The organism is Synechococcus sp. OH30 (genome assembly GCF_047462175.1).
GTDB lineage: Bacteria > Cyanobacteriota > Cyanobacteriia > Thermostichales > Thermostichaceae > Thermostichus.
In genome coordinates this window covers 1-45,294 of the sequence record NZ_JANSIP010000012.1, presented here as the reverse complement: position 1 = coordinate 45,294, position 45,294 = coordinate 1, and the positions used below count along the sequence as shown (strand labels likewise).

40 protein-coding genes, 1 tRNA gene and 3 pseudogenes are annotated in these 45,294 nt (G+C 58.8%); 20 read left to right on the top strand and 24 right to left on the bottom strand.

Annotated elements, in window-relative coordinates; all coding sequences use genetic code 11:
- Nucleotides 1–605 (bottom strand): RNA-guided endonuclease InsQ/TnpB family protein (locus NW830_RS11005; protein ID WP_414404695.1); only part of this gene is annotated, 605 nt, incomplete at its 3' end.
- Nucleotides 606–755: 150 nt separating this feature from the next.
- Between NW830_RS11005 and tnpA the strand changes: the two genes are divergently transcribed.
- On the top strand, nucleotides 756–1,115 hold the full coding sequence (tnpA, locus tag NW830_RS11000; protein WP_414362751.1) for an IS200/IS605 family transposase: 360 nt from the start codon (nucleotides 756–758) through the stop codon (nucleotides 1,113–1,115).
- A gap of 67 nt (nucleotides 1,116–1,182) precedes the next feature.
- Here the strand turns inward: tnpA and hemC are convergent, their stop codons facing one another.
- Nucleotides 1,183–2,148, bottom strand: a complete 966-nt coding sequence (hemC, locus tag NW830_RS10995; RefSeq protein WP_414362755.1) for a hydroxymethylbilane synthase — start codon at nucleotides 2,146–2,148, stop codon at nucleotides 1,183–1,185.
- A gap of 262 nt (nucleotides 2,149–2,410) precedes the next feature.
- On the opposite strand from hemC, the gene NW830_RS10990 reads away from it, so the two are divergent.
- From NW830_RS10990 to NW830_RS10965, 6 genes are all read left to right on the top strand, one after another.
- Nucleotides 2,411–2,872: a YlqD family protein gene (locus NW830_RS10990; RefSeq protein ID WP_414362750.1), complete on the top strand. Its 462-nt coding sequence runs from the start codon at nucleotides 2,411–2,413 to the stop codon at nucleotides 2,870–2,872.
- 166 nt (nucleotides 2,873–3,038) lie between these two features.
- Entirely contained in the window at nucleotides 3,039–4,460 is a 1,422-nt protein-coding gene (locus NW830_RS10985; protein ID WP_414404694.1) for a glycosyltransferase, read from the top strand.
- Nucleotides 4,461–4,524: 64 nt separating this feature from the next.
- Nucleotides 4,525–5,517, top strand: a complete 993-nt coding sequence (gene ilvC, locus NW830_RS10980; protein WP_414362749.1) for a ketol-acid reductoisomerase — start codon at nucleotides 4,525–4,527, stop codon at nucleotides 5,515–5,517.
- A gap of 25 nt (nucleotides 5,518–5,542) precedes the next feature.
- A complete protein-coding gene (gene serS, locus NW830_RS10975; protein ID WP_414362748.1) occupies nucleotides 5,543–6,844 on the top strand; it encodes a serine--tRNA ligase in 1,302 nt (433 codons plus the stop codon).
- 80 nt (nucleotides 6,845–6,924) lie between these two features.
- Nucleotides 6,925–7,359 (top strand): BlaI/MecI/CopY family transcriptional regulator, encoded by a 435-nt coding sequence (locus NW830_RS10970; protein ID WP_414362747.1) that lies wholly within the window; start codon nucleotides 6,925–6,927, stop codon nucleotides 7,357–7,359.
- Entirely contained in the window at nucleotides 7,356–8,228 is an 873-nt protein-coding gene (locus NW830_RS10965) for a M56 family metallopeptidase (RefSeq protein ID WP_414362746.1), read from the top strand. Before NW830_RS10970 ends, NW830_RS10965 begins: the two co-directional genes overlap by 4 nt.
- On the opposite strand, the gene NW830_RS10960 is transcribed toward NW830_RS10965, so the two are convergent.
- Nucleotides 8,209–10,380, bottom strand: coding sequence for a tetratricopeptide repeat protein (locus tag NW830_RS10960; protein ID WP_414362745.1), 2,172 nt, complete (start codon nucleotides 10,378–10,380; stop codon nucleotides 8,209–8,211). The genes NW830_RS10965 and NW830_RS10960 overlap by 20 nt on opposite strands.
- Before the next feature lie 282 nt (nucleotides 10,381–10,662).
- On the opposite strand from NW830_RS10960, the gene NW830_RS10955 reads away from it, so the two are divergent.
- Nucleotides 10,663–11,127 (top strand): thioesterase family protein, encoded by a 465-nt coding sequence (locus tag NW830_RS10955; RefSeq protein ID WP_414362744.1) that lies wholly within the window; start codon nucleotides 10,663–10,665, stop codon nucleotides 11,125–11,127.
- A gap of 276 nt (nucleotides 11,128–11,403) precedes the next feature.
- The gene (gene ilvB / locus NW830_RS10950; protein ID WP_414362743.1) at nucleotides 11,404–13,200 is read left to right on the top strand and encodes a biosynthetic-type acetolactate synthase large subunit; all 1,797 of its coding nucleotides are present in this window, start codon (nucleotides 11,404–11,406) and stop codon (nucleotides 13,198–13,200) included.
- Nucleotides 13,201–13,599: 399 nt separating this feature from the next.
- Here ilvB and NW830_RS10945 read toward each other — a convergent pair whose 3' ends face one another.
- From NW830_RS10945 to tatA, 6 genes and pseudogenes are all read right to left on the bottom strand, one after another.
- Nucleotides 13,600–15,207, bottom strand: coding sequence for a glycoside hydrolase family 57 protein (locus tag NW830_RS10945; RefSeq protein WP_414362742.1), 1,608 nt, complete (start codon nucleotides 15,205–15,207; stop codon nucleotides 13,600–13,602).
- A 143-nt stretch (nucleotides 15,208–15,350) separates the two neighbouring features.
- On the bottom strand, nucleotides 15,351–16,826 hold the full coding sequence (gene glgA, locus NW830_RS10940) for a glycogen synthase GlgA (RefSeq protein WP_414362741.1): 1,476 nt from the start codon (nucleotides 16,824–16,826) through the stop codon (nucleotides 15,351–15,353).
- A gap of 132 nt (nucleotides 16,827–16,958) precedes the next feature.
- Entirely contained in the window at nucleotides 16,959–17,348 is a 390-nt protein-coding gene (locus NW830_RS10935; protein WP_414362740.1) for a DUF2996 domain-containing protein, read from the bottom strand.
- Nucleotides 17,349–17,389: 41 nt separating this feature from the next.
- Nucleotides 17,390–17,755: an NAD(P)H-quinone oxidoreductase subunit M gene (locus tag NW830_RS10930; RefSeq protein WP_414362739.1), complete on the bottom strand. Its 366-nt coding sequence runs from the start codon at nucleotides 17,753–17,755 to the stop codon at nucleotides 17,390–17,392.
- Nucleotides 17,756–17,918: 163 nt separating this feature from the next.
- Nucleotides 17,919–18,809: pseudogene (locus NW830_RS10925) on the bottom strand (bestrophin family protein).
- Between the two features lie 313 nt (nucleotides 18,810–19,122).
- Nucleotides 19,123–19,377: a twin-arginine translocase TatA/TatE family subunit gene (gene tatA, locus NW830_RS10920; protein ID WP_414362738.1), complete on the bottom strand. Its 255-nt coding sequence runs from the start codon at nucleotides 19,375–19,377 to the stop codon at nucleotides 19,123–19,125.
- 201 nt (nucleotides 19,378–19,578) lie between these two features.
- Between tatA and glgB the strand changes: the two genes are divergently transcribed.
- Nucleotides 19,579–21,870 carry a 1,4-alpha-glucan branching protein GlgB gene (gene glgB / locus NW830_RS10915; protein WP_414404693.1) on the top strand — a complete coding sequence of 764 codons (2,292 nt, stop codon included), beginning with the start codon at nucleotides 19,579–19,581 and terminating at the stop codon, nucleotides 21,868–21,870.
- 39 nt (nucleotides 21,871–21,909) lie between these two features.
- On the opposite strand, the gene NW830_RS10910 is transcribed toward glgB, so the two are convergent.
- Nucleotides 21,910–22,197 (bottom strand): zinc ribbon domain-containing protein, encoded by a 288-nt coding sequence (locus NW830_RS10910; RefSeq protein ID WP_414362753.1) that lies wholly within the window; start codon nucleotides 22,195–22,197, stop codon nucleotides 21,910–21,912.
- Nucleotides 22,198–22,227: 30 nt separating this feature from the next.
- Nucleotides 22,228–22,653: pseudogene (locus NW830_RS10905) on the bottom strand (transposase); the annotation flags it as partial.
- Nucleotides 22,654–22,931: 278 nt separating this feature from the next.
- Here NW830_RS10905 and NW830_RS10900 point away from each other — a divergent pair.
- The 3 genes from NW830_RS10900 to NW830_RS10890 all read left to right on the top strand — a co-directional run bounded on the left by NW830_RS10900 (nucleotide 22,932) and on the right by NW830_RS10890 (nucleotide 26,321).
- Nucleotides 22,932–24,410 (top strand): NADH-quinone oxidoreductase subunit M, encoded by a 1,479-nt coding sequence (locus NW830_RS10900; protein ID WP_414362736.1) that lies wholly within the window; start codon nucleotides 22,932–22,934, stop codon nucleotides 24,408–24,410.
- A 56-nt stretch (nucleotides 24,411–24,466) separates the two neighbouring features.
- Entirely contained in the window at nucleotides 24,467–25,777 is a 1,311-nt protein-coding gene (locus NW830_RS10895; RefSeq protein WP_414362735.1) for a CO2 hydration protein, read from the top strand.
- Between the two features lie 67 nt (nucleotides 25,778–25,844).
- Complete coding sequence (locus tag NW830_RS10890) at nucleotides 25,845–26,321, top strand: fasciclin domain-containing protein (protein ID WP_414362734.1); 477 nt, start codon at nucleotides 25,845–25,847, stop codon at nucleotides 26,319–26,321.
- Here NW830_RS10890 and NW830_RS10885 read toward each other — a convergent pair.
- The 5 genes from NW830_RS10885 to NW830_RS10865 all read right to left on the bottom strand — a co-directional run bounded on the left by NW830_RS10885 (nucleotide 26,308) and on the right by NW830_RS10865 (nucleotide 30,090).
- Entirely contained in the window at nucleotides 26,308–27,441 is a 1,134-nt protein-coding gene (locus NW830_RS10885) for a histidine kinase (RefSeq protein ID WP_414362733.1), read from the bottom strand. The genes NW830_RS10890 and NW830_RS10885 overlap by 14 nt on opposite strands.
- 93 nt (nucleotides 27,442–27,534) lie before the next feature.
- Nucleotides 27,535–27,690 carry a DUF3285 domain-containing protein gene (locus NW830_RS10880; RefSeq protein ID WP_414362732.1) on the bottom strand — a complete coding sequence of 52 codons (156 nt, stop codon included), beginning with the start codon at nucleotides 27,688–27,690 and terminating at the stop codon, nucleotides 27,535–27,537.
- A gap of 81 nt (nucleotides 27,691–27,771) precedes the next feature.
- Nucleotides 27,772–28,344, bottom strand: coding sequence for a leucyl/phenylalanyl-tRNA--protein transferase (gene aat, locus NW830_RS10875; protein WP_414362731.1), 573 nt, complete (start codon nucleotides 28,342–28,344; stop codon nucleotides 27,772–27,774).
- 9 nt (nucleotides 28,345–28,353) lie between these two features.
- Nucleotides 28,354–28,830, bottom strand: a complete 477-nt coding sequence (locus NW830_RS10870; protein WP_414362730.1) for a hypothetical protein — start codon at nucleotides 28,828–28,830, stop codon at nucleotides 28,354–28,356.
- Between the two features lie 78 nt (nucleotides 28,831–28,908).
- Nucleotides 28,909–30,090 (bottom strand): metallophosphoesterase family protein, encoded by a 1,182-nt coding sequence (locus tag NW830_RS10865; protein ID WP_414362729.1) that lies wholly within the window; start codon nucleotides 30,088–30,090, stop codon nucleotides 28,909–28,911.
- A gap of 104 nt (nucleotides 30,091–30,194) precedes the next feature.
- Here NW830_RS10865 and NW830_RS10860 point away from each other — a divergent pair, with 104 nt between their 5' ends.
- A complete protein-coding gene (locus NW830_RS10860; protein WP_414362728.1) occupies nucleotides 30,195–30,635 on the top strand; it encodes a Fur family transcriptional regulator in 441 nt (146 codons plus the stop codon).
- Between the two features lie 7 nt (nucleotides 30,636–30,642).
- Here the strand turns inward: NW830_RS10860 and NW830_RS10855 are convergent, their stop codons facing one another.
- The 3 genes from NW830_RS10855 to NW830_RS10845 form a co-directional block, all read right to left on the bottom strand.
- A complete protein-coding gene (locus NW830_RS10855; protein WP_414362727.1) occupies nucleotides 30,643–32,748 on the bottom strand; it encodes a thioredoxin domain-containing protein in 2,106 nt (701 codons plus the stop codon).
- A 107-nt stretch (nucleotides 32,749–32,855) separates the two neighbouring features.
- Complete coding sequence (locus tag NW830_RS10850) at nucleotides 32,856–33,359, bottom strand: GNAT family N-acetyltransferase (protein WP_414362726.1); 504 nt, start codon at nucleotides 33,357–33,359, stop codon at nucleotides 32,856–32,858.
- A 66-nt stretch (nucleotides 33,360–33,425) separates the two neighbouring features.
- Complete coding sequence (locus NW830_RS10845; RefSeq protein WP_414362725.1) at nucleotides 33,426–33,893, bottom strand: SRPBCC family protein; 468 nt, start codon at nucleotides 33,891–33,893, stop codon at nucleotides 33,426–33,428.
- 264 nt (nucleotides 33,894–34,157) lie between these two features.
- Between NW830_RS10845 and NW830_RS10840 the strand changes: the two genes are divergently transcribed.
- The gene (locus NW830_RS10840; protein WP_414362724.1) at nucleotides 34,158–34,931 is read left to right on the top strand and encodes a DUF502 domain-containing protein; all 774 of its coding nucleotides are present in this window, start codon (nucleotides 34,158–34,160) and stop codon (nucleotides 34,929–34,931) included.
- Here NW830_RS10840 and NW830_RS10835 read toward each other — a convergent pair whose 3' ends face one another.
- The gene (locus NW830_RS10835; RefSeq protein WP_414362723.1) at nucleotides 34,932–35,246 is read right to left on the bottom strand and encodes a TIGR03792 family protein; all 315 of its coding nucleotides are present in this window, start codon (nucleotides 35,244–35,246) and stop codon (nucleotides 34,932–34,934) included. It lies immediately after the preceding gene.
- Between the two features lie 16 nt (nucleotides 35,247–35,262).
- Entirely contained in the window at nucleotides 35,263–36,606 is a 1,344-nt protein-coding gene (gene aroA / locus NW830_RS10830; RefSeq protein WP_414362752.1) for a 3-phosphoshikimate 1-carboxyvinyltransferase, read from the bottom strand.
- Nucleotides 36,607–36,920: 314 nt separating this feature from the next.
- Between aroA and rsmH the strand changes: the two genes are divergently transcribed.
- Complete coding sequence (gene rsmH, locus NW830_RS10825) at nucleotides 36,921–37,895, top strand: 16S rRNA (cytosine(1402)-N(4))-methyltransferase RsmH (protein WP_414362722.1); 975 nt, start codon at nucleotides 36,921–36,923, stop codon at nucleotides 37,893–37,895.
- A 110-nt stretch (nucleotides 37,896–38,005) separates the two neighbouring features.
- Nucleotides 38,006–38,449, top strand: a complete 444-nt coding sequence (locus tag NW830_RS10820) for a hypothetical protein (protein ID WP_414362721.1) — start codon at nucleotides 38,006–38,008, stop codon at nucleotides 38,447–38,449.
- Nucleotides 38,450–38,480: 31 nt separating this feature from the next.
- Here NW830_RS10820 and NW830_RS10815 read toward each other — a convergent pair whose 3' ends face one another.
- Entirely contained in the window at nucleotides 38,481–39,341 is an 861-nt protein-coding gene (locus NW830_RS10815; RefSeq protein ID WP_414403732.1) for a prephenate/arogenate dehydrogenase, read from the bottom strand.
- Between the two features lie 184 nt (nucleotides 39,342–39,525).
- Here NW830_RS10815 and NW830_RS10810 point away from each other — a divergent pair.
- Both NW830_RS10810 and NW830_RS10805 read left to right on the top strand, forming a co-directional pair.
- Nucleotides 39,526–39,816, top strand: a pseudogene (locus NW830_RS10810) (DUF6679 family protein); the annotation flags it as partial.
- A gap of 463 nt (nucleotides 39,817–40,279) precedes the next feature.
- Nucleotides 40,280–40,351: transfer RNA gene (locus NW830_RS10805), tRNA-Val, on the top strand.
- Nucleotides 40,352–40,989: 638 nt separating this feature from the next.
- Here the strand turns inward: NW830_RS10805 and NW830_RS10800 are convergent.
- Nucleotides 40,990–42,243: a PQQ-dependent sugar dehydrogenase gene (locus NW830_RS10800; protein ID WP_414362719.1), complete on the bottom strand. Its 1,254-nt coding sequence runs from the start codon at nucleotides 42,241–42,243 to the stop codon at nucleotides 40,990–40,992.
- 103 nt (nucleotides 42,244–42,346) lie between these two features.
- Between NW830_RS10800 and NW830_RS10795 the strand changes: the two genes are divergently transcribed.
- The gene (locus tag NW830_RS10795) at nucleotides 42,347–44,701 is read left to right on the top strand and encodes a glycoside hydrolase family 31 protein (protein WP_414362718.1); all 2,355 of its coding nucleotides are present in this window, start codon (nucleotides 42,347–42,349) and stop codon (nucleotides 44,699–44,701) included.
- Here NW830_RS10795 and NW830_RS10790 read toward each other — a convergent pair.
- Complete coding sequence (locus tag NW830_RS10790; RefSeq protein WP_414362717.1) at nucleotides 44,698–45,165, bottom strand: peroxiredoxin family protein; 468 nt, start codon at nucleotides 45,163–45,165, stop codon at nucleotides 44,698–44,700. The two genes, NW830_RS10795 and NW830_RS10790, sit on opposite strands and share 4 nt — an antisense overlap.
- Nucleotides 45,166–45,294 lie beyond the last annotated feature (129 nt).

The window sequence follows — 45,294 nt, the reverse complement described above, 5'->3', positions numbered from 1 at the left end:
TCGGTGCCCAAATCGTAGGCAACGATGGACTCATACTTCAAGTCTGACTGGGAACCAAACTTAGGCCGAGGTACTTCCACCTCTACAGTGAAAGAAGCATACCACTGCCGCAAAGGTGGCTTGTAGACAATAGTTAGCGTGGTAGGCCTCCCCCAGTCCTTGGCTTTACCGCGCATCCTCAGGGTAATGCCCAAGTCCCTGAGAGTAACGGTGCCGTGCTTACCGTTAGTATTGACCTTCCACCCCGTAGCGCTAGGATATGTCCAGCCAGAGTACCGCTTGATCGGCTTAAACTTGGGCTTTTTGCTTAGCCCCTGGAAGAAACGCTGATAGGCGTAATCTACCCGCTTGACCGTAGCTTGCAAAGTCATGGAGTGGAGCTGAGCAAACTCCGGCCATGCTTTCTTGAACTCTGGCAGAAGATTCTGCTGCTCGAGGTAAGTAACCGTCCGGCGGTTGCGTCGGTACTCATAGCGTCGGTGAGCAACGCAAGCGTTGTAGAGGTAGCAGTGCAAACGGCGGGCAGACAACAAAGCCCGCTCTTGGGTTTTGTTGGGGTACAGCCGAAAGGTCTGCCGCCTAACTACCAGTGCAGTTTCTGTCACCTTTATAGCTCAGTCGAAGCTACAATAACTATAGCATAGAAATTGGCAAGTTTTATGGTCGAACTACGAAGCAGTGCTCACGCAGTCTTTAGGGTTCACCTGCACGTAGTGTTTGTAACAAAATACCGACGCAAAGTCTCAACCTAAGCAATGCTGGAAGTAATGAGGTCTGTTTTAGAAAGAGTTTTGGCCGCTAACCGGAGTGTGCTAATTGCGTTTGATGGTGAGCCAGACCATGTTCACCTTCTCATCGACCTGCACCCTGATAACAACATATCTAACCTCGTTTCTTCTCTCAAGTCAGCATCAAGTCGCATACTAAGGCAACAGTTTGCGGAACAGCTCAATAAAGTGTACTGGGGAAAGGCTAGGCTTTGGCATGATTCTAAGTGCATTGTCTCATGCGGCGGTGCACCTCTAGAAATTGTGAAGCGATATATCCAGAATCAGTCAGGAGGCGCTATCCCTCCCCACCGTATAGACGGTGGGGAATCCCGCGCCTTACGTTGAAGCAGGAACGGCAGGGGAGAGGAGTTAAAACTCTCCCTGTCGGCTTTTCAGAGCTAGCTCAAAGGATTTAGCGGCGAGCCTGGGCAAAAATGGCCTGCAGGATTTCGTCGGCCCCCTGTTGCTTCAGCTTTTCCGCCAGGGAGATTCCCACCGCTTCCGGGTCGGCAGTGGATCCCGTTTGGGTATCGCGGATCAGCCGTCGCCCCTCTAGGTCGGCCACCATGCCGGTTAGGTGCAGCTCTTCCCCCTGCACTTGGCTGTGGACCCCGATGGGCACCTGACAGCCCCCCTCCAAAGCCCGCAAGAAAGCTCGCTCGGCCAAACAGCGGGCTGTGGCCTCCCCATCGGCCAAGGGTCGAATGAGCTCCAAAATCCGCTCGTCCCCCTGCCGGCACTCGATGCCGAGGGATCCCTGGCCAACGGCGTACAAGAACACACTGGGATCTAGCACCTCGTGGATCCGCTGTGCTTGGCCCAGGCGCTTCAGGCCGGCGACTGCCAAGATCAGGCCGTCGTACTCCCCCCGATCCAGCTTGGCCAGGCGGGTGTTGAGGTTGCCCCGCACGTCCTTAAACTGCAGGTGGGGAAAGGCGTGGCGCAGTTGAGCCAGCCGCCGCAGAGAGGAAGTGCCAATCACCGTCCCTGCTGGGAGGGTGGCCAGGTGGTAGCCGCGCAGCTCCTGCCGTAGCACCAGCGCGTCCAGAGGATCCTCCCTCTGCGTAATCGCCCCCAAGACCAAGCCTTCCGGCAAACGGGTGGGCAAGTCCTTGAGGCTGTGTACCGCCAGATCGCTAGTGCCGTTGAGCAGGCTGACCTCCAGCTCCTTGGTAAACAGGCCCTTATCCCCGATTTTGGCCAGCGCCACATCCAGGATGATGTCTCCCTGGGTGGAAAGGGTGTGCAGCTCTAGGGGCAACCCCGGATGGTGGGCCTGCAACTGCCCCATCACCCAGCGGGTCTGGGCCAGAGCCAGCTCGCTTTTGCGGGAGGCGATCCGCACCGGCTGGACAGCTTGCCAGGGAGTTGAGGCCAGTTCGCTCATGGCTGCTGCAAAATCCGAGAACACCGTTTTTCACGCTAGCTGAATCTGCGCCGCCGCAGGGCAGCGACCTTCAAGATCCTTAACCAGAGCCGCCCTTGCCCCCCAGCTCAGACTTTACTACCGGGATCCGAGCCGGTAGGATAAGTAGGTGGGTCTCCGGCTCGGCGGGGAAGAATTTTCCTTAAACCCAGAGCTTTTGAGGCGAGAGTTCTGAAACCCTGCTTTGCTTGGTCGTCTGCCTGGTATAGGTCTTATGGAAGAAAACAACGTTGGCAACGGCACTCAGTTACTGCTCAAGCGCACCATCCCTGTCAAGGTGGTGGTCACCCCCCTTTGGAAGAAAGAAATGCGGGAGCAACTGGAGCGGCAGATTGAAGCTACTGATGCTCAGATCCAGCAACTGGAGTTTCAGGGTAAGCGGGCCATTGCCGAAATTGAAAAACAAAGCCCTAACCCCAATAGCCCCCAGGTGCTCCAGCAGGTGGAAGCGGTGAAAAGCCGCGTGAACGAGCAGAAGATTAGGCTCTTGGATCAAAAAAACCAGTTGCTCCAGCAGATTAACCAACTGAGCAACTTGGAACTGAACCAAGAGGTGCTGCAAGGCAGCATAGAGAGCTTCTTCCGCGTGCAGAAGGGAGACAACCTAATTCAGAAAATGCAGGTGGAGATCCTGCTTGAAGATGGGGTGATCAAGGAAATTCGCGGCAACCCGTAAGAGGGATCCCCTGCGGTAGGGGTGGCAGCCCAAAAGCCTAGGTCTTTAGCCCAAGTCGGTGACAACACAGTGGTGGCAATGATGAACGACCTCTGAACAGCCGCCAGCTTCAAGCGTGGGCGGGTCGGTTGATTTGGGCAAAGCTGTTACCGACGAGATGCTTCCCATGTCTGAGTTTGTCTGGTCAGAGGCGGTTCCCCTGGAGGATCTTCACCTTCCCGATTGGCTGCTTACCTCAGCCCAGCGTCGCCGGCTTAAGGCTCTGCTGGTTTTGGCGATGGTTTGGGGGCTAGTTAGCCTGATGCACCAGGTAGCAGTGGCTCGCTGGCTTACAGTTGGCCTAGCTACCTTCATGGTTATCCACGTCAACCGCCTGTTTCGTCTACAGCCGGCAGACCCGCCACCTCCCTTGCGGCTTTACCCTCTAGAGACAACAGTTGGCGATGAGGTTGACCAGGGATCTCTCCAGCTCCCGTCAGCGGCCTTGCCAAAGCCCCCTTTGCCACGGGTAGCGGTGCTGATCCCGGCCAAAAACGAAAGTGCTGTGCTGCCGCGGCTACTGCAGAGCCTTAGTCAGTTGGACTACCCCCGCAGCCATCTGGAGCTGTGGGCCATCGATGACGCCAGCAGCGATGCCACCCCAGAGATCCTGCAAGAGGCCCAAAGGTGGCTGCCGCACCTACGCGTTTACCGACGGCCGCCGGGGCGAGGGGGCGGTAAGTCTGGCGCCCTCAACGAGGTTCTCCCCCTAACCCAGGGAGAGATCATCCTTGTCTGCGATGCCGATGCCATTGTGCCCCCGGATCTCCTGGCTCGCACTCTGCCCCTGTTTAGTCAGCCTTCCTCTCCCGGTCGGCGGGCAGTGGGTGCTGTCCAGGTGCGCAAAGCCCTAAGCAACCCCAACGTCAATTTCTGGACCCTGGGCCAGGTGGCGGAGATGGCCTCTGATGCCTACTTGCAGCAGCAGCGGGTACTCATCGGTGGTATTGGCGAGCTGCGGGGCAACGGCCAACTAGTACGGCGGGATGTTCTGGAAAAGTGCGGCGGCTGGAACGAAAGCACCCTTACCGACGACCTGGATCTCACCTTGAAGCTCCACCTGGCGGGGGTAGACATTGCCTTCCTCATCGAGCCGGCTATTGTCGAAGAAGGGGTTACCTCCTGGAAAAGCCTTTGGCACCAGCGCTGTCGTTGGGCAGAAGGCGGTTACCAGCGTTACCTTGACTACTGGCCAGGGATCCTCAGTGGCCGCCTGGGCATGGCCAAGACCGTGGATCTCTGGGCTTTCTTTATCTGCCAGTATCTGCTGCCCATGGCTTTGGTTCCCGATACCCTCTGGGTACTGTTGACAGGGCATTCCTCGGTGCTGCTCCCCCTGAACGCTCTAGTCATGGGATCCCTAACGCTGGCCTTCTACCGCAGCTTGCGTCAAGTGGAGGGGCTGCGCGGAGGGAAGCTCTGGTGGCGCACTGCCCTGGGTCTGGTGTACATGCTCCACTGGCTGCCGGTTATGATTGTTACCACGGCCCGCATGTGTGTGCAGCCCAAACGGCTGAGGTGGGTGAAGACCGTGCACTACGGCAACTGATCCCAACCCTGTTTTTCCCTGCTATCCTAATTCAAACGCCGCTCACCACCTACCCAGCCTGACTATGGCTCGCCTCTACTACGATAGCGACGCTAACCTCGATCTCCTGAACGGCCAGACGGTGGCCATCATCGGCTACGGCAGCCAGGGCCACGCTCACGCTCTCAACCTGCGGGACAGCGGTGTCAACGTTCTTGTCGGCCTCTACCCCGGCAGCCCCTCCTGGCCCAAGGCCGAGCAGGACGGGTTGGTCGTCAAGACAGTAGCCGAGGCCGCTGCCACCGCTGACTGGGTGATGATCCTGCTGCCCGACGAAGTGCAGAAGGCCGTCTTCCAAAGCGAGATCCGGCCCCACCTTAAGCCGGGGAAGGTGCTCCTATTTGCCCACGGCTTCAACATCCACTTTGGCCAGATCCAGCCCCCGGCAGACATCGATGTCGTCATGGTAGCCCCCAAAGGCCCTGGTCACCTGGTGCGGCGCACTTACCAGGAGGGCCAAGGGGTGCCTTGTCTGTTTGCTGTCTACCAGGATGCCTCGGGGATGGCGCGGGAGCGGGCCATGGCTTATGCCAAGGGGATTGGCGGCACGCGAGCTGGCATCCTGGAGACCACCTTTCGGGAGGAGACCGAGACCGACCTCTTTGGCGAGCAGGTGGTGCTCTGCGGTGGCCTAACGGCCCTGATCAAGGCTGGGTTTGAGACGCTCGTGGAAGCGGGCTACCAGCCGGAGCTGGCTTACTTCGAGTGCCTGCACGAAGTCAAGCTCATTGTCGATCTTATCGTTGAGGGGGGGCTGGAAAAGATGCGCCATAGCATCTCCAACACAGCAGAATACGGCGACTATACCCGCGGCCCCCGCATCATCACAGAGCAAGTTCGTGCCGAGATGAAGCGCATCCTTGCTGAGATCCAAAGTGGCCAGTTTGCCCGCGAGTTTGTCCTAGAAAACCAGGCGGGTAGGCCAGTGCTCACTGCCATGCGTCGCTGCGAGGCTGAGCATCCCATCGAAAAAGTGGGTAAGGAGCTGCGGGCCATGTTTAGCTGGCTGAAAAAGTAAGAAGTCCTTACCAGAGGCAGGTCTTGTGCTGGATCTAAAGCTGCTACGGGATCGCCCGGAAGAGGTACGCCAAGCCCTGAACAAGCGCGGGGCCAGTGCTGACTTGGACAGGATCCTGCAGTTGGATCGAGAGCGGCGCCAGTTGGAGACCCGGCGCGGATCTCTGCAGGCGGAAAGCAACAGCCTTGGCAAAAAAGTTGGCGAGCTTCTCCAGCGGGGAGCGGATCCCCACGGAGCGGAAGTGGCGGCTCTGCGGCAGCGGGGGGCAGAGCTCAAAGCAGAAATTGCCCAACTGGAGCAGCAAGAACGGGAGCTGGAGGAGGAGATGCGCGCCCGGCTGCTTACCCTGCCCAACCTGCCGCTGCCCAGCGTACCAGTTGGCCGAGATGAGACCGACAACGTGGAGGTGCGCCGCTGGGGCGACGACCTCAAGCCTGCCCATCCCGTCCTTCCCCACGACGAGATTGCGGAGAAGCTGGGCCTCTTGGAGGTTGGCCGCGCCGTCAAGGTGGCCCAGAGCCGCTTTGTGGCTATGGTAGGGGCAGGGGCAGCTCTGGAGCGGGCCTTGATTGCCATGATGCTGGAGCGCCATCTTGCCGCTGGCTACACCGAGGTCATCCCTCCTTTTTTGGTTAACAGCGCCGCTCTAGAAGGGACAGGGCAGTTGCCCAAGTTTGCCTCAGAGAGCTTTCGCTGTGCGGAGGACGACCTCTGGCTAATCCCGACGGCAGAAGTGCCCCTCACCAACCTGTACCGGGATGAGGTGATCCCAGCCGAGCGCCTCCCCCTAAATTTCTGTGCCTATACGCCCTGCTTTCGCCGCGAAGCCGGCAGCTATGGCCGCGACACCAAGGGCCTAATCCGGCTGCACCAGTTTCAAAAGGTGGAGCTGGTCAAGATTACCCTTCCCCAGCAATCGGAGGCCGAGCACGAAAAACTCGTGCAGGATGCGGAGGCCATTTTACAGATGCTGGAGCTGCCCTACCGGGTGGTGGAGCTGTGCACCGGCGATCTGGGCTTTGCGGCGGCCCGCTGCTTTGATCTGGAGGTGTGGTTTCCCTCCCAAAACCGCTACCGGGAGATCTCCAGTTGCTCCAACTGCTGGGATTTCCAGGCCCGCCGCGCCAACCTGCGCTACAAAGAAGCGGGGCAAAAGGGTACCCACTTCGTCCACACCCTCAATGGCTCTGGCTTGGCGGTGGGACGTACTCTGGCTGCTCTGTTGGAAAATCACCAGCAGCCAGACGGCTCGATCCGCATTCCCCAGGCGCTGCGTCCTTTTCTGAGCTCCCGCTTTCTGGCTGAAGACGGCACTCTTCGACCCTGATTAAGCCCCAACTCAGGAAGGGAAGGCCCTGGAGGCGCTTAAGCTAGCCTGGAGAGGTATTCCTACTTTGGCAAGGGGTCATGTTGCCTAGGCATCGTCCCAAAAAACTGTCGCTGGGCCCTCTGGAAGCAGAGATCCTTGAGATCCTCTGGGATCTGGGCAGCGCTAGCACTCGCCAAATCCACGAGCGCATTCTGGCCGATCCCAACCGCGAGTTGGCCTATGCCTCAGTAACCACCGTCTTGCAGCGCTTGAGCCAAAAAGGCTGGGTAAGCTGTGAACGGCGCACAGATGCCGAGGGGCGGCCTCTGCCAATGCTGTGGCGGCCCTGTCTCTCTCGCCAGGAAGCTGCCAGCCTGAGGGCCTTTGACCACTTGCAGCAGTTTTTGGCCGTCGGGGATCCCGACACAGTGGCAGCCTTTGCCGACAGTCTGGATCAGGCCAGCGTGTCCCAGTTGCAGGCGATTGCCGAGCGGCTGCGGGCGGCGCGGGAAGCCAGGAGGGATCCCCAATGAGCCACTTGGGCATGTTGCTGTTGGGTTTGGGCTTAAGTTGGCTGTGGCGAGCCCAGGTGCGGCTGGATAGAGGGGGTTCCTGGGCCCAGCGCTGGCAGTGGGCCTGGATCCACTTCTTGCTGCCGCCGCTGTTTTTGCTGACCACTGCTTTTGCTCTAGCTTGGATGGGGCCATGGGGACAAATGGCCGGGTCAGGAGGCTGGTTCTGCTATGGCTGTGCGCTGCTGGTGCTGGCCGTGGCTGGGGGCGTAGCCTTGCACTGGGCTTGGGAGTTCTGGCGCTCCTGCCGACGTGCTCACCTCCAGGCTCTGGCCCAAGTTGATCTGTACGGCTCTCCGGCCTACGTCCTGGATTTGGAGATCCCTTTTGCCGCCCAGGTGGGGGTGTGGAAGCCGCAATTGGTGGTTAGCCGCGGCTTGCTGGAGCAGTTGGATGAAGAGCACCTGCAGGCAGTGCTGGCCCACGAAGAGGCCCATCGCCACTACCGCGATACCTTGTGGATGTTTGCAGCTGGTTGGCTGCGGCGCCTCAGCAGCTGGCTGCCGAATACGGAGGTTCTCTGGCAAGAACTGCTGACGCTGCGGGAGCTGCGGGCAGATCGCTGGGCGGCCCAGCGGGTGGATCCCTTGGTGCTGGGAGAGGCGTTGCTCCAGGTAGTGGGCTATGGGGTAAGAGGGCAGCCGTCCAACGCTTGGGTCGGCTTTGCCCTGGAAATGGGCTCCACTCTTGGAGGACGCCTGCAGGAACGCATTGAGGCTCTGCTGCAGGCAGAGGGGTCTGAAGTCTCTGGGCCCTCGCCATTCCCGGGGAGTTGGGCTTGGCTGGGGTTGGCGCTGTTGCCTTTGCTTACTATTCCCTTTCACACCTAAGGCCAGGCTTGCCGATTGGCTGCTGCGTAGGGGTAGACAGCTCTTCTTGAGGGTTGAGGGTTTCTAGCGCTGGCAAGGCTGTAGCTGGCATTGCCGCAGGGGCAGGGCTCGGGGCAAGACCAAGGGGCAAATGGGAACTGGCAAGAGCCAACTCCTGCAGGGCCGCTTGGGCTGGCTGGAACTGGGGATCCAGCTCTAGGCAGCGCTGCAAACTAGCTTGGGCGGCCTCCCGCTGACCAGCCCGCAGTTGGATTAGCCCCAAGGTATGCCAAAAGGCAGGCCGCTGCGGCTGCAACTCTGTGGCCCGTTGGGCGTCGGCTAAGGCCAGCTCCAGCTTCCCCAGCTTCAGGACTTCCCAAGCGCGGTTGTTGAGGGCCACCGCGTCTTCTGGGGTGAGCTCTAGGACGCGCGAGTAGGCTTGCGCCGCTTTCTCTGCCTCCCCAAGGTCGCCATAGACCAGCCCTAGGGCAAACCAGCCCCAGGGATCTTGCTCATTGAGGCTAATCAGCCGCTGACTGGCAGCAAGGGCCTCCTCCAGCCGGCCCAAGCGCCGCAGGCTGGTGATCTGGCCAAACCAGCAGGCTACGCTGCCAGGGCGCTGCTGCACAAGGCGTTGGAACTCCTCCAAGCTGGCCTCGTATTGCCCCAACTCCTGTAGAGCTGCCGCCAAGGCATAGCGAGCCGGAAAGTCCTCTGGCCGGATCTTCAGGGCCTCCTCGAAGTGGATGCAGGCCTCTTTGAGATAGCCCAGTTTCTGGAAAGCCACGCCGCGGGCATACCAGCCTTTGGGGTTGTCAGCGTCATAGCGCAGGGCGCGCTCCAAGGCCTTGCTGGCTAACCGGTACTGCCCAAGGCACAACAGGGCCACACCCAAGTTGTAGAGCGTAACGGGATCCCGGCGGCGCAGCCGCAGCGAGCGCTTGTAACACTCGATAGCGGAGCGCAGCCGCTGGCAGTGGAACAGGGCATTGCCTTGGTAGCGCCAGACCCGTGCGCTTCTGGGGTTGAGCTTTAAGACCCGGGCAAAACTGGCCGCCGCTGCACTAGGCCGCCGCAGCCGTCGCAGGGCAATCCCCCGCCCCAACCAGCTGCGGGCTTGCTTAGGGTTATACCGCAACGCCTTGTTCAAGCTGTTGAGGGCCAGCTTTGGCCGCTTGAGTTGCAGCAGACGAATGCCGCGATTGTGCCAGGCTAAGGCATCTTCGGGGTTGCTCTCCAGCACCTTGTCGTAGTTAACCACCGCCGCTTTGTACTGGCCCAGGCGCCCCAGAATTAGCGCCAAGCGCAGCCGCGTCTCCTCATCGTAGGGGTTAATGCTCAGGGATCCGTGGTAGCTGTCTATTGCCTCACGGTAGCGGCCTAACTGCACCAGCACATCGCCGCGGCGACTCCAGGCCAGGGCAAAGTTGGGATCCATGTTCAAGGCGCGGTCGTAGGCAGCCAGGGCTTCAGTTAGGTTGCCTCGCTTGCGCCATTCTTCTGCGCGCTCAAACTGGATATCGGCGCTGTTCCACTGAAATAGGCGCTGAAGAAATTGCAAAATGGCAATCTTGCGCGCCCCTTCCTCCGGGGTGGCGGAGGGGATTTCGCCGGTAGCAATGCGCAGGATAGCTAGCTGAATGGCTCGCAGAAAAGCTTGGAACCCCCGCACCTCCTCATCTTCAGGAAGTTCCTCGCGGCGGCGGTATTGCAGCCGAAATCGCTGCAGATCACCAGGGGCGGGAAAGCTGGGATCCAAGAAGTGCATCAGCTCGCGGGCCCGGTACTCAAACAGCACCGGATCCTCCTCAGAGCCACTAAAATCCAGCAGGGGCGCTTCTGCTAGGGGCTGAGGCAGCTCGGTGGGCGTGTGGAGCAGCGTCAGCAAACGCTGGTTTTGTCGGGGTGGGGCGTGGGAGAAACCGCTGTAGAGTTCATCTCGGGGCCAGGGATTGGCAACGAATTCCGGCGAGGCCACCACCCCAATCCAGCGGCACTGTTCGATGGCCAGTTGCTGTTCCAGCTTACGGTCATCCCCCGGTTGCAGCCTCCAGCGGTCAAACCAGACCTTGAACCCTTCTCGGTCCAGCCGCTCGGCCAGTTGCTGTACCCAGCGGGCCTGGGCGCGGTGGTAGCGCAGAAAGAGATCAAATTTGTAGTGTTCTGAAGACATGAACGCCCACTTGCTGATTTCTTCCAGCTTATCCTTGCCACCGCCTGGGCGGCTGGGGGGCCATCGAGGAGGGCAGCGGCTCTTCTTGGACAGGGCCAGGATGGCACCCTCCTCTTGTCAATCGTCCTCTCATGAGGCAACGTCTTTAGCTTGCTTCCGCAAAGCGGTAGCCAGGGGCTTTAAGGGCTTCCTCCTGCAGCTGAAGCAGGCGGCTGCTGCTAGCACCCGTAGCAGTTGCAGACTAGGGTAGCAGTTGCAGACTAGGTCAGGGGTTGTTGCATAGTGGTAGTAGGGTCGTTCTTGGCTTGCGGGCAGCGCTTCGTCGGGAAGGCTTTTGCGCCGCGTCTTTCAGTGAAACCCGTTCCCCTCGGTACCTACGGCACTTGGCAAGGGATCCCTGGCCCCCAACAGACAGCTGAGGCGCTGGGCAACCCTGGGGTGAAGGTCATTGGATCCCCGGCGCTGCTAGCCCTGATTGAGGGGTGCAGCAACACCACTCTGCAGCCTTTTTACGAGGCGGAGGAAGCAGCCGTTGGGATCCGCTTTGCTTTGGACCACTGCTCAGCAGCAGTGGTGGGGGAGCCTTTACAGGTTCAGGTTAAGGTGGTGGAGGTAACGGGAAGGCGCGTTCAGTTTAAGGTGGAGATCCTGCAGCAGGGACGGCTCGTGATGCACGGCTCCTACACCTGTCAGGTAGTTGATTTGCCCCGTTTCCTGGCCCGCTATGGATTGAAGGCAGGGGATTAAAGCCGGGCTTGCGCTCCTTGGGGGACTGCTGCTGGCTATCTCTAGGGGGTGGTGGCTCTGCCGCCAGTCTCCCCTAGGGGCTGGCCTTAACCCTGGGGTGGCTTGACCGCCTCGCCGCCCTAACTGGGCCAGGTGCCTGCCTAGGTGTGACTTTTACCCAGGGGGTGCAGGAGCTTTTGGCAATTTCAACCTGGCAGAGCAAACCCTTGCTAAACTGCTGAGTTAAATAGCCGCTCCAGATCGAGTGCTCAGTCGTCTTAGCGAGGGGAAGACATCGTGGCAACGGGTGCCTATGCATTGGTGGATAGCCTGCATCGCCATGGGGTGCGGCACATTTTTGGCTATCCAGGAGGAGCCATCCTGCCCATCTACGATGAGCTGTACAAGGCCGAATCGCAAGGGCTACTTAAACATTTCCTAGTCCGCCACGAACAGGCTGCTGCCCACGCTGCTGATGGTTACGCCCGCGCTACGGGCAAGGTGGGGGTGTGCTTTGCCACCTCGGGGCCAGGGGCAACCAACCTGGTGACAGGCATTGCCAACGCCATGATGGACTCTGTGCCTCTGGTAGCGATTACCGGCCAGGTGCCCCGTCATCTAATCGGTACCGACGGCTTTCAGGAGACTGACATTTTTGGCATCACCCTGCCCATTGTCAAGCACTCCTACGTGGTGCGCGATCCGCGGCAGATGGCCCGGATTGTGGCCGAGGCCTTCCACATTGCCAGCACCGGGCGACCAGGTCCAGTGCTGATTGACATCCCTAAAGATGTGGGCTTGGAAGAGTTCGACTACCAGCCCGTCACTGAGGTCAATATTCCTGGCTACCGACCCACGGTGCGGGGCAACCCTCGCCAGATCCACGCGGCAGCCAAGCTGATTCTGCAGGCCAAGCGGCCCTTGCTCTACGTGGGCGGCGGGGCCATCATCTCCGGGGCCCACGCCGAGATTGCCGAGCTAGCCCACACCTACCAGATCCCGGTAACCACCACTCTCATGGGCAAAGGGGCCTTTGATGAGAATGATCCCCTCTCGGTGGGGATGCTGGGCATGCACGGCACGGCCTACGCCAACTTTGCTGTTACCGAGTGCGACCTGCTCATTGCCCTCGGAGCCCGCTTCGACGACCGCGTAACCGGCAAGCTGGATGAATTTGCCAAGCATGCCAAAGTTATCCACGTCGACATCGATCCGGCAGAGGTGGGCAAAAACCGGATCCCTGACGTGCCAATTGTGGGGGATGTACGCACCGTTTTGGTGGAGCTGTTGGCGCAGCTAAGCAAAATGCCCTACACTCCTGGCCAGACGCAAGCTTGGCTTGCACGCATCGAGCGCTGGAAACGGGACTACCCCTTGCAGGTGCCCTCCTATGAGGGTGTGATTGCCCCGCAACAGGTTATTGACGCCTTTCGACGCCATGCTCCCCACGCCTACTACACCACCGATGTAGGTCAGCACCAAATGTGGGCGGCGCAGTTTCTGCGCACCGGACCACGCCGTTGGATCTCTAGCTCTGGCCTGGGGACCATGGGCTACGGCTTCCCAGCGGCTATGGGGGTCAAGGTGGCCCTGCCCCATGAGGAAGTCATCTGCATCAGTGGCGATGCCAGCTTCCAGATGAATATGCAAGAATTGGGCACGGTGGCCCAGTACGGCATTGCCACCAAAGTGGCCATTATCAACAACGGCTGGCAAGGCATGGTGCGGCAGTGGCAACAGGCCTTTCACGGCGAGCGCTATTCCCACTCCGACATGGCTGCGGGCATGCCAGATTTTGTCAAGCTGGCCGAAGCCTTTGGTGTCAAGGGCATGCGCGTCGATCACCCCGATCAAGTAGACGATGCCATCCAGGAGATGCTGCGCCACGAAGGCCCAGTAGTGGTTGACTTTGTGGTCAAGCGGGACGAGAACTGCTACCCAATGGTGCCCGCTGGCAAAGCCAATTACCAGATGATTGGGCTGCCAGAAAAGCGGCAACTGGAGCAAGCTGCCGAGCTCATCTACTGCCCCAACTGCGGCACCAAAAACCCCAGCCTGCACAAGTTTTGTGCCGAGTGCGGCACCAAGCTCTAGAAGCGGCAGGGCTGGCCATCAAGGCAAGGAAGCGGGGATCCCAAGTTCTCTGAGAAGGTTTGCAACAAGGCCCGAGCTCGGCAGTGGAAAGTCCGCAGGGAGGTCGATTTATTTCAAACTGCACTCGTTTCAAAATTGAAGAAAACACAGCGGGGCAGCTTGGTAACCCTCCGTCCAGCTCGCGTTAGCGGGACGTAGTCCTTGAGCGACTTGAGTCGCTCGCCAATGCTATCACCCACCCCGGTGAAGAAGCCGGACAGTGCTGTAAGTCAACGTGGACTGCGTAAGAATCCCCCAACTTTCCCGAGGGCACCGCTGCCGCGACTGCCAGAGAGGCGAGTGAGGCCCAAGTAGTCGGATCTTTTTCCACACGGTGCGGCTGGAGACTGCCCCCAGGTTTCAGAGGGGCCGGTAAACCCGGTAGTTGAGGTTGGGGAAGATGTTGTCCATGTATTCCACCTTGGCCAGCCACTGCTCGTCTTCGGGGGTGGCTGTTTCCCGCCGAAACTGACCCGCTTGAATCTTCTCGTAGAGGTGGTTGAAGCGCAGCAGGTGAGACTTGGTGCGGCGTACCGCATAGGGAACCATCGTCCCCGTGCGCATGATAAAGGCCCAGTCAGAAGATTGAGCCAGCATCAGCTCCCGTGCCGCCTGGTTTAGGGCCCGCCACTCCAGGTCATCAGCAGGCTCACGGCGGCTCAGCTCAATCATGCGCTCGGTAGCCTTGTGCAGGTGGGGATAGATCCAGGCATTGGTGGGGTTGAGCCAGTACTCGTGGAAGCCGCGCGCCCCCCAGCTGGACTGAGCAGGTTTGCACACCTGGTGGGTGGGGTTCTCCCGCAGGTACTCCGCCAAGTGAGTCATGCGATAGGTGTTTTGGTCAAAGTAGCTCTTGCGGATGAGGAAATCCAAAAACCAGGGTCCCTCGTACCACCAGTGGCCAAAGAGCTCGGCATCGTAGGGAGCCACCACCAGCGGCGGGCGCCCCATGACGCTGTACAAGTACTCGATTTGCCGCTGGCGGTTGAACATAAAGTTGCCCGCATGTTCGGCCGCTTTTTCTCGCGCCCAGTAGGGATCGTAGAGTTCCTTCTGCCCTAGATCTAGGTTCCGCCCCGTGATGCGGTGGTACTTGATGCCGGTGTTTTTCCGCTGGCCATTGGGCATGATGTAAGGCTTGATGTACTCGTAGTCGGCCTCATACCCCAGGTCTTTGTAGAACTCGCGATAGACGGGATCCCCGGGATAGCCCACCTCTGCCGACCACACTTGCTGCGAGGACTCGTGATCCCGCCCAAAGACGGCAACGCCGGTCTCGGTAAAAATGGGAGCGTACATGCCGTAGCGCGGCCGCGGCTTGGCATAGAGCAGGCCGTGGGCGTCGGTGATCATGTAGCGCAGGCCAGCATCGGCAACCAGCCGCTCCAACCCTTGGTAGTAGGCACATTCCGGCAGCCAGATCCCCCGCGGCCATTGGCCAAAGTGCTCCTTGTAGTGCTCGCAGGCCACAATCAGCTGCGCCCAAACCGCCTGGGGGTACATCTGCAGCAGGGGCAGGTAAGCATGGGTAGCGGCGCAGGTGATGATCTCCAGGTTGCCGCTGTCTTGAAACTGCTTGAAGGCCCGCACCAGATCCCGGTCGTAGCGCTCCCAGAGATCCCGCACCATGGCAAATTGCTTGATGTAGTGTTCCGCTAGGTAGCGAATATGGCCGTTGTGGGCATTCTTGTCGTACTCCAGCTGGGCCAGCTCCTCCAACTTGGTTAGGTAGTGGTCGTAGCGCTCCTGCAGCAAGGGATCCCGCAGCATCGACACCAGAGGCGGCGTCAGGGACATGGTGAGGCGAAAGTCAATGCCATCTCGCTGCAGCCCCTCGAACATGTGCAGCAGCGGGACATAGGTCTCGGTGATGGCTTCGTAGAGCCATTCTTCTTCCAGCACAAAGTCCTGCTCAGGGTGGCGCACAAAGGGCAGGTGCGCGTGGAGTACCAAGGCAAGATAACCCATAGCAGCCAGGGATCCTCAGGGAAGATAACGGAGTCAGCTCAGCTTCCTCAGCAATAAATCTGTGGGGAAGTTAAGAGCAGGATTGCTACCTATCCTCCAGCATTTCCCCCTTGCGGTCAAGGGCTGGGATCACTGGGGATCACTCAGCGGTGGCGAATGAACTCGTAGATCTCCAGATATTCTTTGCCAGGGTAGTTCCAGGAGTAGTCGTAGCTCATGCCCTGGATTTGCAGTTGGCGGAACTGGTCGGGAGCGGTATACCACAGGTCGATGGCCCGATCCAGCGCTGACTCTAGGGCTGCTTGATCCGTGTGGTAGAACACGTAGCCATTGCGTTGCTCAGGCAGTTTGCGACTGTCGTAGTCGCGGTCAAAAACCGTGTCCGCTAGGCCGCCCACTCCTCTCACCACCGGAACTGTGCCGTACTTGAGGCCGATCATCTGAGTGAGGCCGCAGGGCTCGTAGTGGCTGGGTACCACGAGGATATCTGCCCCTGCATAGATAAGGTGGGAGAGTTCTTCGTTGAAGCCCAACTCAATGTGAACGTCGGGGTTGTCGTTGAGGTAGCCTTTCTCGTGGGCAAACCAGGCGCCAATTCCCGGCTCCGTTGCTGATCCCAGTAGGACAAACTGAGCATTTTTAAACAAGGAGCGGTAGATGGCATGATGCACCAAATGCACACCTTTTTGTTCATCTAGCCGCCCAATATAGGCCACAATCGGTTTCTCGGCATCTTGCAACAACAGCCGATCCCGCAGCGCCTTCTTGTTTTTGGCCTTGTTTTCCAAAGTTTGCGCTGTGTAGCGAAAAGGAATAAAGCGATCAATCTCAGGGTTCCAGATGTCATAGTCAACGCCATTCAAAATGCCCCGGAACTTGTGCTGGTGCAAGTAGAGCGTGTGTCCCAGACCGTAGCCGTAATCACCAAACCGTGCCTCCAGAGCGTGTGTGGGCGAGACTGTTGTTACAAAGTTAGAAAAAACAATTCCCCCTTTCATAAAGTTGATGGCAAAGGGGTTGAAGTTGTCACGCAAGCGATCGTAGTGGAAGTAATAAGACTCGCGGTTGAGTCCCGTGGCCCAAAGAATTTCCGGCCCGCCAAGACCCTGGTGCTTAAAGTTGTGAATGGTGTAGCATACCCGCTGGTTTTCCATGCCGTGGTACTTGTAGATCTCAAACAGTAGCACTGGCACCAGGCCCGTCTGCCAGTCATGGCAATGGATGATGTCGGGACGCTTGTTGCTCTTGAGGAGAAACTCTAGGGCAGCTTTGCTGAAAAAGGCAAAGCGCATGTTGTCATCTGGGCAGCCGTAATAACACCCCCGATTGAAAAAGTTATCGCTGGAGTGGGGCTCAATGAAAAAGCACAGGCGGCCATGCACCCAGCCGCAGTACACCGAGCAGTGAATAGCCCCGCCATACCAAGGCACCCAGAGGTCGCGGTAGGCGTCGTGCAGGCCCCAGATTTGGTCATAACGCATGGTGTCGTACTTAGGCAGAATCAGCTCGACGCAGTGCCCCCGCACTTCCAGCTCCCGGCTGAGGCCGTACACCACATCCCCTAGCCCCCCCGCCTTGATGACTGGGGCACATTCAGAGGCAATCTGCACAATGTACATTTCGAGATCTCCCGTAGCATTGCCTTACCTTTCTTCACAAATGCCTTAGGAGCACATCTCCCGCAAGGCTAAAAAAGGATCCCCCTGGCGGGATCCTCAGCTCATTCCTTCCAGGGCTGGCTGGGGGATCTCTCAATACCACTGCTGGGCGTAGAGGCGCTGCAGCAAGTAGAACACAAACAGGGGCACGTCGACGCGGCGCTCGTCGATCATGAAAGACTCGAGAGTGCTGGGTAGGGATCCGGCAGTAGTACAGCAGAAGAACTTACGGCCATTTAGGGAGCCGTCGGCAAAGAGGACGCTAAACTGCTTCTGGCCGCCAGCAAACGAGCCAATCAGCGTCTTGCCTTCCAGGCGCAGTTGCAAATCGTGGACGCCGCGTTTTTGAAAGGCAGCAATGGCCGCTGGGATCACTTCTTCTGTAATCAGTTGCTCGAAGGGTTTTTCTTCTTTGACTTCTCTGGCGGTTTTTTTCGCAGCAGCCTTGGGAGAGTCCTGGGTGGGGGTGGTTTCTTCAGACATGGGGTAATGCTCCAACGGGGGTGCAGGAAGGGGGAAGAGAGCTAGCTTTTGGGAATGTACTGGTCCACCACTTTTTCTGCAGGGATCTGCGGGAAGCCCATGCTGTAGTTGGGGGTGCGCCCTTGCAGGTTGTAGGCAATCTCCCCTTGCTTAAGGAGAGAGCGGATGAAGTGCTCCAAGTCAGAGCCAATGCGGCGGAGGTTGTACTCGGTCAGATCCCGGCCTCTGTACTCTTCTACCAATTCCTCGAAACGGGCATAGACCTTCTGCAGGGCTGCCTCGTTCCAGACCAGCTCGTTATCGGGATCCACGTCAAGGGTCAGCACATCGTCGCGGGGCACCAGGCGGTTGTCGGGGGTAACCTCGCCAGCAAAGATGTGAACGTGGCGGGTAGTGCACTTTAGCATGGCAATCGCTCCGATCCTTCTCTTCTTCTCACAGTATCACTCCCAAGGCTGAGGTGGGATCCCTTGCCACTCCAATCCTCCTTGCCAAGGGAAGGGGAGAAGCGGGATCCCTCTGGCTTTGGGTAGGGGTTTGGACTTCAGTTTGAGGAGTGGCGGAGCAATTTTAGGTAGATTGAATTAAGTCAACAATGTTTCGCTTCATCTTAATACAAATTCTATCAAGAGGCAAGTCGTTGGAATCGTGGCCAGAGGGGTTCTCGATTTCAAGACCAATCTGCTCAACGCCAAAGAGCATAAAGGCCAAAAATCCCACAATAGAACCAGTCATCCAACCCAGTTCTTCCACCATCTGAAAGGGCAAAGACAAACAGTAGAGCAGCAACAACTGCTGTAGATGCAAGGCGTAAGCCGTAGGTATGGGGGTCATCAAGATGCGCTCGCAGGCACCCAGAGCTTCCACCCTACCGTTAAGCCGTTCCACCATGATCGTTAGCTGATAGACTTCCACACGACTCTTATCGTACTGGCGCTAGAGATAATCTCCTATCCAAAAGGCAATTTGTAAGGGGGGATAATTGAGGTTTTGAAGGCGTTGCAACTGCTCTAAGCTAAGGAGGGGCTGTAGCTCAGCGGGTAAAAATTCTTGGCGCAGGTGTTGCTTTACAGCTATGGCGAAAGCGGGCAGCAGATACAGGATTTTGATTTTCTCTTCCCGATCGCTTGGCTGCTTTTCCGCAATAGCTACCCAAATGAGACGGGCCAAGTTGCGCACCTCATTCACTAGGCTTCCCCAGGCTTTCCGCCCCTCCCAAAACCGCTCATAGGCAGTATTGGTGCGAAAGACCAGCATCAAGCTCAAAACAAGGTTGGGCACAAACGCCACCGAAGAGGGCAGCACCAGGGGCAGTCCCAACTCATGGAGCCCAGAAACCAGGATCCCTAGCAGGGCACAAAAAAGGGTGCGGGGAAGCACCGCGGGCACAACGGACCCATACAACTGCACAGCCAGGCCCAACCAGCGCAGCCCTTCCCCGGAAAGGTATTGGCGAACCATGGGATAGCGCTGGCGAGCTTGCTCCCTATCCTACCGTCTGCCCTTGCCTCAAGCAGGCTAGGATCACGGCCTTGGTCTCTAGTCGCATTTTCGCTGGCAACTCCTAGACCTTCCCGGCTCCAGGTTAGGGGTCGAGCCCGTACTTCTGGGCTTCAAAAGGCAGAAAGGCTTGGCAGTTTAGCTGGGCATACCTATAGCTAGGGCCTGGCCATCTGCAAAGAGAAGTGACCTACAACCCAAACGCCTTGTTGCTGTTTGCAGGAAGGAAGCTTTGCCGTTGGCGGAAGTTTGCAACGTTGTCTAAGTTTTTTACCTAGGCAGCATCCTTTTCGAGCACCTTCTCCGCCTTTGGCTTCTCGGCGCTGGCCAGAGGCTCGTCATCACTAGTGGGGTTATTCATCTCTTGCTTAAAGCTGCGCAATGCTTTGCCAAAGGCGCTGCCCAACTCCGGCAGCTTCTTGGGGCCGAACACAACCACTGCAATGATCCCAATCACGGCCAGCTCTGGCAGGCCCATGCCAAAGATGCTCACAGCCAGGATAGGTTCGCTCGACAGCAGGATAGCCATAAGTCCCCAAAACCCCAACAACAAAACAAGCCAACCAATCTCGCTGGCAAGGAGGAGAATTATCCCCTCCCAACTCTAGCAGGTTTTCCCGGGAGCAGAAAGGTTTGGCTGCTACCGCTATGGCTCTGGCAATCCCTGCGCTACCAAAAGCAGCAGCCGAGCACCGCTAGACTGAGATTGTTGCTTTGTTGAAGCTTGCCGATGGGCTTTCTCCTGTCTGCCGAACAAGTGCTTCAGTTCGTCACCAACCAGTGGCAGGATCCCTATGCTGTTTTGGGGCCGCAGCAGATAGAGCAGGGGGAAACGTCCTTCTGGCTGGTGCGGGCCCTGGTGCCCAATGCCAAACAGGTTTGGTTGGTAGAACGCGCCACTGGGCAGGCCTACCCCATGCAGCCGCTGCATCCAGAAACGTTGTTTGAGCTGTGCTTTGCGCCTGGCACGCCGGTTCCAGACTACTTTCTGCGGGCGCAGCGGGTCTGGGATCCGGAGGGCCAGCACTTGGAAGAGTGGGAGGATCCCTATCGCTTTCCCCTGGAGAAGGTCAACCACATCGGTGAGCTGGATCGCTACCTCTTCAACGAGGGCAACCACCACCGCATCTACGAGAAGTTGGGCGCTCATCCCATCAGCGTAGATGGGGTTCAGGGAGTCCACTTTGCCGTCTGGGCTCCCAACGCCCGCAATGTCAGTGTCATTGGCGACTTCAACCACTGGGATGGCCGCCAACACCAGATGAAGCGGCTGGGCGAAAGCGGCATCTGGGCGGTGTTCATCCCTGGTGTTGGGCCAGGAGCCGTCTACAAGTACGAGGTGAAAACTGCCTGGGGGGATATCTACGAAAAGTCAGATCCCTATGGCTTTCAGCAGGAGGTGCGACCCAAGACCGGCTCAATTGTAGCCGACCTCCACACCTATACCTGGCACGACCAGGAGTGGCTGGAAAAGCGGGCTGCCACCGACCCCCTGCGCTCGCCCATCTCGGTGTACGAGGTGCATTTGGGATCCTGGATGCACGCTTCAACGGAAGACCCCCCCGCTGATGGGCACCTGGTGCCGGTGGAGCAAAAGCCCAACACCCGCTTTCTTACCTACCGGGAGCTGGCGGACAAATTGATCCCCTATGTCAAGGAGCTGGGCTTTACCCACATCGAGCTCTTACCCGTGGCCGAGCACCCCTTCGACGGCTCCTGGGGCTACCAGGTTATTGGCTACTACGCGGTAACCTCCCGCTACGGATCGCCCCAAGACTTCATGTACTTTGTCGATCGCGCCCACCAGGAAGGGATCGGCGTCATTGTCGATTGGGTGCCGGGGCATTTCCCCAAAGATGGGCATGGGCTGGCCTTTTTTGACGGTACCCACCTCTACGAGTATGCCGACCCCCGCAAGGGCGAGCACAAGGGCTGGGGCACTTTGGTTTTCAACTACGGCCGCAACGAGGTGCGCAACTATCTAATAGCCAATGCCCTCTTTTGGTTTGACAAATACCACATCGACGGCATTCGGGTGGATGCGGTGGCCTCAATGCTCTATCTGGATTACGACCGCAAAGACTGGATCCCCAACTGCTACGGTGGGCGAGAGCATTTGGAGGCGATTGACTTCCTTCGCCAGCTCAACACCCTTATCTTCAAGTACTACCCTGGCGTTCTTTCCATTGCCGAGGAATCCACTGCCTGGCCAATGGTAACCTGGCCAACCCATGTGGGTGGTCTGGGCTTTAACCTCAAGTGGAACATGGGCTGGATGCACGACATGCTGAATTATTTTCGCATGGATCCCTGGTTCCGCCAGTTCCATCACAACCTAGTGACTTTCAGCCTCATGTATGCCTTTAGCGAAAATTACATGCTGGCTTTTTCCCACGATGAGGTGGTGCACGGCAAAAGCCACATGTTGGGCAAAATGCCAGGGGATATGTGGCACAAGTTTGCCAGTTTGCGGGCCCTCTACGGCTACATGTTCACCCACCCCGGCAAGAAAACTTTGTTTATGAGCATGGAGTTTGGCCAGTGGAACGAGTGGAATGTTTGGGCAGATCTAGACTGGGAGCTGCTGCAGTATGAGCCCCACGCTAAACTGCGCCACTACGTAGCCACCCTCAACCATCTATTGCGCTCGCAGCCAGCTCTCTACACTCAAGACACCAAGCCAGAAGGGTTCCGCTGGATTGACTGCAGCGACCATCGGGGCATTATCTCCTTTATCCGCTATGGGGAGGATCCCAGGGAGTGGCTAGTGGTAGTCTGTAACTTTACGCCGGTGGTTTGGCCGAATTACCGCATTGGCGTGCCGCAGCGAGGGTTTTACCGGGAACTGCTCAACAGCGACGCGGTAGAGTTCTGGGGCAGCGGCGTTGGCAACCTAGGGGGCAAGTGGACGGATGACTGGCCCTACCACAACCTGCCCTACTCGCTTGAGCTCTGCCTGCCCCCTCTTTCGACCTTGGTGCTGAAGTGGCAGCCGCCCCAGCCGGCTGAGAGCTCAACGTGACCTACTCCCCCACTCATGCCGACGCATAGAGTGCGGGCTTCAAGGACTACGTCCCGCTTCGCAAACAGTGACTCCCGCTACTGCGTCGGACATTTCCCGGGCTTTAGCGCTCCGAGCCGCTGGCGCGAAAAGAACGGGACGCCCCACCGCTCTGTATTTGATAACTCTCGCCGAGTTGAACCCACAGTGCGGACAGTGGTGCCAACGCTCATCCAGCTTTTTAGGCACTTCTCGACCGCACCCGGAGCACTCTTGACTGCTACCGCGGGGATTCACTGCAATCGTTAACAGCCCAGCTCTTACAGCCTTGACTGCCAGAATTTGCAGGAATTGTCCCCACCGCCATCGAGAATAGACTTACAGCCTGTTAAACCAACTTCGGAAGCAGGATGGATTGATCAGGAGTAAAGGCACTCTCTGCTCCATGCTCTACTTCCCAACTCTGGAAAACTGCCGAGCAAAGTGCTTCAACACCGACCCCATCATCTCAATAGGATTTACTTCCGGTGCATACACAGGCAGGTGTAGGGTTCGCGCTCCTGTTCCCCTAATCAGTTCCTCAACTTCTCGACTCCTATGAAGCTGTCCATAATCCCAACCTTCCTCGCATCTAGCTTCGGACATAACTCACTTCTCAAAAACTGCAAAAAAATCCCCCTTCTTCTTCTCACCCTTGATGACATGGCAGCCAGCTACTCCTCTCAGAGAAATAGCTCCAGTAACAGGATGCTTCTTCCCTTTGTGTCTCTGATGATAATGATAAGCTCTTTGACCGCGTAGACGCTGTTTCCACAAACGGCGGAGCTCCTCAAGTGTCTAGGTGCGCCTCACCAGCGGGTGTTTCGTTGCAAGAGATATGTTTTCAAGGTAGACTGCTGTCCTAGAAGCCCAGAAGCGAGTATTGGGCTACCTGCCCTAGCCTCAGCGAGGCCACTGGCCTGTTCTATAAGGAGTTGTCGCAACTAGAAAAAGCGGCAGCAAGGGCATACTTTTGTCCATTGCTGTAGAGCTCCTTCGGGGTGGCAGTAGGCGGGCGGAGTCTTTGGAAAAGGGAAAAGACTATGCTGAATGCCTTGATCATCTTGCCAATCTTGGGATCCCTGCTCCTGTTCTTGGGGTTGGGGGGGCGAAGGCTGGCGGCGATTTTGGCCGGGATCTCGCTATCCATCTCCCTGTTTTTATTTACCCGCTTTGACTTACAGGCAACTGGCTTTCAGTGGGAGCAGCGGTGGGATTGGCTGCCGCAAATTGGACTGAGCTATTCCCTGGGCCTGGACGGACTGTCGTTGTTGATGGTGGCCCTGAACGGTCTGCTTACCCTCATTGCCATTCTGGCGGCTGAGCCAGAGGTGAAGCGGCCCAACCTCTTTTACGGCTGCATTCTGCTGATGAGTGGGTCGGTCAACGGGGCTTTTGCCGCCCAGAACCTACTTTTGTTTTTCCTCTTTTACGAACTGGTGCTGATCCCGATTTACCTGCTTATTTCCATCTGGGGCAGCCCCAAGCGGGATTACGCTGCCATCAAGTTTTTGATTTACACCGCTGTCTCTGCCATCTTCCTGTTGGGGGCGTTTTTGGCCATCTACTGGCTAGGGGATCCCCATACCTTTGAGCTGGCCGAGATTCGCATTAGCTCTCTGGGCCCTGCTGCCCAAACCCTGACACTCTTGGCGTTGATTGTGGCTTTTGGCATCAAGATGCCGCTGGTGCCTCTGCACACCTGGCTGCCCGACGCCTACGGCGAGTCTTCGCCGCCGGTGGCGATCCTGCTGGGTGGGGTGCTCTCCAAGTTGGGCACCTATGGTCTGTTTCGCTTTGGGCTGCAGTTGTTTCCCCAGGCGTGGGCAGATCTAGATGAACTCCTAGCTTGGTGGGGGGCCATTGCCGTGGTGTTGGGGGCGTTGGCAGCCATTGCCCAGAAAGACATCAAGCGCATGGTGGCCTACAGCTCCATTGGCCATATGGGCTACATCTTGCTGGGGATGGCAGCGGCCACGCCCATTAGCCTGACGGGGGCGATAGTGCAAATGATCTCCCATGGGCTAATTTTGGCGCTGCTGTTTGATCTAGTGGGCCTGGTGGAGCGCAAGGTGGGAACGCGGGATCTAAACGTGCTCAACGGCCTGCTCAATCCCCTGCGCGGCCTGCCCACGGTGAGTGCCCTGCTGATTTTGGGCGGCATGGCCAGCGCCGGAATCCCGGGCCTACTGGGCTTTGTGGCCGAGTTTTTAATCTTCCAAGGCAGCTACTCGGATTTTCCACTGCCCACTTTGCTGAGCATCTGCGGCACCGGCTTGACGGCGGTGTATTTTGTGATTTTGCTCAATCGCACCTGCTTTGGCAGATTGGACAACCGCACCGCCTACTACCCGCGTGTGCAAGGTTGGGAACGGATCCCGGCCTTTGTGTTAACCGCCTTGATCCTTTGGTTTGGCATCCAGCCTATGAACTTGGTGAAATGGCCACAACCGCTGGCCTTCACCCTATCTGCCCAGGTGGCTCAGGCCCAAACGCATACCCTGGCTTCCTATTCTCCCTGAGGACAGCTCAAAAAACCGGAAAAGATCCCACGTAGACTGAGTTGGAGACTTCTTCCATGACAACGACCCTGGTTGCTCCCAAGCTGCCCCCTTCTACTCACCCCTTTGCCGAAATAGTCCATCGCCTTGAGGCAGGGGGATCGATGCTGCCGGATACGCCGGAAAACCTGATGCAAATTATCGGCATCTACAAGGCCTATGCCGTGCCGATGGACTTCTACTGGCGGGATCTACTCTACATTGCCGAGCAGGTGTTTGTGGATCCCTTGCCCATTTTTAAGTACATCATTCCCGAAGAGTATCTGAAGCTAGCCAACCACTACGCAGGAGAAAACGCGGATTTGCGCATTTGGCGTGGCCCGGCTACTGCTCACCCGGAACTTCTGGAGTTTATGGAAAAAGGGGAGCTGAAGCGCAAGCTGCCGCGGATTCTACATCACCTTTGGCATGACCGCATCAACATGGAATTTGCTGAAGAATGTATGCGGGCCATGCTCTGGCACCGGGATATGGGGGGCCTATTGGATCCCTACATGGATTCGGAAGAGTACAAGCAAAATGCCGACCGCGCCATCCGCGCCTACTGCCAGGGCAACCCCTTGTTGATGGGGCTGTACAAGCTCTTTCCGGACATGTTTCTGGAACTTTGCCGCCAGGCCACCATGTACTCCGTGTTGGGCCTGTTTTGGGAGGTGATGGCCCCCGTCTTTTTTGAGATGAGCGATCTCTACGACGAGGGCAAAATCACCAGCGTGCCGGAGGCGATGAACTTTTTGGTTAACGCGATCTTTTCTATTGCTGGGCGGCCCATCTACCACCGGGTGCGCATTCGCGGGGAATGGTACGACATTGTGCCCAAATCCAAGGGATTTACCTGGCTATACGAGGCGGCTTTCCCCTATGTAGAAGCCGTGTTTTATCGCACCTCTCCCTTCCGCGGCACCAAGTCCTATAACGCTCAGGCCAACCAAGTACCTGTTAACCAGCTAGACTTCCACTATGGGATCCTCTACGCTGACAAGTTTCCAGTGGCCAGTGCTGGGATCCCGCCGACCCTTTTGCACCAGGATATGTACCACTTTTTGCCTCCGTATTTGGTGGAGTACTACCGCAAGCACTGCCGCGGTGAGGATGACATGCTCATCCAACTAGGAATCAGCTTCCAGCGCTCCATGTACAACGTTACTTCAGCTGTAATCCAGGCAGGGAGAGCAGCCTTTCTGTACCCTCTCGATGATCCTAATCCGCGGCATTTGATGATGAATCGCCTCTATTTTGAAGGACAACTCAACCGCTTTACTCGACCGGAATACGGGATCCGAGAAGCAGCTCGCCTCTCCTACATTCAGGATCAAAACTATCGCTAGTCAATAGCTATTGTGCCAATTGGCCACTTGAGTTAATCCAACTTCTAGCAAAACAAGGATCTGGACCATGCCTGATATTATCGACATTGCAGTCTCTACTCAAGGTTTTTCCACCTTGGTTACAGCTGTGAAAGCGGCAAATTTGGTAGAGACCCTGAAAGGCCCTGGCCCTTTTACCGTTTTTGCTCCCACCGATGCAGCTTTTGCCAAGTTGCCCCCTGCCACCATTACCACTCTGGTGCAAAATATTCCCCAATTGACTCGGATCCTGTGTTATCACGTGGTGCCCGGTCGCTTGAAGAAAGCAGATTTGGCCAACTACCAAAGTGTAGGATCTGTAGAGGGATCCCCCATCGACGTGTTTATCGAAGGGGACGTGTTTGAAGTGAACAATGCCACCGTTATCCAGGCAGACATCGAAGCCGACAACGGCATTATTCACGTCATTGACACAGTCATCCTCATGCGGCCCCACTGGTTCTGGCCGCTTCTAGCCAGTGCCGATCCCCAGATTAGGCAGAGGCAGTCAGTTAGTGCCCGCTGAGGCGGTAGACCGGCAAGGTGAAGTGAAAACTGCTGCCCTTGCCGGGGATAGATTCCACCCAGATTTGACCATAGTGGGCACGCACAATGCGGCGGCAGAGGGAAAGGCCAATGCCATAGCCTTCCTGCTGCTGATCTCGCTCTAGACGCACGGCGTCAGAGAAGATCTTCTCCTGGTCGGCTTCCGGGATCCCGGGTCCGGTGTCGCTGACGGTTACCTGGATCTTGTGACTGGTGCGGTGGAGGATGGTAAGGCGAATGGATCCCTCGGCAGGGGTGTACTTGATGGCGTTGTCCAGAAGGTTGAAAATCACCTGGCGGATTTTGTCGGGATCCACGTGAACCGTGGGCAGATCTAGGGGAATATCGGCTTGAAACTGCAACTGCTTGGCTTGGATGCGGGGCAGGAGCTCCTCAATCACTGACTGGCACAAGCTGGCCAGCTGAGTTTCCACGGCTCGAATCCGCAGCTGCGAGGCACTGCCGCGGGCCGATTCAAGAATATCGGTAATCATGCTGTCCATCTTGCGCAATTGCTGGCGGGCATGCTCGAACAGCTGCCGCTCCACTGCCTTGTCCAGGGATCCCTCCCGTCCCTGCTGTAGGGTTTCCACCGCCAGGGCTGTAGCCGTCAGAGGACTGCGCAAATCGTGGACCAGCATTGCCAGAACGCGGTCTTTAAAATCCAGCTGTTCCCGCAACTGGGCCCGCTCCTGCCGCAGCAGGAAGACCTCCTCTGACATCTGGAGCAGAGCCTCCGTGGTGGGGGGAGGGGCGGGATCCTGACCTGACTTTTGCTGGTGGGAGGCAAGAGCCGCCTGACCCTGCCAGCGAGGCCACCACACTTCCAGTTGGGTTGCCAAGTCTTCCCCTGCCAAAACCTGGGCTGGCAAGGGCTCTGCCTTCACCAAAGCAGGGGTCACCACCAGCTTGTAGTGCTCCGCCAGGTAGGGGTGCTCTTCCAGCGGCACCACTTTTAGATGGGCAGGATATTGGCCAGGTAAGCTCTGGATGTGCCGACGCAGTTGCTCTGCCAGTTCTTCGACGTTGGCTCGGCCCTGGGCAAACAGCAGCAGCCGAATGGTGGAATGGGTGGAAGTGCGATCTAGCGAGGTTTGCATAGGCCAAAATCCAAGGGGTGGGGGCTTCAGCAGCAATGGCAGCGGACAAGACTTACCGAAGCCTAAAGCAACTCACTGTCCACGTCGTCAAACTTAGTGAAATAGGTAGGCCAGCCCCACTAGCACGGCCAACAGCCCCACCGTTGTCAAGCTAAAGTGCAGGAGGGAAGTTCTGCCTTTGCGCACCATGTGGCGCATGGCCAGGCGAACGTAGCTGGGCGGGGGGCTGACTGGCGAAGGCTGCGACATTAGGAGGTCGGGAACGCAAGCTCGACACTACCTTTAACCTAGCTCAAGCTGACCCTGTTCATACAGCGGTGGGTTGCCAGCTCAATCAAACCGGCAAGGGATCCCCAGGCACTGCCGCAGCAGCTGGCGGTACTCCTGGCCATCCATAAGAAAAGCCCCAAAGCGGGCCAGGTGCGGGTTCATCAACTGGGCGTCAAAGAGGCGAAAGCCCCGCTCCCGCAGGTGTTCCACCAACTTCACCAGTGCCACCTTCGAGGCGTTGGGAATGCGGTAAAACATCGATTCGCCGATAAAGGCCGCCCCCAAAGCAATGCCCAGGATCCCGCCTGCTAAGGTGTCTCCCTGCCAGGTTTCAAAGCTGTGGGCAAACCCTGCTTGGTGCAAAGCCAGGTAGATCTGCTTTAACTGCGGGCTAATCCAGGTTTTCGGACGAGCAGCGCAGCCCTCCACCACCTGCTCAAAAGCACGGTTGATGCGCACCTGAAAGCGACCGCCGCGCACCAAAGGCCGCAGGGAACGGGGACAGTGGAACCGCTCGTCCAGCGGGATCAGGGCGTGCTGCTCGGTGCCATACCACCCTAGGGATCCCGTTTCTTCGTCCGCCATTAGGAAGTAGCCCTGGGCATATCCCGCCAAAATAGCGCCTATGTCCATGGGCCTCTCTCAAGATTGCCATTCCGGCGAGACGCTGGCGAAATCCCCCGCCTCGACCTTGGGGTGACACTCCACGCAGCTGCTTACTCGCACCGGCGCAGGAAAGTCCACTTGCAGGTGCAAAGCCCGGAAGTAGCGAGACTCAGCAAGGCGATAAGGCACTGACTCCCCCTGCCGCAGGGGACGAGAGTTGGGCTGCAAATAGCCCCAAGCCAGTTGGAAAGCCACACCCGTCAAAGGCTGGATCTGCTGGCCGTAGTGGTCGGGATCCTGCAGCAGCTGCTGCCAGCTTTCAGTGGGCAACACTTGAGCAGGCAGCGCCACATGGCAGGTGCCGCAGCTGCGCACATACTGGGCCTGCTGCAGCTGGGTCGGGGTGAGATCCTGCTGCGCTTGTACTCCAGTTAGCAGGGATCCCATCAACCCTGCCAGAAGGGCCATCCAGCTAATAAGCCAAAATTGCCGCCGTCGTTTGAGGGGAGCCATTCACGGTTTTTCCAGGATGAGCCGCTCCTGCAACTAGTTTAGAGGAGCCCCTGAGAGGCTAGGGGCTGTTTGGCGGGCCTAATTGCGGCAGAGGGATCCAAGACGAGCTCGGCAGGTGGCGATTTCCGCGGGGGTGAGGCTGTCCCAACTGACGTCGCGGCGCAGCACCAAGCCATTGTGACCGGTGAGAAAGCGAGGTAGCTCGGCCTGGTTGATTACGCTGAGATCCCGCATGTCGTAGGTGGTGTAGTGGGTAATCTCTGGGGAGGCGAAGTCAATATCGATGAGGGTCAGGGTTTTGCGGGGTGGCAGGGAGCTGCCCAGCAGAGGGCGGGGTCCAGAGCCGAGAAGGCCACAGTGAAGCAGCTGCAATTGCCCTTTGTGGCCAGGATAGTAGGCGTGGTGGTGGCCACTGATGTAAGTGTGGACGCGGTACTTTTCCAGCAGAGCTCGTTTGGCCTCAGCCTCTAGCAGCACCTCTCCCGGATTGTCGCGCCCGACGGCAACGGCATAGAGGGGCAGGTGGCCAATTACGATGCGCAGTTTGGCCTGCTGAGCCCGCTCGCTGGCTAGCGCTGCTTCCACCCAAGCCATCTGTTCGGGGGGAATGGAGTTGCAGGTAGCGTCCCAAACGAGGTAGAAAACCCCCCCTTGTTCAAAGGTGTAGTAGAAGGGGAAATCGCCCCGATCCACAAAATTCAAGCCGGGATCATGGGCTGGATCGTTCCAGAACTCGCGGGCCAGATCCCGTTCCTTCTGAAAGAGAAGATCGCCGCGGCTGCCCCGGGCACAGGAGGCATCGTGGTTGCCCAAGGTAAAGCCGTAGGGCAGCTTGGCAGCGCGCAGCGGGCCAGCCACATGTCGGTCAAAGGCTGCCCACATGGCGCGGATGCGCTCTTCGGAAAGGCGGGGATCCTGCCCGGCCACCATGTCTCCCCCCCCCAAGACCATATCTGGCTGGAAGTAGGGGATGAGGCGGATAGCCCGATCCACCTCCGGGTCGTAATCCAGCGAGCCGTAGAGGCCGTTTAGGTCGCTAATCACCAGCAGGCGTAGGTCCCGGCGGGGAGGAAGGTAGAGGCCTCGAGGCGCTTTAGGATGGGGGACAAGAGTAGGGGTGGGTTGAGGGGGTGGAGGCGGTGCACCCGTTCCTGAACTTGGCTGGGAAGACAGGGGCTGCCGGCTGGCCCAGTAGGCCCCTGCCAAGCCAGCGCTGCTAGCCAACCCCAGCAAGCCCAGGAGTATCTTGCGCCGCCGCATCCTGCTTTTCCTCCCCCTCCAGCGGTAGTGTACTCGTAAAGTGTGTTACCTTGGGCGGAGTGGGCAATGTCCCCCCTCGGACTCAGCATGAGTTGCAACTTCCCATGCCTCGTCCTGTGGATTCTTTGGAAGCAGCCTTTGAGCGCTGCCGTGAGTGCAATCTCCGCCTAAGCCGGCAGCGCCGCTACATCTTGGAACTTTTGTGGCAATGTGGCGAGCACCTCTCTGCGCGAGAAATCTACGACCGTCTTAATCGGCAGGGTAAGCCCATTGGCCACACCTCCGTCTATCAAAACCTGGAGGCTCTGGCCAGCCACAACATCATTGAGTGCCTGGAGCGGGCCGATGGGCGCCGCTATGGTAATCGTACCCATCCCCACAGCCATGTCAATTGCCTAGATAGCAACCGCATTCTCGACGTCGAGGTGGAGTTGCCACCGGAGCTGCTGGCGGAAGTGGAGCAAAAGACCGGCACCCGCATCCACAGCTATCGCATTGAGTTTTTTGGGGTGGAAAATCCGGGGAAGAGCCACGCAGAAGGCTAAACCCAGGTCAGTAGGAGCGGTTTTGGCCCTTGCTAATCTGGGAGTGGATTTGTTCCAGCGAGCTGGCCGGAGCCAGGCACTTGCTGCCCCAACACACTAGGCCTTCCGCCCCTGGGGGCAGAGGTTCTGCTTCTGTGGGCAAAGCAAAGACGGTAGTGGGCCAGGGGCGCTGCTGGAAGGTGGGAATGTGCTCAGCTCTTAGGGTCGCCTTCACCCAGTTGCTGTACCAGTCCAGCCCAACGAATAGAGTGGGACAGACGCGTGGCTGGGTGCTCATGAGCTGGGCAAAGGTTTTCAGGGCTTGCTCTGCTTGCTCCAGATAGTCCAGATTGCCCGTGAGGGCGGCCAGACGCACCAGGTTGGCGATGGCCACGCCGTTGGCTGAGGGCATGGCGTTGTCCTGAAAGTCCTTCTCCCGCACCAACAGTTCAGCGGCGCTCTGGGCATCACTGACAAAGTAGCCCCCTTTGGCTTTATCCCACAGTTGCGTGTCCATCTCCTGCTGCAGCCGGATGGCAGCCTCCAGCCACTGCTGGGAACTGGGATCCCCTGCTCTACCCAGGCAGGCCTGGTGCAGATCCAACAGGGCCTTGATGAACAGGGCGTAGTCTTCCGATTTGGCGGGCACCTGAGGTGTGCCGTCGTAGTTTAACCGCTGCAGGGATCCCGTCTCGGGGTGGCGCTGGTGGTTGAGGATAAATTGCGCAGCCCCCACAGCCAGTTGGCGATAGTCCTCGTTGCCAAACACCTGGTAGGCCCGCGCCAGTCCAGAGATCATCAGGCCGTTCCAGGAGACAATCATCTTGGTGTCCGTAACAGGTGGGATCCGCCCCGGCCAAGAGCGTTGGCGGGCCGAGCGGGCATCTACCGCGGGCGGGAAGGGGGTTCTCCGCTCGGGGGAGCCGTAGCGGGCTCGAAACAAGTGGGTCGTCAAAGCCGTTTCCACGTCCGGCGGCAGTTCTCCTCCCTGTTGGCGCTGCAGGACAATGCAGCCAGGCCGGTCGGGAAAATTGCCCCCTGGAGACAGGAAGAAAGCCTGCTGCAGGGCGCGGAAGGTTTCTTCCTCGAGCAGCTCCTGTAGCTCCTGCCAGCGCCAGACGTAGAACTCGCCCTCCTCCGGCTCCTCGTCTTCTGCTCGGGCAAAGCTGTCGGCATCCTGGGCGGCATAGAAATACCCAGCAGGGGCAGTCATCTCCCGCGCCACCCATTCCACCGTCAGGCGCACCGCCCGCTCGATGGCGGCATCTTGGATCCCGTAGGCCCACAGCTCGGAGAGAAACTCCAGGATCTGTCCGTTGTCGTAGAGCATCTTTTCAAAGTGGGGCACCGTCCAGGTGGGATCCACGGTGTAGCGGTGAAAGCCACCGGCCACATGGTCGAAGATCCCTCCCAACACCAGCGCCATTGCCCGCTCTTTGGCCCGTTCCAGGGCTGTCGGCGAGCCAGGGATCCCTTCCGGCAAGTCAAAGCGAGCCGAGCGCAGCACCAACTGGGCATAGGGCATCATGGGGAACTGCTGCACCGCCCCAGCATTGGTTAGCAAGGGCTGGATCTTGGCGATCCCAGAGCGCAGCAAGTCTGGGGGAAGGTGGTCTTGCGGCACCAGATCGCTGAGGGTGGTCAGGGCCGTCAAAATCTGGCCCTTCATCTCCTCGAGCTTGTCTTTTTCCTGGCGGTAGAACTGCAGGACGCGCTGCAGCACCGTTAGAAACCCCGGACGGCCAAAGCGGGGCTCCACCGGAAAATAGGTGCCTGCGTAGAACGGCACCAGGTCGTTGGGGGTGAGAAAGACATTGAGGGGCCACCCTCCCTGCCCGCTCATGAGTTGCAGCGCCTGCATGTAGATGCTGTCCAGATCGGGCCGCTCCTCGCGATCCACCTTGATGGGCAAAAAGTGGGCATTCAAGAAGGCGGCAATCTCCGGGTCGGAAAAGGCTTCCCCCTCCATGACCGTGCACCAGTGGCAACTGGAATAGCCAATGGACAGGAAAATGGGCTTATCCTCAGCGCGGGCCCTCTCCAGCGCCTCCGGGATCCAAGGCCACCAATCTACTGGGTTATTGGCGTGCTTGCGCAGGTAGAGGCTGGAACAGGTAGCAAGGCGATTGGCCATAGATACCCCCCTTTTGGTTTTAGGCTAGCGCGTCCTCCTCCGGAGGCTGGGCCGACCGACTCGACCGACTGTTGTTCAGGATACACTCTTGCCTAAGGGATCCCCCCTTAGGCCTGCGCCTGTTCGGCAGTCGGCAGCAGCAACTCCAGGGATCGCCCATACAGAACCAAAGTGGTGCTGGGGTTTTCCACAAAGCCAATGCGCTCGTAAAAGCCGCGCTGATGGGTAGTAAATAGGTAGATGCGTTCCACAGCCCGTAGGTGGGGATGGCTGATCAGGGTTTCCACCAGCTTGCGCCCAATGCCTTGGCGTTGGTAGTCAGAATCCACCACGATATCCCAAAGAACGGCTCGGTAAACCCCATCCGAGGTGGCGCGGCCAAAGCCAATCAGGCGCTCCCTGTCCCAGGCGCTGACCACCGGATAGCTGTGGGCAAGGGCCCGCTCCATCTCTTCCCGACGGCGATTTTGCGCCCAAAAGGCATTGCGGTTCAACAGCAGCAGGAGCTGATCCAAATCCAGATCGCCCCGCTCTAGGGAGAAGCGAATGTTGCGGTTGTCAACAGGTCGAGGAGGAGGAGCAACCAGAGGCTCAGGAGGGGGATCAGACATGGATCAAGCCTTTGCAGCCGCAAAAGTCGACAAGGAGTCCAGGAGTTGTCCAGCAGGAGACCGGAGCTAGCTGACCGAGGCGCCGTCGGCTCTTAATCTTGCCTGCTCCAAGGCATAGACCTTGAAGCGCTCCAAGTCGGCCTGGAGGGTGTTCTCCACTACTTTACCCACAAACAAGCCGTCTAGAATCTTGCCAAGAATGCCGGGGATCTTGTAGGCCACTGACAACTTCACAATGGTGCTGCCCTTGCGATCATAAAACCGCAGTGCCCCCCGATTGGGCAGCCCTTCCACCGATTGCCAGGCAATGTGTTGGTGTTTCACCACCGTCTGGGTGCGGGAGATCCAACTGAAGGTGAGGCCGCGCGTATCTAGCGTCCACCGCGATAGGTCGTGATCCAGCACTTCCACCGAGCGGATCCACCGCATCCAACGCGGCATCAGGGCCAGGTTGGACCACAGATCCCAAACCTGTTCAATGGGAAGCGGCACCTCTACCTGACAGGTGTGCTCTAGCCAATCTAACTCTGCCATGGGGCCTCCCAAACAAGTAGAAAGGAGAACCACCCCTTTGCCCTGGCCACCCAGCCGCTGGGGGGATCCCTGCCTTTACAAAATTTTATACCGGCCTAAGATAACATTATCAGCCCAATTTGGGTCTTTGCGCCTTTGACCAGGCAGAGTGGGGCTGATGCCCATGAGGTGAGGCAGAAGGGGGGTATCATGGTTGCCATCTGCAAGCTTCACTTGCATCAGCCCGGTGCACCCACTTATTTACCTTGACGGGACGACCTTGCCATGGTTTCTCAATGGAAACAGCATCTTAAAAACTACTTTGTGGCAGGGCTGCTGGTGGTGATCCCTCTGGCCACCACCATTTGGCTGATGGTGGAAGTGGCCACCTGGAGCATTGGCTTTCTAACCAGCATTCCTAAGCCGTTTAACCCCATCCAAGGGCTGCACCCCATTCTGATTAACCTCATCAACCTAGCAGTGGGCTTGGTGACGCCAATCCTGCTCATTTTGTTGATTGGCTTTATGGCCCGCAACATTGTCGGTCAGTGGCTGCTCAACCTAAGCGAGCAGTTGCTCCATGCCATCCCGGTGGCGGGGCTGGTCTACAAGACCCTCAAGCAATTGCTCAGCGTCTTATTTGCCCCCAACAACCAGGGTTTTCGACGGGTGGTGCTGGTGGAATACCCCCGGCCAGGGATCTGGGCTTTGGCTTTTGTAACGGGCATCATTCAAACTCCCCTTCGACCGGACGGGCCGCCGCGTTCCCTTAGCGTGTTTATCCCCACCACCCCCAACCCAACCACTGGCTGGTATGCGATTGTGCCGGAGGATCAGGTGGTGGAGGTGCTCATGCCAGTGGAAGATGCCTTCAAGATGCTGATTTCCGGCGGGATTGTAACCCCCGAAACTTTTGAAGCAGGGCTCAAACGGCGGGAAGCTCTGGCAGTAGCCATGCCCAGTTTGCGGGAGCTGGTGGAACAGGAGCGGGCGGCAGAATTGGGGCGGGTCGACTCGGCAGCTAGAGAGTCGGGCCTAGAGGCGCAAGGGCTCCCGTGATCAAGGGTGTTCCTGGCTGGAGGGGTCGGCCTGCCAGAGGTGGTACTCCTTAGCCTGCTCCAGGCGTACATAGAAAGGCTGCATCTGCCGATCCAACGCCTCCACTTGGTCAGGAGGAAAGGCCTTCCAGTCGGCGCGGCTGGCCCAGCGGATAATTAGGTGAATAAGGTGAGGATCTTCTGCATCCAGCCAGACTTCCTTGCCCAAAAAACCTGGCTGTTGGCGCAGGGCAGGTCCCCAAACCCGCTCGTCCTGGAGGATAAAGGCCTGCTGGCCCCCAGGAGGAACCCGGAAGCAGAGGTGCTCGATGGTCACAGGCGAGAGGGACATCCTAGGAGGTTGAGGCGGTGAGGCGTTGCAGGGTAGGGATGAAGTCAGGGTAGGAAATGCGGGCACAGTCAGCCCCTCGGAGAGTAGTAGATCCCTGGGCAGCTAGGGCAGCCACCATGAGACTCATAGCGATGCGGTGGTCGGCGTGGCTGTCCACCTCGGTCCCCTGCAGAGGGATCCCCCCTCGAATTTCCAGGCCGTCGGGATACTCAGTAACCTGAGCGCCCATCCGGCTCAGCTCCTGGGCCATAGCTGCCAAGCGGTCGCTCTCTTTGACCCGCAGCTCTGCCGCATCGCGAATGACCGTGATCCCCTCGGCAAAGGCCGCCGCCACGGCCAAAACCGGGATCTCGTCGATTAGCGTGGGAATGAGATCGCCACCAATGCTGCAGCCCCGCAAGCGAGCCGAGCGCACCCGCAGATCCCCCAGGGGTTCACCTGCAACTTCCCGGCGGTTTTCAATGGAAATATCGGCCCCCATCTCCTGCAACACCTGCAGCACGCCGATGCGGGTGGGATTGAGGCCCACGTCCCGCAGCAGCAATTCGCTCTCCGGCACAATCGAGGCGGCCACCAGCCAAAAGGCTGCCGAGCTGATGTCCCCTGGCACCTGCACTGTCTGGCCCACCAGGCGGGATCCTCCCACCACAGCCACGGTTTTCGCCGCCGTATCCACGTGGATCTCGGCACCAAAGGCCCGTAGCATCCGCTCCGAGTGGTCGCGGGAAAGGGCCGGCTCTGTAACTTGCGTGGTGCCTTCTGCCAAAAGGCCCGCTAGCAGCAGGCAGGATTTTACCTGGGCCGAGGCCACCGGCGAGTGGTAATGGATCCCCTTTAGGGATCCCCCCTGCACCGCCAAGGGCGCCAAGGTGCCCCCCGCCCGCCCCCAAATGCTAGCCCCCATCTGCCGCAGCGGCTCCACCACCCGTCCCATGGGCCGCGAGCGCAGGGAGCGATCCCCAGTAACAGCAAAAAAGCGGCCCCTCTGGCCGGCTAGGATCCCCAGCATTAGGCGCAAGGTGGTGCCAGAATTGCCGGCATCCAACACCTCTGCTGGCTCTTGCAGGCCGTCCAAGCCCACCCCCCGGATGCGCACACATTCGCTGTTAAGCTCGGGGATCTCGACTCCCAAAGCCCGAAAGCAAGCTGCTGTACTGCGGGGATCCTCCCCCAGCAGCAGCCCGCGAATGACGGTTTCCCCTTCCGCCAGGGATCCCAGCATCAGGGCGCGGTGGGAAATGGACTTATCGCCGGGGATGTTTACTTGACCGCGCAGGCCGCGGGCGGGCGAGAGCGTCAGGAGGTCGGCAGAAGAAGCAGTGGTCAGCACAGCAGCCGTGACAATAGACAAAGACAGAAGCCGTCTTAATCATACGCTAGGCTGAAACCCGCCCTGCTCTTGCCGGCGGTCGGCCTTGCCCGCAGAGGATGGATCCTGAACTCCTGGAAGACAGCCCGTCTTTTGACGGCAGCCGAGCCTATCCCCGAGGATGGGCTTAACAACATGGATTCCTCGGTCGGGGCCTGGCCTCGGCCTTTTTTTGCAAGCCCTTATGTTGTGAATGCTAGCGTTTGATGGTACTAGAGTTCCCTACCGATCCTGCAAGGGTAAAGCTAGCCCGTTGGGCGGGGAAAGAAGCAAAGCCACCCCCTGCACCTATGGACTTGGCAAGAGCTCAGCTTGGGGAAATGCCGCTGTACCACCACGAGTCCGTTTTGACGGAGGCAGTGGTGGCCTACCTGCACCCTCAGCAGGGTGGCACCTTTTTGGACGTGACGTTAGGTGGCGGTGGCCATAGTTTGGCGCTGCTGCAGAAGGGAGCAGAGCGCGTGGTGGGGCTGGATCGGGATCCGATGGCTCTGGAGGCGGCTCGGGCGCGCTTGGCTGCAGCAGGGATCCCCCAGGAGCGCATTCAGCTTTGGCACCTCAACTTCGCTGATTTTGATCTGCAGCGGCACGGCTTCCGGGATGAACAAGGGCAGGGGATCCCTTTCGATGGCATCGTGGCCGACCTGGGGGTAAGCTCGCCCCAACTGGACTGCCCCGAGCGGGGCTTTAGCTTTCGCGCCGAGGGGCCGCTGGATATGCGCATGGATCCCACCGCCAGTCAGGAAACGGCCGCCGATTGGGTCAATTGCCGGCCAGTCGAAGACTTGATTGACATCTTTATCCGCTATGGCGAGGAGCGCTTTGCCCGCCGCATTGCCCACCACATCGAACGCTCCCGCCCCCTTTTTACCACCACCCAACTGGCTCAGGTGGTCTGGCAGGCGGTGCCGCCGGCAGCGCGGCGAGGTCGCATCCATCCAGCCACGCGAGTCTTCCAGGCCCTGCGCATTGCCGTCAACCGAGAGCTGGAGGCCCTAGAAACCCTGCTGGCCCAGGCTCCCAATTGGCTAAAACCCGGCGGCAGATTGGCTGTAATCAGCTTCCACAGCCTGGAAGATCGCCTAGTGAAATGGGCCTTCCGCACGGATCCCCGCTGGCAGGTGCTCACCCCTAAACCCTTGTGCCCTTCGCAGGAGGAAAAGCTCCACAATCCCCGGGCCCGTTCTGCCAAGCTGCGCGTGGCCGCCCGCAGCAGTCAGGTAGGTGCCCTGCACCCTTGTCGGCGCAGGGATCGGATAGAGTAGGGCCGAGGGATCAGCAAGTGCTTGGTAGGTGAGGGGTAGACTCTATGCTCAGCCAACCTTTGAGCCCAAACCGTGGTCTCAGCTCTCTCTGGCAGGCCCAAGCTGCGACTTTGGTTCCCTACCCTCCCTCCCAGAGAGCTCTGGCCCCTGCTGCTTACCAAGACAGCTCCCCTCAGCCCTTGAAACCAGCCCATCCCCGCCGCTGGGAGCTCACCTGGAAAGAGCATCTCCTGTGGTGGCACCGGACCTCTACTGGCCTTGCCATTGCCTCAGGGCTAGCGGTGCTGAGTGTCTATAGTTGGACAGTGCATACCCAAAGCCAATGGAGCCAGCGCTACCAGGTTTGGCAGCGGCTACAACGCCATGAGCAGCAGTTTCTCCTCACTCAAGAATCCATCGCCAATTCTCTGCGAGAGATTGCCGAGCGCTCCGAGATGGTTCCTCTGGTGCCGGAGCGGATGATCGAGGTTCCCATCGCTCCCCCTAGCCCAGCTTCTGGGCAGCGTCAGAATACCTCTCAACCAGCTAGGCCCTTTTATCCAGTTGGGTATTGAGCAATCGGTTGCAACAGCTGCAGCTAGACCTTTAGGGCGCCGCTTGATTCACGGGAAACTGCTGCCATTCCTGGCGGATTCGCTGCAGCCTCTGTAGCAGCTCTTCCCACTGTTCGTCCTCAATGAGCTGCTTCATGGTCTCCAACTCAGCCTGGTAGCTGCCTAGAGCAGCCAGCAGGGCCTGCCGGTTGTAACGGGCCATCTCCAGGCCTAACTGTGGCACCCCACCGCCAACCCGACTGGTATCGCGAAAGCCACTGCTGGCCAAGGTGCGGGCTAGGGCTAGAACCTCCTGGTCCTCCTCTTGGCTGACGGCAGCAATTAGGCCAGCCCCTACCATAACCGGCAGATGGCTAATCCAGGCCACTGCCTGATCGTGACGGACAGGATCAGCAAGGACAACTTTGGCACCTACTGCTGCCACTAGCTCCTGCATCACAGTAAGAGCTTGGGGCTGCGTCTGGGGAATAGGAGTAAGCACATAGGGTCGCCCCAGAAACAAGTTAGCCTCCGCCGCCTGGATCCCTTGCAACGTCTTGCCAGCCATGGGGTGCCCCCCCACGAATAGGGGCCATAGCGCCGTTGCCGGCCCAACAATTGGCTGCTTGACTGAGCCGACATCGCTCACCACTGTCTGGGGTGATAGATGGGGCACCAGGGCCTCCAGGGTGGCCAACACGTGCTCCAGGGGGGTACAGATCACCACCACCTGAGGATTGAAAAGCGTCAGCTGCGCCACCTCGGTTCCGCAGCCCTGAACGGCTCCTCGTTCCAGCGCCCTTTGGCAGGTAACCGGGTTGCGGCTGATCCCCCAGACGGAGTACCCCTCCTCGGTAAGCTTGAGGGCTAGAGATCCGCCGATCAGTCCCAACCCGACGATGGCAATGCGCATGCGGTCTCCAGGAGGTCAAGGCTTTGCAGCAGGGGGAGACTACCTTTTGGGATTTCTTCACCTCAAAAAATCAATTCTGCCCCATGAAGGACCTACAGGGGAGGGATCCAGCCGCTAAGATGGAAGGGTGAACTGGGTAACCCCCATAACAGTTCGCCCGCATCTTTCGTCTCAGGAGGGGACCGTGCTTCATCGTAGGATCTATCAACTCAGCCGCGAAGGCAAGGAGGTGTGGATCTACCTGCGCGATCAGGGACGCTGGCTGGAGCGAGCCAAGATCCTCGATATCGAGGGGGACACTATCCTGGTTCGCTACGAAACAGAGGATGAGGAGGAGATTTGCTCCTGGGAGGAGATGATTCGTTTGGAGAGCATTGGGGCTGTTGCTCAGCGCCTTTCCACCATCCCAAAAGGAGTGCATAGCACTTCTGATTTACCCACAGCCGAAGAGTGCCCTCCTGCTGAGCTCCTCCATTTGCCAGCCCCCCCTCGCGTCACAGAGCCCCTCGACGAAGAGCGTGCCAGCGGCGAGCGCCTTGGGGAAGAGCCGGATCGGGAAGCCTCTGCCCTTCGCGAGAGCGAAATGGAGTCTCTGCTGCCGCTTCGCTTGAACGGAGAAGACCTCAAACGGGTAGATCGTTGCCGCAATGACTCAGAGGGTCAGCGGGAGAGTAACCACGACTAAGCTGAAGTCTTCCCAACGCAGAAGCCCTTCTGCCAGAGGGCATGCTCGGCAGGGATCAACGGCGAGGGGGCTGTAAAGCTCCTCTAGGCGCAGCTCTAGTCGAACTTGCCCACTGTGCAGGCTAATCTTGCCCTGGCAAGTCAACTGGCCAAGCGACTGCCTCTTGGCCCGGTGGCCTTTGTTCCCCCGCTGTGAGTTCTTGGGGCAGCGGTGGTATAATGGAGGCTAGCCTTGGTAAGGCCTGGAAAAGCAAGGGCGGTTAGCGCAGAGGTAGCGCACTTCCTTCACACGGAAGGGGCCACAAGTTCGAATCTTGTACCGCCCATTTCAGTTCCTCCACCGCCTAGCTCCCTACCCTTCAAGCAGAGTCTCTAGCCGGTTGGCAGCAGGCAGCTTCCTTGGGCAAGTGCTTTGGCCTAGGTAAGGCAGCTAAAGGGCTCCCCTACCTGTAGCCAAAAGCCAGAAGATGCTTCATGAGTCCTTTCACCAACCCTCCCCAAGCATTGGCTGCCGGCGAGTTTTTTACTTAGAGGAGACAACGGGAGCCTGCAAAGTTAAGACATCGATTATCACCTTTTACAGCAGAATTTGGAGTCAAGCATTTGATCTCAAATTTTCCAAGGGTAAGTGGATCTTTGGATACAGCCCCTACCAGAGAGCGCTTCTAAAAGCTAAGCTCCAAAACAGCAAATCCTATCCAACATCCTGCGTTGTCAGGACCTTCACCGGCGAAAAACACAAGCGCAAGGCCCCCAATGGCAAAATTGTTTTAATCCCGACTAAGGAGCTAAGAACGGCCCCAGGGCAGGTTATTAGGCTAACTCTAGAGGAATGCTTTGCCTGCCACAATACAGATGCCCGAACAGGAGAGCCACTCCCCATCGAGCAAGTAGCAGCAGTGGGAGTTAGGAAACGCTGCTAGGGCTAATCCCACAGGACTAAGGCCATGTAGGTTAACCCCAATCAAGAGCTTGGCTCCAAGCGCAACAGGGATCCGTTAGGGGCATCGGTCAATAAGTAGAGCAAGCCATCCGGGCCCTGGCGCACATCCCGGATGCGACCCACCGCCCCCTCCAGCAGGCGCTCTTCTGCCACCACGCGATTCCCCTCCAAAACCAGGCGTGCCAAATGCTGACCGGCCAGCGCTCCCACAAAGAGATTGCCCCGCCACTCAGGAAAGACATCTCCCGTGTAAAAGGCCATGCCAGAAGGGGCAATGGAGGGCGTCCAGTGCAGCAGCGGCGAGGCCAATCCAGGAGCTGCTGCTAGTCCCTTGCCCACTGGTTCGCCGCTGTACTCGCGGCCGTGGCTAATCAAAGGCCAGCCGTAGTTAACGCCAGGGGCCAAGATGTTGATTTCGTCCCCACCCTGCGGCCCATGTTCGTGTGTCCAAATCGCCCCTGTCTTGGGGTGGCGAACCATTCCCTGAATGTTGCGGTGGCCATAGGTAAAAATTTGCGGCAAAGCCCCTGCTTTTCCAACAAAGGGGTTGTCTGGCGGGATCCCGCCTGTATCCGTAACGCGCAACACCTTGCCGGCAGCATCCCCCAGATCCTGGGCCCGATCCCGCTCGCCGCGGTCGCCGGTGCTGATGTAGAGAAATCCTTCTTCGTCAAAGGCCAGGCGGGAGCCGAAGTGCTGTTGGGCAGGGGTTTTGCGCTCCATGTCAAAAATCACTTCCAGATCCTGGAGTTCTCTTTCTCTCAGACGGGCCCGCGCCACCCGCGTCCCCCCGCCGCCTGGCCCAGGGGCCGCATAGGACAAGTAGATCCAGCCATTCTTCTCGTAGTTGGGGTGTAAGGCAATATCCAGTAGCCCTCCCTGGCCGCGGGCAAACACCTCTGGCACCCCAGCGATGGGCTGGGGATCCAACCCCTGGTCGGTAACTCGGCGCAGGCGGCCTGGACGTTCGGTCACCAGGATTGTCCCGTCTGGCAGAAAGGCCATCCCCCAGGGATGCTCTAACCCGGTTGCCAACGTCACCACCCGAAAGCGCTGCTTCGTTTTGGCTCTGGGCAACGCTTGGGCGTGATCCCCCTGTTGCAGAGACATGACCGTTTCCGGGCTGACCGGGTAGGCCCCCACAGGGGCGGACAACCCCCCCAAAAGCAACAGCAAGGAGAGGAGTTTTATCGCCGGGATCCTCAGAGCCATTGCCACCTTGTTTTCGCGATGGATTTTGAGGTATTGCTGCTGCTTTTCTAACCCTTCTAGCAAAGATGTACCGATAGGAGCAGAGTTGGCTGCCCACAAGAGGGGGGAGTTTCCTGTGCCCTTGCGGCCTTGGGTTAGCCTTGAGAGCAGCATCTGCCCCCAAATCATGCTGGAAGCTAGCGAGATCTTCGGCCAGCCCCAGAGGCAAACCTGTGGATCCCTGCAGGAACTCCAGATCCACCCCAGAGGGATCCGTCTCCTCTGTACCCAGGGCCGCTGGTCTATTCAGGTGCTCACCCCTCGTCTACTGCGGCTGCGCTTTAGCCCCAGCGGCGAGTTCTTGCCTCGTCGTTCTTGGGATGTGGCTTTGGCCGATGAAGAGTGGCCGCCGGCTCCTTTTGAGCTGCAGGAAAGCCCCACCCAAATCCACCTCAGCACTTCTCTGGTGCAACTGCAGATCGACCGGGATCCCCTCCGCTTCAGCTTTCGGGATCCCCAAGGGCAAATCTTCTGCGCCGATATCTCTGGGGGCCTCAGTTGGGGATCCGAGAGCATCCGCCTGGTTAAATCCCTCCACCCCGCCGAGCACATCTACGGCCTGGGAGAACGGGCTGGGCTGCTTAACAAACGGGGCCGGCGCTACAGCCACTGGACCCGCGACTCCTGGGGCTACGACGCCCACAGTGACAACCTCTATCTGGCCATTCCCTTTGTCTTGCTCCTCCGCCCTGGCCTCTGCTACGGCCTCTTCCTCCACTGCACCCACTGGAGCCAGTTTGACCTAGGCCAGGCGGATCCTGAACAGTGGGCCATCGAAGTGCGCGCCCCCGAGCTGGACTACTACCTTATTTACGGCCCTACCCCCCCTTTGGTCCTCCAGACCTACACCCAGCTCACTGGGCGAACCCCCCTGCCTCCGCTCTGGGCTCTCGGCTACCAGCAGTGCCGCTGGAGCTACGCCAGTGCTGCTCAGGTACAGAACATTGCCGAGCAATTTCGCCGGCGCCAGATCCCCTGCGATGTCATCTACCTGGATATCGACTACATGCGCGGCTACCGCGTCTTCACCTGGGATCCCCGCCGCTTCCCCGATCCCGTCCGCCTCACGGCCCAGCTGCATGAAGCTGGCTTTCGAGTGGTGGCCATTGTGGATCCCGGCGTCAAGTTTGATCCCGAAGCCGACTACGCCGTTTTTGACGAGGGCCTAGCCCAAGACTTCTTCATTCGCCGCGCCGACGGCCGCCTCTTCCACGGCTATGTTTGGCCGGGCAAAGTCCTCTTTCCCGATTTTTTACGCCCCGAAGTGCGGCAGTGGTGGGGATCCTGGCAGCGGGTTCTTACCGAAGCCGGTGTGGATGGCATCTGGAACGACATGAACGAGCCAGCCCTCTACGACCGCCCCTTAGAAGATGGGGGCCAAATTGTGGACATCCCCCTCGATGCTCCCCAAGGCCCCCCTGAAGAGCGCACCACCCACGCCGAGGTGCACAACCTCTATGGCCTCCTGATGGCCCGCGCCTCCCGCGAGGGTCTAGAACAGCTCTGCCCCAACCAGCGCCCCTTTGTCCTTACCCGCTCCGGCTTTGCCGGGATCCAGCGCTGGGCTGCCGTCTGGACAGGAGACAACCAGTCCTCCTGGGAACACCTGGAGATGTCCCTGCCCATGCTCCTCAACCTGGGCCTGTCAGGAGTTGGCTTTGTCGGCGCCGACATCGGCGGCTTCGGGGGCAACGCTACTCCTGAACTGTTTGCCCGCTGGATGCAAATGGGGCTCCTCTACCCCCTCATGCGCGGCCACAGTGCTCGGGGGACTCGCCCCCACGAGCCCTGGGGCTTTGGCCCCGAAGTGGAAGCCATTGCTCGGCAGACCATCCAGCTGCGTTATCAACTGTTGCCCTACCTCTACAGCCTCTTCTGGGAGTCCAGTCAAACCGGCTCCCCCATCCTGCGCCCCCTGTTCTACGAATTCCCCGACGATCCCCAGACCTACGAGATCTCAGACCAAGCCCTGCTGGGACCCGCCCTCCTAGCCGCCCCCGTCGTCCGCCCCGGCGTCCGCTGCCGCGCTGTCTATCTCCCGGCAGGCACCTGGTTTGACTGGTGGACAGGCCAAGCCCACAGCGGCCCTGGCTATGTGCTGGCCCCCGCCCCCCTTGAGCAACTGCCTCTCTTTGTGCGCAGCGGCTCTATTCTGCCCTTAGCTCCCCCCTGCCAGTCCACCGCTGACCTGCGCCGTGACCAACTGCGCCTTAAACTCTACCCCGGTGACGGCAGCTTTACCCTCTACGAAGACGACGGCCAAACCCTCGCCTACTCAGGCGGCCACTGGGCCACCACCACCTTTCGCCTGCACCAGCAGGCCAGCCAGCTCCTCCTGGAAATTGGATCCCGCCAGGGCACCTGGATCCCTCCCGAGCGCACCTGGATTCTAGAACCCCTTGGCCAGGCCCCCCTCCTCTTGCCCGACAGCGGCCAGGCCCAGCAGATCTGCCTGCCCAGTTCGGAAAGATCTCGCCCTTAGTTAACCGCCCTCACTGCCTCCAGGAGCTCGCGGTTGTCCCGCTTGAAGATAGGCAGCCACTCCACATGCTGGTAGCGCAGGATCCCTTGGCTATCCACCACAAAGTAGGCTCGCCGCGTCCCCAAAAAACTGTCCACTCCATAGAGCTGGCTCACCTTCCTATCCACATCGCTTAGCAGAGGAAACTCCAGCTTCAGCTGCTCTGCAAAAGCTTCGTGCTTGGAGACAGGATCACTGCTGATCCCCAAGATCTCGCACCCTGCTGCTCGAAAAGCTCCCCAGTCCTCCCGGAAACAGCGCATCTCGCTTGTGCACACTGGCGAAAAGTCCGCTGGGTAAAAAGCCAGCAGCACTTTGCTCTTGCCCCGATAGGCCCCCAGCGAGATCTGGGCTCCCTTGGGAATTCCTTTTCCAACCGCAGGCAGGCTAAAGTCAGGGGCTGGCATTCCAATCTCGATCTTCATAAAGCTGTCCGATCCCCTCTGAGCTCACTTCCCCAGTCTAACGGTGGCCTGCTCTAAAAAACCCGCTTTGGGGTACTTGACGTTGAGGGGTGGTGTGGGATAGGGTAGTGAAGCGCTGACAAGGCCACC

Excerpts from the sequence above, each read along its gene's own strand:
- NW830_RS10970 (WP_414362747.1), top strand. The coding sequence starts at position 6,925 with ATGTTGCCTAGGCATCGTCCCAAAAAACTGTCGCTGGGCCCTCTGGAA.
- NW830_RS10930 (WP_414362739.1), bottom strand. The coding sequence starts at position 17,755 with ATGCTAAAGTGCACTACCCGCCACGTTCACATCTTTGCTGGCGAGGTT.
- NW830_RS10885 (WP_414362733.1), bottom strand. The coding sequence starts at position 27,441 with ATGCAAACCTCGCTAGATCGCACTTCCACCCATTCCACCATTCGGCTG.
- NW830_RS10850 (WP_414362726.1), bottom strand. The coding sequence starts at position 33,359 with ATGTCTGATCCCCCTCCTGAGCCTCTGGTTGCTCCTCCTCCTCGACCT.
- NW830_RS10965 (WP_414362746.1), top strand. The coding sequence starts at position 7,356 with ATGAGCCACTTGGGCATGTTGCTGTTGGGTTTGGGCTTAAGTTGGCTG.
- NW830_RS10990 (WP_414362750.1), top strand. The coding sequence starts at position 2,411 with ATGGAAGAAAACAACGTTGGCAACGGCACTCAGTTACTGCTCAAGCGC.
- NW830_RS10900 (WP_414362736.1), top strand. The coding sequence starts at position 22,932 with ATGCTGAATGCCTTGATCATCTTGCCAATCTTGGGATCCCTGCTCCTG.
- tatA (WP_414362738.1), bottom strand. The coding sequence starts at position 19,377 with ATGGCTATCCTGCTGTCGAGCGAACCTATCCTGGCTGTGAGCATCTTT.
- glgB (WP_414404693.1), top strand. The coding sequence starts at position 19,579 with ATGGGCTTTCTCCTGTCTGCCGAACAAGTGCTTCAGTTCGTCACCAAC.
- NW830_RS10985 (WP_414404694.1), top strand. The coding sequence starts at position 3,039 with ATGTCTGAGTTTGTCTGGTCAGAGGCGGTTCCCCTGGAGGATCTTCAC.
- ilvC (WP_414362749.1), top strand. The coding sequence starts at position 4,525 with ATGGCTCGCCTCTACTACGATAGCGACGCTAACCTCGATCTCCTGAAC.
- NW830_RS10880 (WP_414362732.1), bottom strand. The coding sequence starts at position 27,690 with ATGTCGCAGCCTTCGCCAGTCAGCCCCCCGCCCAGCTACGTTCGCCTG.
- tnpA (WP_414362751.1), top strand. The coding sequence starts at position 756 with ATGCTGGAAGTAATGAGGTCTGTTTTAGAAAGAGTTTTGGCCGCTAAC.
- NW830_RS10945 (WP_414362742.1), bottom strand. The coding sequence starts at position 15,207 with ATGGGTTATCTTGCCTTGGTACTCCACGCGCACCTGCCCTTTGTGCGC.
- NW830_RS10815 (WP_414403732.1), bottom strand. The coding sequence starts at position 39,341 with ATGCGCATTGCCATCGTCGGGTTGGGACTGATCGGCGGATCTCTAGCC.
- NW830_RS10855 (WP_414362727.1), bottom strand. The coding sequence starts at position 32,748 with ATGGCCAATCGCCTTGCTACCTGTTCCAGCCTCTACCTGCGCAAGCAC.
- NW830_RS10795 (WP_414362718.1), top strand. The coding sequence starts at position 42,347 with ATGCTGGAAGCTAGCGAGATCTTCGGCCAGCCCCAGAGGCAAACCTGT.
- NW830_RS10960 (WP_414362745.1), bottom strand. The coding sequence starts at position 10,380 with ATGTCTTCAGAACACTACAAATTTGATCTCTTTCTGCGCTACCACCGC.
- rsmH (WP_414362722.1), top strand. The coding sequence starts at position 36,921 with ATGGACTTGGCAAGAGCTCAGCTTGGGGAAATGCCGCTGTACCACCAC.
- glgA (WP_414362741.1), bottom strand. The coding sequence starts at position 16,826 with ATGTACATTGTGCAGATTGCCTCTGAATGTGCCCCAGTCATCAAGGCG.
- NW830_RS10890 (WP_414362734.1), top strand. The coding sequence starts at position 25,845 with ATGCCTGATATTATCGACATTGCAGTCTCTACTCAAGGTTTTTCCACC.
- NW830_RS10840 (WP_414362724.1), top strand. The coding sequence starts at position 34,158 with ATGGTTTCTCAATGGAAACAGCATCTTAAAAACTACTTTGTGGCAGGG.
- NW830_RS10865 (WP_414362729.1), bottom strand. The coding sequence starts at position 30,090 with ATGCGGCGGCGCAAGATACTCCTGGGCTTGCTGGGGTTGGCTAGCAGC.
- NW830_RS10845 (WP_414362725.1), bottom strand. The coding sequence starts at position 33,893 with ATGGCAGAGTTAGATTGGCTAGAGCACACCTGTCAGGTAGAGGTGCCG.
- NW830_RS10870 (WP_414362730.1), bottom strand. The coding sequence starts at position 28,830 with ATGGCTCCCCTCAAACGACGGCGGCAATTTTGGCTTATTAGCTGGATG.
- NW830_RS10860 (WP_414362728.1), top strand. The coding sequence starts at position 30,195 with ATGCCTCGTCCTGTGGATTCTTTGGAAGCAGCCTTTGAGCGCTGCCGT.
- NW830_RS10935 (WP_414362740.1), bottom strand. The coding sequence starts at position 17,348 with ATGTCTGAAGAAACCACCCCCACCCAGGACTCTCCCAAGGCTGCTGCG.
- aat (WP_414362731.1), bottom strand. The coding sequence starts at position 28,344 with ATGGACATAGGCGCTATTTTGGCGGGATATGCCCAGGGCTACTTCCTA.
- NW830_RS10895 (WP_414362735.1), top strand. The coding sequence starts at position 24,467 with ATGACAACGACCCTGGTTGCTCCCAAGCTGCCCCCTTCTACTCACCCC.
- NW830_RS10790 (WP_414362717.1), bottom strand. The coding sequence starts at position 45,165 with ATGAAGATCGAGATTGGAATGCCAGCCCCTGACTTTAGCCTGCCTGCG.